We start from the raw sequence: 56,698 nt of genomic DNA, 5'->3' as shown, positions 1-56,698 counted from the left end.
GATTGATGCGTCGCTTCGGCACTCAGATCCTCATGTATGAAGAATACACTGTGGTCTTCCGTGCCGAATCTTCTATCACGAGCCTCACATTAGCGAGTTTCGAAAGAATTCTATATATGGACAGATTTTTATTAAGTTTGTTCATAAAAACACGCTTTTAAATTCGGGTACTTTACCTGTAAGATCATATTATTTTTTTCTTACTTTTTGGAATTCATAAGGTGTACAATGTAAATCAACATCCCCCTTTGTTATCAGGCAACATCATGAAACGTTTAGTACAATTTTTTAATCCATTAGCGTTTACACCCAAAATATGGACTGTTTTAAAAGAAGGCTATAAATTTAACCATTTTAAAGCAGATTTTATGGCAGGGTTGACAGTTGCGATTGTTGCGCTTCCTTTATCTATGGCACTTGCGATTGCGTCTGGGTCAACACCTGATAAAGGCATCATAACCGCTATTATTGCAGGGTTTCTAATTTCCTTTTTAGGTGGATCGCGTTATCAAATTGGCGGCCCCACAGGCGCCTTTGTTGTCATTGTTTATCATATTATTGAAAGCCATGGATATGATGGTCTTTTAATAGCCACGATCATGGCGGGTGTTTTACTGATTATCTTTGGGCTTTGCAGATTTGGAAGCATCATTAAATATATTCCTTTTCCGGTTATTACAGGTTTTACGGCCGGCATTGCCGTTATTATTTTTTCAAGTCAAATTAAAGATCTTTTAGGGCTACAAATTACAAAATTACCTGGTGATTTTATACCCAAATGGGAAATGTATTTTAAAAAAATAGATACGGTGCATTTGCCAGCCATTGCCCTTTCGCTTATCAGTTTAGCCCTTTTGTTTTTGGGCCGCCATTTTTGGCCAAGGGGTCCTTATTTTTTAATTGTGGTTACATTCGGTGCCCTTTGTGTTTGGTTTTTTAATTTACCAGTGGCCACAATCGGTACTGAATTTGGTGTTATTTCATCAAGTCTACCCCAACCATCTTTGCCTGATTTCACCTGGAGCAAATGCATAACATTACTGCCCTCAGCCTTTACCATCGCGTTTTTAGCAGGGATTGAATCATTATTATCGGCGGTCATTGCCGATGGTATGACGGGTGCACGTCATCGATCTGATGCCGAACTTATCGCTCAAGGTATTGCTAATATTGGATCAGCTTGTTTTGCGGGATTACCTGCAACAGGGGCCATAGCGCGCACAGCTACAAATATTAGGGCAGGCGCAAGAAGCCCCATAGCAGGCATGTTGCATGCAATTTTTTTATTGTTGATGATGTTGCTTGTAGCGCCTTTAGCACAATGGTTACCCTTAGCATCACTTGCAGCCATTCTTGTTATAGTTGCACTAAATATGAGTGAGATTGAAAATTTTAAATTTATTTTTAAAGCACCAAAATCTGATATTTTAATTCTAATTTTAACTTTTTTGCTGACTGTATTTGTAGATTTAACCTTTGCTATTTCGATTGGCATTATTTTGTCATCCTTGCTTTTTACACGCAGAATGAGTGAACTGGCTATTATTAAAAATATTAACAAGTCGCTAAAGGACGATGATGAAAATCAAGAAATTTCAAAACATTTTGGTAAAAATATTCCTAAAAATGTTGAAATTTATAAAATTCAAGGTCCTTTCTTTTTTGGTATGACAATTCCAATGAAAGATTTAATTGATCGTATGGATCAAGGTGTCGAAATTTTAATTTTAAGAATGCGCGACGTGCCAATGATTGATGCCTCGGGCCTTGCGCGATTGAATGATTTTTTTTTGCACGCTGAAGCTTGTAATGTCACGATTATATTAAGCAGCGTTCAGGATAAAGTAAAAAAACTTATTCAAAATATTGAGATGAACCATAAAGATAATATATATTTTTCCTCAGATTACGCTGAAGCCATAGATATTGTTTTTAATCTTTCCTTAACCACAAAAAATGTTAGTTAATATTGTTCAAGAAAAAAATCTATGTTACAATTGATTAGATAAGAACCAAACAAAAAAAAACTCAGGAGGACTAAATGAAAACAAAATTATGTCTATCTCTAGCTTTTGCGACAATATTAATGACATCAAGCTTTTCTGCATTTGCAGATCAAGCACAAAGATTTAAAGTCGATCATAATGCAAAACATGATGACGTTAATCATGCCGATACTAAAGGTGTTGTAACATTATTTCAAGCACAACAATATAAAGTGCTCCCTAACAATAAAATGGTGCCAATAGGAAAGTTACGAACTAATGTGCATGTAGCTGCTACTGATGAATTGCATTCTGATCCTAATCTAGAAAAGAAAGTTGTAGAAGGTCTTGCTGATGATCCTGCAACGCTTAGTATTTTTTCGACTTTAGCATCTGTTGCAAGTAAAGTTGTTAGTACGGTTGCTTCTCATGCTAGCACTCTTGTAAGTAGTGCTATAGGTGTTGTTAAAGGACTCGTATCTAATCCTGGTGTTCAACAAGCTGCAAAAGAAGCTGTTGTAGGTGGAGCTATTTCCACGGCACTTGCTGTTGGAACCTCTGTTTTATTACCATCGAAAACAACACCAGCACCAGCAGATCCAAACGCACAGCCAGCACAATAGGCTAAACTTTCAATAAAAGAATTTATAAATATCTTTTATTAAATCTAAAAAAAGAGGGTCTATTTAGTATTTATTTAGACCCTTTTTTATATTCTATAGTCAATAGACTTGAGGCGTAGACAAGAAAGAACGAGCGAATTGTATCCTTATATACACGAGCGAGGCATGACGATGTTTCCTTCCAATGTCTATCGACTATAAGCAAAAAATTTCTTTTTTACATTTTTTAGATCACTATCTGAACGAATTTCTACAAATTGAACCTTAGGATATTCTTTTTGAAATTTTGTAAGTTGATATTTTACACGTTCTTCGAAATGCCACATATATTTTAATAAACACCAACGAATATTTTCTGGGCAACCAAAGGCGCGATCTTCACTATTTTCTTTTTTCGTTAAAAAGCGTTTAAGAACGCGCCAATAACAAGTCAATTTTGGGTAATTGAAATATAAAACAAGATCGGCATTTTTATATCGTATTTCTAAAGATTTTGTATTATTGCCATCAATAATCCAACGATCTGTTTCAACAATTGATTGTTGAATGTCTAAAAATTCTTGATAATCGCGCTCCACCCAATTCGGTAGATAAAAATGACGATCCAGATGATGTACAGGAATGTTCGTTAATTTTGAAAGCATGCGCGCAAAAGTAGATTTCCCGCCACCAGGTCTGCCAAAAATCATAATTTTTGAAGGAAGAATCAATGACATTATTGTATTTCTTTTTTTTGTAACGCCTTAGGAGGGAGAAAATTTAGGCCTCTCCCCTCCTACGCCCCGCGGCTTGACCGCGGGGTCCATAGTGAAAAAGGATAATTTAAATATTTAACGAATCTTTTCAAATGCCTTATGGATTACATGGGTTTTGCCGGGGGAAGTGGAAAAGGGGAGTCTTGAGGCGTTACCTTTTTTGCAAGGTGTTTAAACATAATATAAAAAAGCTTTAAAAAAGTCAAAATTAACTTTAAATTTAATCTTTCATATGTTCTAGGTCTTAAAAAATGACGTTTAAAATGAATCACGAAAAAACAAATCAACAGATTACCATTCAGAAAACAATTATAGAAAAAATAGTAAAGTTGGTGTTTCCAAAATCAAAATTATTATCTTATGAAGTTATTTCAGGTGGTTGCGCTAATTTAAATATCAAAATTATGTTAGATGATGTTAACGCGCCATATATTTTAAGAATTTATATGCGGGACAAGGATGCAGCTTTTCGCGAACAAAAAATTGGGAATTTGCTTAAAGATATCGTTCCTATACCCCAAATTTATGCCATTGGTGATTATAATGATTATCGTTTTGCAATTGTTACCTTTATAAAAGGTATGACATTAAGAGATCTTTTGTTAAGTAATACACCGCACGATATAAAAAGCCTAATGACAGAAGCAGGTTTCTATCTATCAAAAATACAAAAAATTCAATTTGAATCTGCAGGTTTTTTCGATAAAGATCTTAATGTCATGCCTTTTGATGCAGAAAATACCGAGCATGATTTTATAAAGAAATGTTTAAAGAACACGATTGTTTTAAAACATATTGGCGATGAAAATTGTGCAAAAATAGCCTATTATGTTGATGCATATAAAGATGAACCAATAGATCTTAATGAAAAAAGTCTTGTCCATGGCGATTATGATCCTGCCAATATTTTAGTTGATCTTATTGATAATCATTGGAAAATTACGGGCATTTTGGATTGGGAATTTGCTTTTTCTGGATCTTTTCTTCAAGATATCGCTAATATGTTGCGTTATGCACATCATATGCCCACGATTTATGAAGAATCCTTTTTACAAAGCTTAAAACAAAATAACGTGATTCTTCCTAAAAATTGGCGTATAAAAACACATTTACTTAATATTGGATCATTGTTAGATTGTTTTATTAGGCACCCAGCTGAGGAACGTCCCAATCAATCGGCTGATATTGTAGACCTTATTACATTTTTTATTCATAAATTGGATGAATTTCATGAAAAAACACATTGAAGTCGTATCGTATAATCCAGAATGGCCCTTAATGTTTGAAGCTGTTGCCACGAATATACGTGAAATTTTGGGTGATAATTGCGTTGCTATTCATCATATTGGCTCAACATCGGTTAAAGGGCTTACTGCAAAACCAGTGATTGATATTATCATGGCTGTCAAAGATCGAGAAAAAGCAATTATTTCTCTTGAATCTTTGGGTTATTTATATAAAGGGGAATACAATATCCCCATGCGTTTATATTTTAATAAAAAGAAACCGATAGATGTGAATCTTCATGTTTATGAAGAGAATCACCCCGAAATAGAACTTAATCTTTTGTTTAGAGATTACTTACGTGATCACCACGAGTCCATGAATGCATATGCATTTCTTAAGACTAACCTTTTAAAAAATCCCTCTTCTTTTGAGAAAAACAAAGCATCTTTTACAGGGTATAATTTAGGTAAAGATGATTTTATTCGCACTATATTAAAGCAAGCTGGATTTAACCGAATTAGATTCATGCGTTGTATGCATCATACAGAAATTGAGACCGCTAAACTATTTCGCCAAAAATACTTCTTTGATAAAATACCAATAGAAGATCCTTACCTTTGGACCTTTGATCATAAAGATAATGTTCACTTTGTTCTTTATAAAGGCGTTGACATTATTGGGTATGCTCATATTCAATTTTGGCCAGATGCGAAAGCCGCTTTACGCATCATTGTGATTGATGAAATACATCGGCATAAAGGGTATGGAAGCGAATTTTTGATTCTTATTGAAAAATGGCTTAAACAACAAAATATCAAGATATTGCATATCGAGTCGTCGCCTGAGGCTTACCCTTTTTATTGCAAGCATCATTATAATAAAATGCCTTTCGCGGATCCTGAAAATCACGAGGATTCCATACAAGAAATGTGCAACAATGATATAGCAATCGGAAAAAAATTTTAATAAGGGTACCATAGTCGATAGACATTGGAAGGATACATCGTCTCGCCTCACTCATGTATATAGGGATACACTTCGTTCGTTGTTCCTTGTCTACTCCTCAAGTCTATCAACTATATAAATAAATTAAGCACTTCTAGGAAAAGCATCCAATTGACGCAAGGCTTCACCCACGACAAGCGCACAAGATATTGCAACATTTAAAGAGCGTGCATTTGGATTCATTGGAATTGCAAGTCTTAAATCTGCTTTTTCATGAATGTCGATTGGCGCACCTTTACTTTCACTGCCCAAAACCAAATCATCAAAAGGCGAAAAATCACATTTCGTGTACACTACATCTGATTTAGTTGTTAAAAGTATCAAACGTCTATTTGTATCTCGTTGTTTCAGATAAACATCCCAGGACATATGTTTTTTCACATTGACTTGATCAAGGTAATCCATACCAGAGCGTTTTAATTTGGCATCATCCCAGACAAAGCCGCAAGGCTCAATAATATCAACGGTAAGATTTAAGCAAGCAGCAAGTCTTAAAATTGTACCTGTATTTTGAGGAATGTCAGGTTGGTAAAGTACTATATGCATAAACTCACTCCTTAATAATGACATACTACTCAAATTATGAGGTAAAGTCTAGAAAGAGCGAGAACCGGAACGGAATGTACTTCTTCGTACATGAGTACAGGAATGCGCAGGCCTGACGACGAATTTGCCCATAATTTGAGTAGTAATACGTCTTTGCAACAGTTTGATTTTATCTTACAGATAATACCTAATTTTTTGTTGCTTTACAGCTGAAAAAAAAAGACAATTCACTTACCATTAGAAGCTTTAAAGAGCTTAGTTTCAGGAGAAGGGTATGTTAATGAAGCGCGAAATTGATCCTACTGAAAAAATACAAGAAACGAAAAGAGATTTTCTTTATTTGACGACTGCTGCGATGGGCGCTGTTGCAGCAGGTGCTGCTATTTGGCCTTTTATTGATAGCATGAATCCTGCAGCCGATGTTCTTGCATTATCGACAACAGAAATTGATATTTCTCAAATTGCTGTAGGTCAAGCAATCACAGCAATGTGGCGTGGTAGTCCGGTTTTTATTCGCAGACGCACAGAAGAAGAAATTAAAATAGCGCGCGCTGTTGATATTAAAACATTGCCTGATCCTGAAAAAGACGAAGATCGCACGAAAAAAGACAAAGATGAATGGCTTGTTCTTGTAGGTGTTTGCACCCATTTGGGTTGTGTGCCTGGCAATAAAGCAAGCGATTCTAAAGGCGATTTCGGTGGCTGGCTATGTCCTTGTCATGGCTCGCATTACGATACGTCTGGTCGTATTCGTAAAGGTCCAGCGCCTCATAATCTTGCAATTCCACCTTATCAATTTACCAATGAAAAAACACTATTGATTGGTTAGAAGGAAATCTTAAATGTCAGGTATACAAACTTTAGAACCCGAGACAAAATGGGGTCGATTTCAAAACTGGGTCGATGATCGTTTACCCATCTTTACGTTTATGCGTCATTCATTGGAAGAATACCCGACGCCTAAAAATTTAAGTTATTGGTGGAATTTTGGCTCGCTTGCAGGTGTTTGCCTTGTCGTTATGATGCTGTCTGGCATATTTTTAGCGATGTATTATACACCCCATTCCCAACACGCTTTTGAAAGTGTTGACCGTATTATGCGAGACGTGAATCATGGATGGCTTTTGCGTTATATCCATATGAACGGCGCCTCTATGTTTTTCATCGTCGTCTATCTGCATATGTTCAGAGGCCTTTATTACGGTTCATATAAATCACCGCGCGAATTATTATGGATTTTAGGCGTTGTTATCCTTCTTTTAATGATGGCTACAGCTTTTATGGGTTATGTATTGCCTTGGGGGCAAATGAGCTTTTGGGGTGCGACGGTTATTACTAAACTGGTTGCTTCTTTCTTCCCGGGACTTGAAAATGGTATTTTACAGCTTCTTTGGGGTGATTTTTCCGTTAGCAATGCAACTTTAAATCGTTTTTTCTCGTTACATTACCTTTTACCTTTCGTTATTGTTGGCGTTGTCATCCTTCATCTTGTAGCACTTCATAAACATGGATCGAACAATCCTTTGGGGATTGATTTAAAAAATCCTAAAGAAAAAATTCCTTTTCATCCTTATTACACGATCAAAGATTTTTTTGGTTTGGGCGTCTTTTTCTTAGTCTTTTTATCGATCGTATTTTACGCGCCTGAATTCTTTAACGAGCCTGATAATTATATTCCCGCAAATCCAATGGTGACACCACCTCACATTGTGCCTGAATGGTATTTCCTACCCTTTTATGCCATTGTACGTTCTATTCCTTGGCGTTGGGGGGGCATCTTCTTAATGTTTGCCTCTATCCTCATTCTTTTTGTTTTACCTTGGCTTGATCGTTCAAAAGTAAGAAGTGGTACTTTTAGACCAATATTTAAAATTTCCTTTTGGATCTTTTTGGCCAATTGTTGCGTTCTTGGGTATATGGGTGCTTTACCAACAGATGGTCATACATTTGGATTACCCAACATCTTGATTAGCCAAATTGCAACTTTTTATTATTTCTTCCACTTCTTGGGTGTTCTTCCTCTTTTGGCGAAATACGAAAAAACGTTGCCATTGCCCACAAGTCTTGGCACACCTGCGTTAGGAGCTAAAAATGTTTAAAAAAACAATCCTATTGATGTTTTTAGCTTTTATGTCGCTACAGGCTTTTGCAAGTGATGCGGAACATCCACCCAAAATGAATTGGTCATTCCAATCAATTTTTGGTACCTATGACCGTGCTGCTTTACAACGTGGATTTCAGGTGTATCACGAAGTTTGTGCCGCATGTCATTCACTCAATCACTTAGCTTATCGTCATTTGGCTGGTATTGGGTTCACACCTGAAACAATTAAGGCTTTGGCTGCCGAAAAAGAAATACGTGACGGCTTTACTGAAGAAGGTGAAATTTTCAAACGTCCAGGCATTGCAGCGGATCATATAGCGCCACCTTATATTAATGAAAAGGCAGCAAAGGCAGCTAATAATGGTTCATTACCGCCAGATTTATCGTTAATCGTCAAAGCGCGTGCCCATGGGCCAGATTATCTTCATGCAATTCTCACTGGATATGCAGAACCACCAAAAGAAGTTCAGTTAGGCGAAAATATGCATTACAACAAATATTTTGCAGGACGCCAAATCGCAATGATTGCGCCTCTTCACGAAGGTATGGTGAATTATACGGATGGAACGCCTACCAATGTTGAGCAATATGCAAAAGATGTTGTAACCTTCCTAACATGGGCAGGTGATCCCAAAATGGAAGAACGTAAAAGCACAGGCTTTAAGGTCATGTTTTTCCTTATTATTCTAACGCTTTTTATGTTTTTCACTAAAAGACGTGTATGGCGGAATATCAAAGATTAATATACCCTTCTTTTTTCAAACTGTGGAGGGCGTCAGATTTCGGGATTCACCATGCTCATGTATGAAGAGATACACTCCGCGTGATTCACCACTCATCTTTCTACCCACATTTTGAAACCGATCGGGTATATACGCACAAAAGATATAATTTTCTTTCGAATGTTTCCCTGAACCAATGAGAACCTATTGGGCTTGAATGCGGATTCAGGGTGCAGAATTGATTATGGTTGAAAACTATAACCTATTACCAATACGCTAAATAAGTTTGCATCCTCATATTATCCTGATATGATTGATCATCATTAAAAAAACACGTTTAAAATTAGGGTAGAAAATGAGCGCTTTTGGAAATTCACCCATCTTATTTAACAATAGTCCGTTAATGAAAGCATTGCAGACGTCCGCATCGGCCATGAAAGTCCAGATGTCAAGACTTGAAGTTGTTGCCCAAAATTTAGCTAATGCCCATACAACGGGTACAAATGCCAAAGAAAACCCTTATACGCGTAAAACGATTAGCTTTAAATCTGATGTTGACAGACGCACAGGCGTTCATCGTGTCAGCGTAAAAAAGATTGGTGTTGATTCAACGCCTTTTGGTGAAGAATATGATCCAGGTCACCCTGCAGCGGACGAAAACGGTATGATCAAATTACCGAATGTGAATCGTCATATTGAATTAAAAGATATGAATGAAGCCATGCGCGCGCACCATGTAAATATGAGTATGATTAAAATCATTCGTGAAATGTTTGAAAAAACAATTGGGATTATGTCTAAGACTTAACCTTTCCTGCAATAGAAGTGTGTAGTTACAACAAAATATAAAACGAGACTCAAAAATGGCTATTACTCCCATTACATCATCGCAAATCCCATCAATTTCTGACCTTAATATTGGGGCCACAAGGGATATTAATCAACATTCAGGTTTTGGAAATATGGTTTCAGAAGCTGCTCAAAGCCTCAGGCAGGATGGACACGCATACGAAATAGAAAGTGCAAAATCAATCAAAGGTGCTGGAAATGAAATTGATTTAGCAATCGTTTCTGCAAACCTTGAAACAAGTTTAAAAGCAGTGCGGGAAACTTTAAGTACAGCAACTGCTACGTTTAAAGAAATATACCATATTCAAGCGGGTTAATTTCTAAAAGATGATCGCAGAATGACGCAATTAGAAATTATAGAGATATCACGGCAATCCATTTGGGTGCTGCTTAAAGTATCAGCCCCTGTCCTTATCATTGCGCTTATTGTTGGTTTTTCTGTATCGCTTCTTCAAGCATTGACGCAAATGCAAGAAATGACATTGTCTTTTGTACCTAAAATCATCCTTATCTTTTTATCCCTTATTCTTTTAATGCCTTATATGATTTCAACGCTTAAGGAATATACCGAGCATCTATATGCGCTTATACTTAAATCTGGTTAAAAGTGGCCTAATACATACTAGAAAGTAAGTTTTTGTCTGATTTTTTTGCAACTCAGTTTTATTATTATCTTCTTGTAGCCTTTAGACTTTTTCCTATTTTTCTTTTTGCGCCTGGTTTTGGTGAAAAGTTTGTTTTACCTCAAATACGCGTTTTTATGACAATTCTTGTGGCAATTTTTGTTCAACCATTGGTTCAAGATTATTTGCCAGCACAACCAATTCACTTTTTTGGACTCGTTTTACTGTTAAGTGGCGAATTAGCCATTGGATTATTCTTAGCTTTTATTTCTAGATTATTTATCTATTTGCTTGAATCTGCTGGCGCTATCATTGCCCAAGTCATTGGCTTTTCAAATGCATTGTCTAATTCACCCGTATCAGCGCAACAAGCTTCAATCATAAGTGCCTTTTTATCCTTAACAGGTTTATTATTGATTTTTACGTTGTCTTTACATCACTTATTTATATACGGAACAATTGATAGTTATGCTATTTTTAAACCAGGTTTTTTACCACCATTAGCAGAATTTTCGGATCATTTTGTTCAAATGGTTTCAAAAACATTTAAACTTTCTGTTTATTTTGCGGCACCTTTTTTGGTGGTTAGTCTTATTTTTTATCTTGGCATGGGTATTTTGTCCCGGCTTGTGACACAAATTCAAATTTTCTTTATTGCTGCACCTTTACAACTTTTAATAGGTACATTTGTCTTATTTTTATGTTTAGCAACTTTATTTTCATGGTATGAACTTCAGATAAAAGAAAATTTAGGTCAAGTATGGAGGGGATAGATGGCTGAAGATCAAGATGAATCCCAGAAAACCGAGGAGCCGACCCCGAGGCGACTCGAAAAATCAAAAGAAGATGGTAAATCACCGCATTCGAAAGACCTTAGTCATTTTGTGATGTTATTTGCTGTAGGTCTTTTAATCGCTTTTTATTTCCCTTTTTTAGCACAAAAACTTCAAAATATTTTACGTTTATTTATTGAATCTTCTCATGAACTTTATTTGTCTTCACTTTCAAGTATTATTCTTGAAATAGCTTTTTGGGTCGCAACACCTTTAGTCACGCTTTTAATAATCGCTTTATCATTAGGATTTTACGAAAATAAATTTCATTTTTCAATGAAATCAATTGTGCCCAAATTAGAAAAAATTTCTCTATTTAAAGGAATGAAGCGCATATTTTCGTTGAAAAACTTGGTTGATTTTATTAAAAGCCTGACATATGTCATTGTATTAATGTCAGTTGTTTCAATGATTGTTTATGACGCTGTTTTAAAATCAGAAAGTTTTATTTGGTATAGTTTAATTGATCTTGTTCATTTTTTTTATGAAAATATAATAACATTATTTATTATTACTATTTGCATTGTTGTTGTTGTCGCTATTCTAGACGTTTTTTACCAACGTTATGAATATTTAAAATCACTACGTATGACAAAACAAGAAGTTAAGGATGAGCATAAAGAATCTGAAGGGGATCCTCTTATTAAATCTAAAATAAGACGTATCCGTATGGAGCGCATCCGCAACAGAATGATGGCCAATGTACCTAAAGCTGATGTTATTATTACAAATCCAACCCATTACGCGATTGCTTTAAAATACGAACATACAAAAATGAATGCACCTGTTGTCGTTGCAAAAGGACAAGGATATGTTGCTGCAAAAATTCGCGAATTAGCGGAAGAACATCATATTCCGCTTGTAGAAAACCCGCCATTAGCACGTGCTTTATATACAATCGAACTGGATCAAGAAATACCCTTAGAGCATTATAAAGTAGTTGCTGATATTATTGTTTACGTCATGAAACTTAAAAACAAATTACCTAAAATGTAAAAAAACATTTTTACTCATTTATTATTTTTTGTTTTATAGGAAGTTAAACTAGGCTCTGATTTTATTTCTAACAAATTGTTATTAATTTTAAATTCATCGAGATTACTTTCATACTCATTGATTAATAGCATAAATTCTTTTTGATATTTATCTTTTGTAACATAACTAAGCATATGTCTCATTTCAGCAATAACAACATTAAATTGAACGATAATATCTTTTTGTGTTTCTTTAAGATTGCTATTGGCAAGAGCTGATTTATAATATTCTAGGGAGGTTTTCAAAAGACATGTAATGGCAGTTTTAATTTTTCGATCAAAATTATATAAAATGGAGTAATTTTTAGTAGCTTCAATATTTAAAAATTTCTTTTTATATTTTTTAGGAATAATCGTATAGTTGAATTCATTGAATTTAAAAAAAAAATTTTTTCCATTTTCGAGCAAAACATCGCCAATTTCTAGTAATATGTCTACATTGATATTTTCAGCTTTATAATTAAAATCGATTATTTTTTTAGGTAAAAAATTATAATTAATTAAAAAATATTCTTCATCAACAGATAATAAAGAGTTTTTTATTATTTCATCAGTCAACGAGGAATAAATGTTATTTACATATAATATACTTAAAAAAATTAATAAATTAAGTTTTAAAAAAAGAGATTTTTTTTTAAAACTAAAATAATTAAATATGAACATATTTCATCTTCCTTTAAAGATAATTTATCCGCTTAATGCTATAGGAACAATATGAAAAAATAAAAAAAATATAATGATTTCTTTTATTTATCATGCATATAATGCTTTTTGAAAAGATCAAGAAGCTATCACATAATTTTATTATATATGAAGAAACAAGTATACATCATATTCAACTAAGGAAACTATGTGTCAATCCATCTAATTTATTAAGTAAAAACATAGTGTAAATTTTAAATAAAATAGACTTCTTTCGAAACTCGCTAATGCGAGTGATAGAAGATTCGGCACGCAAGGCCGTTCTGCATTCTTCATACACAAGGATCTAAGTACCGAAACGACGCATCAATCGGCCACAGTAGTAGAGTTTCGAAAGAAGTATAATTAAAATAAGTATTACAAATCACATTTCATAAACAAACAGCTTGCTCCATTTGAATAATCAATTCGTTCAAAATCACAAACATATCCTAAATTTTCATAAAATTTTGATGCTTTTTGGAAAGACATTGTGGCAATGCTTGCCATAGAGCATCCAATTTCACGCCCATAATCATGGACTTGCCGCATTAATGTTGTGCCCAAACCTTGATTTCGATATTCTTCATGAACCCAAAGCTGATCTGCGTATATGCTTCCATAAATAACAGAACCATTACAGCCAGCGATTATGTTATCCTTTGCGTCACGCATAAAAAAAGCAAAAGAATAAGCCTTTTCCTGAATGCCTTTTTTTTGTGCATCCTCATTAATCTTTTGAGTCAGAAAATCAATATCCTGACTCTTTGGATTTAAAGTAAATGTGGTATCGAACGACATTTTAAGGTTGCAATCCAATATAGACATCTAAAATTGTGTTAAGTGGATTCATCGCACGCTCGTCATAAATTTCAAAATCTGTATGGTAATTTCTTTTACCGCCTAAATCTTTATCACTCATTAACCAAATTTTTTGCCAAGCATTAATAACACTTGCAGGCATTGGGCCTGGTTCTGTCGTAAACTTAGTATAATGTTGGGCTGGAATTTTTAATCCGCTTAATGAATCTGGTATTGATTCTAAGCTTGTGACTTCTTCGCCTACAAAAAATGTATAATCTGCTGTGTAATCGCCTGCATATTCAGTATAGGCACAAAATGTACGATTAGGCGTTTCGCTTTTTTCAAATTGACGATTAGGTATCTTAAGATAGATTTTTTCTTGAAAATATTGACCTACAAGTTGCATAATTTTTGAGGTCAATGGATTAATTTCGTTTGCTAAATTCGTACGCGCTTTAAGGCCAATCAATTGAATCTCGCCTAGATTTATTGATGATTTTTGCATTTTTTATCCTTTATAAATATGCCGAGGAAAATACTTCCAAGTGGATGTTATCAAAAAACAAACCAAAAATAAAGAACAAAAAGAGAACAAAAATAATTTTTGCTCCTTAAACGTTGCACCTCTATATTGTTATCGTTTTTGGTTAAGAAAAAAATAAGAAGCAAAACGTAGCATCTTCCTACATAAAAAACGAATGACACTCTAATTAACTAAATATGGAAAATATTATATAGCTGTTTTAGTCTCAAGTAAAAAAAATAAAGAAGTTAAAAGACTATCTGTTAAGGCATATTTATCGGGTAAAGAAAATCAGCATCTTTAATAGCATCAAGCATTTCGCGCAAGTTTTGTGCTTGAGGTGTTAAAGATTCTTCTTTATCTGATTCCATTTCAATTAAATTTTTATTAAGTTTTTCAAGATCTAATGTCGACAGCACGACAACTTCTTCAGCAAGAACAGTGCATTGATTGGGTGTAACATCAGCAAAACCGGATTTTACGTAAAGCCTTTCTTTGCGCTTACCATCTTTATAAATGCCAATTAGTCCAGGCTTAAGACTCGTCACAAAAGGCGTGTGGTCATGTAAAACACCGAAATAACCGTCTTTACCAGGAATCACAACCATGTCCACATCGTCTGAAAAAAGTGATTTTTCAGGTGAGACAAGATCAAAATGAATTTTGGCCATTGGTTTTTTCCTTTTTAATGGTTTAGCGTCTTATCAGGTTATATAAAAATACGTCCGTCATTGAGTACTCTTTTTTCATTCGTTATTCTGAAGAGCGAGACCGCACCCCTCTAATCGTCATTGCGAGGGACCAAGTCCCGTGGCAATCTAAAAGCTATCTGAACGCCCATTTTAGATTGCCGCGCGTCTTAGACGCTCGCAATGACGAACCACCGCCTCTTTTTTTTAGGGGAGGTGTGGCGATCTCAATTTTCCAGAGAGATTGCCACGGAGCCCCTTTTAAATTTGGGCCCCTCGCAATGACGGATGGCAGTTGTCATTCCTTTTAAGTCCACCCTTTTTAGGTGGTGGGCAACTCGCAATGACGGAAATACTAGATTTCCTACAAGGCTAATTTCAAAGCTCGAGCATATAGTTGATAGACTTGAGATTCAGACAAGGAGTAACGCGCGAAGTGTATACTTCATACATGAGCAAGGCACGACGCAGTATCAATCCAAGTCCATCAACTATTATCAAGCAGCTTCTGCTATAGAAGAGGCCAGTTGACGTGCTTTTTCAATCGCTTCATCAATAGTACCAACCATATAAAACGCAGATTCTGGAATATCGTCATAATCGCCTTTAACGATACCCTTAAAACCACGAATCGTTTCTTCCAAAGGCACAAACACACCTGGTTTGCCTGTAAAGACTTCAGCCACATGGAATGGTTGTGACAAGAAACGTTGAATCTTACGGGCGCGACTCACGACAAGCTTATCTTCTTCAGACAATTCATCCATCCCCAAGATCGCAATGATATCTTGAAGGGATTTATAGGTTTGAAGAACGCGTTGTACTTCACGTGCAATGCTGTAATGCTCATCACCCACAATCCGAGGATCAAGCACACGTGATGTTGAATCAAGCGGATCCACAGCTGGATAAATCCCAATCTCAGCAATTTGACGATTCAACACAGTTGTTGCGTCCAAATGCGAGAAAGCCGTTGCAGGTGCAGGATCAGTCAAATCGTCGGCAGGCACATAAATCGCTTGCACAGATGTGATCGATCCGCGTTTTGTTGTCGTAATACGTTCCTGCAATGTACCCATGTCGGTCGCAAGCGTTGGTTGATACCCCACAGCAGATGGGATACGACCAAGCAACGCTGACACTTCAGAACCGGCTTGCGTAAACCTAAAGATATTATCAATAAAGAACAAAACGTCTTGCCCTTCATCGTCTCTAAAATATTCTGCGAGTGTCAACCCTGTTAGTGCGACACGTGCACGGGCCCCAGGTGGCTCATTCATTTGACCATAAACAAGGGCGGCTTTCGACCCAGGCCCATCAAGTTTTATAACACCCGAATCGATCATTTCATGATAAAGATCGTTTCCTTCACGTGTTCTTTCACCAACACCTGCGAAAACAGAAAACCCACCATGTGCTTTAGCAACGTTATTAATCAATTCCATGATCAAAACGGTTTTACCCACACCCGCACCACCGAATAGACCAACTTTACCCCCTTTTAAATAAGGGGCTAAAAGATCAACGACTTTAATCCCTGTGACCAAAATTTCGGATTCTGTTGCTTGTTCAGCGAAACTTGGCGCTTCGCGGTGAATAGGACTAGATTTTTTTGTAATTACTGGCCCACGTTCATCAATAGGTTCACCCACCACATTGATAATACGTCCTAATGTTTCAGGTCCCACGGGCACCGTAATAGGAATACCTGTGTCGATAACTTCCATGCCGCGGCTCATGCCATCGGTTGAATCCATGGCAATCGTACGAACAGTTTTTTCACCTAAATGCTGTGCCGTTTCAAGCACAACTTTACGGCCATCAACATTCACCGTTAAAGCATTTAAAATTTGAGGGAGATTATTTGCAAACTCAACGTCTACAACGGCTCCGATTATTTGAGAGACTTTTCCTTTATGCATTCATATCCTCCTATTAAAGCGCTTCTGCGCCAGATATCACTTCAATCAATTCTTTCGTAATAACAGCTTGTCTCGTTCTGTTATACTTAATACGTAATTGTTTAATCATATCGCCTGCATTGCGCGTTGCATTATCCATCGCGGTCATGCGTGCGCCTTGTTCACTCGCTGCATTTTCAAGCAATGCACCATATAATTGAACAGCAAGGCTTTTGGGTAATAATTCGTGAAGCAATTCTTCTTCATTTGGTTCAAAAGTATAAATCGCATCACCAATATCTGATCCCATAATTGAAGGCTGATTTTTTTGATCAACCAAAGCTGGAATCATTTGCTTGCGTGTCACAATTTGAGTCAATGCAGATTTAAACTGATTGAAAATGAGTGTACAAACATCTATTTCTTTTTCTTCGTACAAATCAATAATGCGTTTGGCAATCTTATCGGCAATCGCAAAAGTCACGCGAGGTTTTGCAATATCTTCAAAACCATCTAAAATCATCGAGCTAAATTCACGACGAAGCATATCTTTTGCCTTACGGCCAATCGTCAAAATGAAAACTTCTTTGCCTTTTGATTTTAAAGACTGAACCATACGTCGTGTGTCACGAATAATTGTCGCATTAAAACCACCACAAAGACCACGATCGGAAGACGCAACAATAACTAAATGACGTTCTTGCTTCCCAGTGCCTACCAAAAGTTTTGGTGCAGATTCAATATCCGTCACACCTGAGGCCAATGAATTCATCATCCCTAGCATTTTACGCGTGTAAGGACGGGATGCCTCAACATGGTCTTGCGCACGTTTAAATTTTGACGCTGCAACCATTTTCATGGCAGATGTTATTTTTTGTGTTGATTTAACACTTTCAATCCGGACGCGTAGATCTTTTAAATTTGCCATCTTTGTCCTTCCTTTTTCAAATTGTGGAGGCCATCAAAATCACGCAAATGTTTTGACAAAGCTCTCAAGAAAGGCTTTTAGTTTTTTCTCTACATCTTCGCTTAAAGCTTTTTGCTCACGAATCGCATTTAAAATTTCAGGTTCTTTAGCACGGATATCGCCCAATAACCCAGATTCAAAACGACTCACTTCAGTCACTGGAATTTTATCCAAATAACCTTTAACACCCGCATAAATCGAAATCACTTGTTCTTCGATAGATAAAGGTGAATATTGTGCTTGTTTCAAAAGCTGCGTCAATCGTTGACCGCGATTTAAAAGTTGCTGTGTTGATGCATCAAGATCTGACGCAAATTGCGAAAATGCTTCCATTTCACGGAATTGCGCTAGTTCTAACTTAATACTACCCGCTACTTGTTTCATCGCTTTAACTTGGGCGGCAGACCCCACACGGCTAACGGATAAACCAACGTTAATCGCAGGACGTACGCCTTTATAAAATAGATTCGTTTCCAAGAATATTTGACCATCCGTAATCGAAATCACGTTTGTCGGAATATAGGCAGATACGTCACCCGCTTGCGTTTCGATAATCGGCAATGCCGTCAATGACCCAGCGCCTGCTTTATCATTTAGCTTTGCAGCACGCTCTAGAAGACGAGAGTGAAGATAAAACACATCACCAGGATAAGCTTCACGTCCTGGTGGACGACGAAGTAAAAGTGACATCTGACGGTAAGCTACAGCTTGTTTGGACAAATCATCATAAACGATCAATGCATGCATTCCATTATCACGGAAATACTCACCCATCGCACAGCCAGAATAAGGTGCTAAGAATTGTAAAGGTGCAGGATCTGACGCTGTTGCTGCCACAATGATTGTGTAATCTAAAGCGCCACGTTCTTCGAGTGTCTTAACAATTTGTGCAACAGTTGATCGTTTTTGACCAATAGCTACATAGACGCAATATAATTTTTTAGATTCGTCACGACCTTCATTGATTTTTTTCTGATTTAAAATCGCATCAATCGCAATCGCTGTTTTACCTGTTTGACGATCGCCAATAATAAGTTCACGTTGACCACGTCCAATCGGTACCAATGAATCAATCGCTTTTAAACCTGTTTGCATAGGTTCATGCACTGATTTACGGCTAACAATCCCTGGGGCTTTAACCTCAATACGGCCTTGCGTCACATCTTTAAGTGGACCTTTGCCGTCAATGGGATTACCCAATGCATCGACAACACGCCCTAAAAGGCCGCGACCGACGGGCACGTCAACAATACGATTTGTTCTTTTAACAATATCGCCTTCATTGATGTCACGATCATCCCCGAAAATAACAACACCCACATTGTCTTTTTCAAGGTTTAACGCCATGCCTAATGTGCCTTTAGGGAAAGAAACCATCTCACCCGATTGAACATTATCAAGACCATAAACACGTGCAATACCATCGCCTATGGATAAAACTTGCCCAATTTCAGCAAGTTCTGACTCTGTTCCAAAATGCTTAATTTGCTCTTTTAAAACGGCTGTAATTTCAGAGGCGCGAATGACCATCAGCCTATCCCCTTCATATGTGATTGAACCCGATCGAGTTTAGATTTAAGTGAAGTATCCAACATTTGTGATCCAATTTTTACCACAAGACCTGCGATTAATTTTGGATCAATGGACATTTCGAGGAAAATTTCAGAAGCGAATTGTTTTTCAAATTGCGTCTTCAATTGTTGATGCTGCGCATCAGATAAAGATTGTGCCGATGTCACTTCGATAATCGGAATATGTTGTCTTGTTGCCAATTCTCTGGCGAACGAATCAACAATTTCATTTAATCCATATAATCTTGCATTTTCATTAAGAACTTGAACAAATTTTATGGTTAATGGCGTTATTTCAGCAATAACTAAAACTTTTGCTAAAAGATCATTAAGATGATTTTTTTGGTAAAGAGGATTAGATACAATTTGTTGAAATTGCTCAATATTCAATAATTCTTTTAGTTTTTGAACATCCGCACTGGCCTCAGAAAATAATTTATTTTCTTGAACCAGATCGAGATATGCCGACAGGTAACGTTCAAAAACGGGTGTTAATTTTTTTGCGCTCATTGCCACCTTTCCGTCCCCTATCCCCGTTATATTTAATATTTGTTTTACGTGTTGGTACCATAAGAAAAAGACTTTGTGAAGGGCCATTTTGTGTATTTTTTACACTAAGGTTAAAATCTATGCTAAAACCACACGAAACTTTGATTGCCGGAAGATACATTTCCAGGCATTATACCTCAAGAATGTTTGGATGTTTTAATTTATGTTTAGGCATTACCTCCTTAAAGTATGCAGAATTGGTGCAAAAATGAAGTTTTTAAATCTTGTTTTTTTCGGAAGTATGATAATGTTTACAGCTTGTTCTAAAGATCAACAGAATGATCCAATCGTAGCCATCGTGAATGGCGATAAAGTTTTTAAATCAACTTTAATGAATTTTATTCCCCCTAATAATCAAATTCAAAATATCGATCCCTATTTTGAAAATTTGCGTGAGCGCGCTATTAATGTAGAGCTCATCCACCAAAAAGCACTTCTCAATGTTAAAGCCGATGATACTGAGCTTGCTGAAGAATTAAATCGCATCAAAGAAGGCTTAATTTTAGAACAATATCGTAAAAAATTACTTGAAAAAGAATTGTCTGAAAAAGGCATTAAAGAAAAATACAAAAAATTTATTAAAGAAAACCCTGCAGAATCCGAAGTACGCGCACGTCATATTCTTGTTGAAAAAGAAGAAGACGCAAAACAAATTCTTGAGGAGCTTGAAAAAGGTGGCAGCTTTGAAGCTCTTTCAAACGCAAAATCAAAAGATAAAGCAGCCAATGCGCAAAAAGGCGATTTAGGCTATTTTAGACGTACAGACATGGTGAAACCTTTTGCTGATAGCGCTTTTGCCTTACGCGAAAAAATGATTTCTAAATTAGGTCGTGATCATTTTCATGAATCTACTGGCCTTCGTGATATTGTTAAAACCCAATTTGGTTGGCACGTGATTGAAGTTTTAGGCAGCCGCGAATCAAGCCATCCACCTTTAGAAGAATTAAAATCACAGCTTGAAGGCGAAGTTACAAAAGATACGATCGAAAAAGAAGTTGATCGCTTAAAAGAAAAAGCTAAATTTGAAATCCTACCTCTTCCTGCCAAAATAGAAGGAAAAGACGCCGAAAAAGACCCAATTCTTGTTAAAATAGACGGTAAAGAATACAAAAAATCAGATCTTATAACGCTTATCCCTAATAGTGATCTTGGCACTGATTTGACACCCTTTTATGACCGCCTTGCTAATGAATTTGTTAAAAAACAATTGATGACGCATGAAGCACTTAAATCAATTTCAGATAAAGACAAAAGCATTCAAGAAGGCCTAAACAAAGTCCGCAAACGTGCGCTTGTAAACATCTATCTAGAGCGTTATGTAAAATCACAACAAAATGATGCTAGCCTTCAACAAGATTATAAAGCTTGGTTGACGAAGAATCCTCAAGAAGAGGAAGTGCATGCGCGCCATATTCTTGTTGAAACAGAAGATGAAGCCAAAGCTATCCTTGCAAAACTTAAAGAAGGCACTGATTTTGCTACAATGGCAAATGAAAAATCAAAAGATAAAGGTGCAAAAGGTGGCGATTTAGGCTATTTCAATGCAGCCATGATGGTCCCTGAATTTTCACAACTCGCTTTCAGCCTTCAACCACCTCAAAATGGTCAAAAAGGTGAAATGGGTATTGTTAAATCGAATTTTGGATGGCATATCGTTGAGGCTCTTGATAAAAGAAAATCACCTGTTCCTACATTTGATGAAGTGAAACCAGAATTAGAAGCAGAACAGGCTCAAAAAATTGTGGATGATTATCTAGAAGCACTCAAAAAAGAAGCTAAAATTGAACTTTTTGACTTGCCTAAAGATTCAAAAGACAAAAAAGAAGATCCTAAAGTAAAAGTTGCTGCACCTGATCTTGAATCAGCTGATTCAACTAAAAAAGAAGAACCTAAAAAAGAAGCAAGCAAGTAATTACACCACATGTTGAACACTAGTCTAATTATGAGTCAAAGTTTAAGACCCTCGAACCGGCACGGAGTGTACTTAAGTACATGAGTACAGGAATGCGCAGATCTGACGACAAATTTGGCCATAATCTGACCAGAGGCAAGTTACTATTCGTCGTTGCTGGCTTGCTTATTAACAACAACCAGCAATGTCTTATCACTCAACGCCCAGCTGACAAAAAAATGGCTGGGTTTTGGGAATTTCCTGGCGGTAAACTAGATGTGGGCGAGCATGCTGAAGAGGCACTCATCCGTGAATTACACGAAGAATTAGGCATTGATGTATTAATTCAAAATATTAAGCCACTTACCTTTACAACCCATCATTATCCTGATTTCTATCTTTTTATGCCTTTATTTCAAATCAATCATTGGCATGGAGTTCCACATTCAAAAGAAAACCAACAATTGGCTTGGGTTAAAATTCCAGATTTAAAAAATTATAATTTGTTACCTGCAGATATACCTTTGGTAAGATTTTTAGAGAGGCATGAATTTTAAATTATAAATTTAATACAACATCAGGGCAACCTCATGAAAATTTATAAAAAATTAAGCTTTTTTACCTCTCCCCTTATGGGAGAGGTCGCCGCAAAGCGGCGGGTGAGGGGTGTTAAGATCACCTCTAATGCACCTCTTAAGTTATTGAATATACCTAAATAATTTGGAAATACCGATTTTTAGACATGAGATTTGAGGTGATTTTTTATGCCTAAATTTCCACACCTGAAATCTCCAGTTTCTAATATGGTGGCAAAGACAATTTTCAGCATCCGTTTAATTTGTACGGTGTGTTTTTTGAAATCTTTTTACATACTAAAACTATCCACAAATACCCCTCACCCGCCCCTTCGGGACGACCTCTCCCACAAGGGGAGAGGTAATCTGTTTTACCTGAAAAATCTCTATTCTTAAGAAATACTTAAAAAAATTCATGAGGTAACTTTGAATACAACATTAATTCATATTGACAAGTAAACTAAGTTTAGCTAAGCTAAAAATATAGGCAATATTATTTTTATGAGGATGTCATGCAATTTATTAATATCCATGATGCAAAAACAAATTTATCAAAATATCTAGAGCAAATATCTAGCAATCATGAACCCATTATTATTTGTAAAAATGGCAAACCCATTGCTCAACTAACAGAATACAAACAATTACCCACGCGCAGATTAGGATTATGGCATAATAAAATTACAATAAAAGAAGATTTCGATGATTTGCCAGCTAGTTTTAAAGATTATTTCGAATGAAATATCTACTAGATACATGTGTGCTTCTATGGGCGCTTGAGGGAAATCAAAAAAAACTTAACAAATTTTATGAACTCATTGAAGATTCCTCAAATTCTATTTTTGTAAGCGTCATAAGCTATTGGGAAATAGCAATCAAAAAAGCATTAGGTAAGCTTGTTGCACCTGATGATCTGATTGAAATTATAGAACAAACGGGTTTTTCTTGGTTACGCTTAGATATTTCGCATATTAAAGAGCTTGAAAAATTACCAATGCTCCATCACGATCCATTTGATCGACTTTTAATAGCACAATCAAATGCGACACAATTAAAATTATTAACGCTCGATGAAAAAATCTTGAATTATTATACTCAAAAACAATCAAATGCATTTTGATACGGCTTGACCCATATCCATAAACTTGCTAAGCCTTAACAAACTAAATTATTATAAATCAAGGAGAAGGCTCATGCGATTCCTATTAGCGCTTACGCTGCTTTTCTCTAACAATCTTATCCATCCAAATATAAATGATGCATTTTAACGACCCCAATCATTATGAAAGTTGCGATGATGATATCAAGATTGATAAAATGATCTAAGGTTGAATTCAGCATGACTAAAATAATTTCAACAAAAAATGCATTTCATTATATTTGGGGCAACAATTGCGATGGATATGTGCTAAAAAAAGATGGACATTTTTCTGTCATATCAGAAAAAATGCCACCAAATACTTCTGAAAAAAAACATCTTCATAAAGCAACGGAACAATTTTTTTATTGCTTAGAAGGCAATTTAACCATCGAATGTGAAAACGAAGAACACGTCCTTTCGGCACATGATGGCTATTTTATTGCCTCAGGCATTCCTCATAACGTAAAAAACAATTCAAAAATGACAACACGTTTTCTTGTTATTTCATCTTCAAATACACAAGATGATCGAATTGATTTGGAATGATTATAAAATATCCCACATGTTCAATATACATTGATATCGTCTACCATATACGTTTTCTATAGGCTGACACTCAAACCCTAATTTATTATAAAATCCAATAGATTCATCATCTGTTTCTGTAATAATTGATGCGACCTTAAAATTGCTCATGACACTATGTACAAGATGTCTGGCTATTCCTTTATATTGGTATTCGAGCTTAACACTTATATGTTTAATATTTATATTCAAACCAACAAGTTGAGTACCAATAATACCTATAAGATTATTATCCAACAAGCAACCAATAAGGTGATGATCTAAGGTTTTATAATTCTCTAGAACTGCATGAATTTTTGCGTTTGTTGGATTGCCAATACTCAATTTAATAATTTCATATAATTCTGGATGTGAAATATCAATAAATTGCGTACAAAGATTGGGATAGAGATCATGCATTAGTTGAATCATTATTAACTCTTACGAAACATTTTTAATAAAATCTCTTAAAGATTCAGCAACATAGCCTTTATATTCTGGAAATAAATCAATGCCATCACAAGATTTGATACGCGCAAAATTTAACGCAAAAGTAAAATGTTTTATTATTTGAGCTAATACAAAGGCTTCTTGAAGTTTATTATCAGTTCCATAATCTTTCCATTGCGCCAAATACGATTTTTGAAGCCTTAAACATACTTGATCATCTAATTGATGATTTCTTTTGGCGCTATCTAATACAGAGACAATCGAAAAAAAGGGATGTGCAATACTGGCATCTCCCCAATCATTAATAGTGATCCTATCCCCTTGAATGAGGATATTGTTATCATGAAGATCACCATGTTCAATGGTTTCAGGAATAGTGTAAGATGCTAATCGTTCACATAAAATTTGTAGTTTAGGTGTTAAATGTTCAAGAACATCAATTTCGAAAGACATTAAACCATCTGCCAATAACATCTCTTTTTGTTTTATAAAATCATTATAGAGTTGTGGCAGCTTTTCGAGCCTCCAATCATTAACGCCTATCGCTAAAAGTTTATCAACATATGGTATCGTTTTAATTTGAATGTCTGAATATATTTTTAAGACAGCACAATATAATTCCGCATTAAAATTTTCTTTTAAAATAGTGCGAAATGGAACCCCACAATCTTTCATTAAGAAGCATGATAAATCCTGATTTGAAGCAATAATGTCCGGTACTTTTTGAGTTATTTGAGCTGATAAAAACGATAGAACTTTGGGTTCAATAGAAAAATCCTTAGCCATTGATTTTAGAAAAATACAGCCCTTCGAGGTATCAATTTTGGTTACACAAGACCATGGCATATCACGGATAATCTGAGGTTCATTGAGAATCTTATATCCGTTAACGTTTAAATAATCTTCTGCCCATTGTATTATTATTTTTTGATTATTCTGCATACAATATTCCAGCATCCTTGGAATAAACTGCCCAGATATGAGGCAAAGTCTAGAAAAGGTGAGAACCGGAACGGCGTGTACTTGGGTACACGAGCACCGGAAGCGCAGACTTGACGACGAATTTGCCCATAGGTGGGTAGCTTACAGGTAATCAAGTCTAAACCGGCTGTTCCCCAGGTGTCGTTTTAGGTGATATTTCACCCTCATCATTACTTGTAGGTACTGAAGATTTTTTAGGCGCAGGTACGTCGCCTTCTGGTGTTACATAAGGTGTACGAACAATTTTTTCACCACGCAACAAAGCATCAATTTCTTCACCCGAAAGTGTTTCATATTCAAGTAAACTTTGCGCCAAAAGATGAAGTTTATCGATATTGTCTGTTAAAATCTGTTTGGCACGATTATACGCTGTTTCAATAACAAGTTTTACTTCTTCATCAACAAGTTGTGCTGTTGAATCGGACATATTTTTATGCGTTGTAATCGTCGCCCCTAAAAAGACTTCGCGGTCAGGTTCACCATACAGGATGGTGCCTAATTTATCGCTCATGCCCCATTCAGTCACCATTTTACGCGCCATGTTAGTAGCACCTGCAATATCACTTGAAGCACCGGTTGTGACTTGCGTTGGTCCAAAAATAAGCTCCTCAGCAACACGTCCACCCATGGCAACGCATATATCATCAAGCAATTTTTCTTTGGTTACAGAATAACGATCGCTTTCAGGCAAGCGCATGACCATGCCTAAAGCACGTCCACGTGGCACAATCGTTGCTTTATGGATAGGATCAGAAGATACACAATGGATTGAAACAAGAGCATGGCCGCCTTCGTGATAGGCTGTTAATTTTTTCTCTTTTTCAGTCATGACCATAGAACGACGTTCTGCGCCCATCATAACTTTATCTTTAGCTTCTTCAAATTCTGCCATAGATACGGTTGTGCGTCCCTTACGTGCAGCCAACAGAGCTGCTTCATTTACAAGATTAGCAAGATCAGCCCCTGAAAAACCAGGTGTACCACGCGCAATAACAAGTGGTTTGACATCACCTGCCAACGGTAATTTTTTCATATGGATCGAGATAATTTTTTCACGTCCGCCTACATCAGGATTAGGCACAATAACTTGACGATCAAAACGACCCGGCCTTAAAAGTGCGGGATCAAGAACATCTGGCCTGTTCGTTGCTGCAATCAAAATGACGCTTTCATTGGCTTCAAAGCCATCCATTTCAACAAGTAATTGATTGAGTGTTTGCTCGCGCTCATCATTACCGCCGCCAAGTCCTGCGCCACGATGACGACCGACCGCATCAATTTCATCGATAAAAATAATACAAGGAGCGTTTTTCTTACCTTGTTCAAACATATCGCGTACACGGCTTGCACCTACACCCACGAACATTTCAACAAAGTCAGAACCCGAGATCGAGAAAAAAGGAACATTCGCTTCACCAGCAATCGCACGCGCTAATAAGGTTTTACCTGTACCTGGAGGACCAACAAGAAGCACGCCTTTAGGAATCTTACCGCCCAAACGTTGAAATTTTTGAGGATCTTTTAAAAAATCAACAACTTCTTGAACTTCTTCTTTCGCTTCATCAATGCCTGCAACATCAGCAAAAGTCACACGACCTGGTTGCTCTGACATTAATTTTGCGCGTGATTTGCCAAAGCCCATAGCTTTGCCGCCACCACCTTGCATTTGACGCATGAAAAAAATCCAAACACCAATGAACAAAAGCATAGGGAACCAAGAAATAACAATACCCCAAAAAGAAGACATGCGATCTTCTTGCGCAGAAACCTCAACATTAGGGACGCCTTTATCAGTTAACACTTGAGCAAGATTTTTATCACCTTGCGTATTAACGATGAATTTTGTGCCATTATTATAATAACCGACAATACGGTTGCCTTGAATTTTAACACGACCAACTTCTTTGCTGTCAACTTTTGCCATAAATTGGGAATAAACGAGTGTATCAATAGGACCTTTATCACCAGAACCTTGAAAAATATTGAATAAAGCCACCATTAATAGGCCAATGATAAGCCAAATGGCCATATTGCGTCCGAAATTTGACACGCTGCGATCCCCTTATATTATATTTCCTTCTAGGCAATTCTTACGCCAAAGAGGAAGGAAATCAACTTTTAAAAAAACATCTATAGTACTATAACATAAGTGGGGAAGGTGAATAAACCCGTCAACCCCTTTTAAAACAGGAAATGAAAAAAAAGCTTTTTTTCTGTACGATTTAAGCCATATTGGGTCAACATTGTTTATGTTTTTACCTATTGGCTCTAAGCTATAACTCTGAGTATCCTTAAGATCGTATTTTATAAGATACCGATTGTCCCAAATACAAAATCCCTTACCCTTAAGAAGTTGTGGATTAGGCAAATGTCGATTTTCGCGAAAAATGTAAACAACATCTTTTCGTAATTCAATTAAACAATGCGCAAGTGTTATTTTTTTTGTATTTAATCGTAATTTTTCAACAATATTGCTTAAGGCATCATAACGTATTGGATTTTTATGTGCGCCAATGTTTTGAAGACATTTTTTAAGCAATAAAACTACTATATTTTGTGGTAATTGATGAAGAATATGCTGTTTAAATTGAGCATAGCCCTCTAAATGATAAATGATATGTTTGTCATGCAAATAATTGACTTCTTCATCGAGTGCATCTCGATAAAAACGAATACCATCAATTGTTTTTACTAAATATTCAGTATTCATTTCTATAGGTAATGACGGTATTAATTCATGGCGAATTTTGCTTCTTAAATATTTTTGATTGTTATTACTCGGATCATTCATCCAGATTTTTGCATTAAATCTTTGAAGCGTTTCGATTAAATTATTTTTTGTATGATGAAGCAAAGGTCTTACAAGATTAATGATTTTACCTTGCTGCACAACAGGCATCGATGCTAATCCATACCAAGTACTTTTGGCCAAAAGGCGCATTAAAAAAGTTTCAATTTGATCATCTTGATGGTGAGCTAAAAATAAATCTTGAATATTATGTTCAATACAGAAAAGCTCAAAAGCTTCGTATCGTTTAAGACGCGCCCATTCTTGAATTCCTGTTTTAGGTTTCGCGCCTTCTAATGTTAAAATATGATGCTCAATATTCAGCGCGTTACAAATATTTTTGACCCATAAAGCTTCCGCCAAAGATTCAAGACGAAGGCCGTGATCGCATGTGATCGCTACAAGAGTTCGATGATTTTTTTGTACCCATTCATGCAGCAATAACATGAGGCAAAGACTATCTGGGCCACCTGAAATAGCGATGGCAATTTTGGATCGTATCTGAGGATAAGAAGAAAGTATTGAGGTAAAATCTTGTGATTTGATCATGACTTAATTTAAATAAACTTGTCATGCTCTTCGAGCATGTATTTTGATTTGGATCCTGAATCTGCGTATGAAGCTTTGCTTCAACGCGTTCAGGAAAACGAGGATGTGGTGATGGCTAAGAGGCCCTTATGTGTTTTCAATGCTCCAGACTTTTGTCAGCAATATTAACTATTCAGATTTTGAAACAAAGTCTAGATGGCACAATTTACATACCTGCATTATTTCAAAATGTGGGTAGGAAGTCGAGGGTAAGCAAGCGGAGTGTATCTTTTCATACATGAGCATTGCGAATCCCGAAGTCTGACGACCTCCACAGTTTGAAAGAAAAAGGTATATTAGATCCACTTTGCAGATAAAGGCAAACGCTCTTCATGGATTTGATTCAACGCCGGTAAAATTTCTTCAATTGTATCAACAAAAGTGAACAATTTTGAATGACTTGGATGCGCATAACCTTCTGAAATTGAATGGTCAATAAGCGTCTTTAAAGGATCCCAATAATGATTAATATTAACAATGATAACAGGCTTATCATGCAAATGAAGCTGTTTCCATGTTAAAATTTCAAATAATTCATCCAATGTTCCAAAACCACCAGGCAAAATAACAAAACCATCTGATTTTTGAAACATTAATTCTTTACGAAGATGCATTGAATCAACAACAATAAGTTCAGAAATGCCTTCGTGACCTACTTCACTTTTTTCAAGATGACCAGGGATAATACCTGTGACTTCTCCGCCTGTTTGCATTACTGAATCTGCAATAATACCCATTAAGCCAACGCGTCCGCCACCATAAACAAGACGGATATTTTTTGAAGCAAATAATTTGCCTAAATTAGTTGCTGCTTGACGATGTTCTTCACGTCCACGCGCAGAAGAACCACAAAACACACATAAGGCATTTATCTGTAATTCTGTTTGTTGATTTGTATTTAAATGGGTAATTTGCGTCATAGTTCTTTACTATCCTTATTTTAAGTTATTTTTTAAATTTACTAAAAATTTTAAACAAATTCAAGAAATGCTTTGATTGTTTATCCATTTATTTTTTGATAACCTTTACACAAGATTAAATAAAATAAAATGAGGAAACCACAATGAATAGACAATACCCTAAAATCTTATTGATTTGCTTAAGTTTCTTACTAACACATAACACATGTTTTGCCACTTTATTTGATGGGCATCCATCAGGTAAAAAGAAATGCGAAGGTGGTTATTGGCCAACATTTACAGATCAAAAACAAATTTTAAATCTTTTTGATGCAGATTGGGAAAAAATTACCCTTAAACATAAAGAGACTAAAATCAAAAAAACGTATTATTTTAATTTGATTGGTCTTCAAAAACCAGAGCAAATTGTACAAATGAGCAAGATGTCAGAAAGCGATCTACACGCTTTGCAAGGCAAAGAAGATATAGCTTTGGTGCCATATAGGCAGGACAAAAAAAATAGAGAAGAAGTTTGTCATTATGCATTTAGATTAAAAGGACAAGCAAATACACTTGTTCAAATAGCACGTGTTGAAACAGCAGAAGATCAAGAAAAGTTTACGCGGAATGGACTTTTATTGACAGGTCTTGATAGATATTTACATGATCTTGGCAATGCTCTTCCACATTTATTACCAGCGATTGGTTCAACAGTAACTGCTGTTATTGCAGGAGGAAAAGTCGTTGATGGTGGAATGCCCGCAACACCTGATATACTGCAAGGTGAGTTAAGCGAAATTATTACACCTGCAACAACAGCTGCAGATGAATGGGCCCTTTTTCTTAATGCTTTATTAGGGTTAAACGATGATGAAGATGCACAAGTCTGAATAGCATAAAGTTAATATATTTGGGTGCAATTGTTATACCCCAATGATTTGGAAATGCCGATTTTTAGGTATGAAATTTGAGGTGATTTTTGATGCCTAAAATTTCGACAGATAATCGGTTTACCTTAGAAATTTTTGGTTTAAAAAGCGACCAAAGGTCATCGTCTAAAAAGGGTAGTTTCAGATTATTTGGGTATATACCCAAATTCAAAAGATCATCTATAATTTAAGCATTTTATTTCATCAATTAAAGAAAATGCTGTCCGCAAAAAAAATGGACAAATTTCACGCTTATTTTCATCAATGCCTATATGAAGTCCATATTCAATGCTTAAAAGAAAATCAAAAAGGGGCACTTTTGTATAAAGAGTATTTTCTATTTCGTTAACATTGATTTGAGGGCCTTTTAAAAAATAAATACTGGTTTTCGTATTATAATCATAAAAATTATTGGACCGAACGAGATCTTGATTTTCAAGATCGAATTTTCCTAAACCCTCCTTCTCTAAATATTCAGAAAGCCATATATGTCGAGACATATCTTTAGGGGCAGCGAAAGACTCAAATACAAGCATATTTTTTTTATCCTCCATGCCAATTTTGACTAAGCAAGAATCTTCCTTTGTCTGATCGTCATAAACAACTGGAATCACAAAAGTATGGAGCATGTTTTGCGGCAAATCTTCTAAATGACTTGTGAATTTCGAAAAATGTTTAGTGTTTTCTAATGAAAATTGATCAGAAAATTCTTCTAATGCAACAATTGCTAATGTATCAAGTCTATCTAAAGTTTCATTTATACAAATTTTAGGGCATTTTTCTTCATCTATTTCCGATTCATCATCTTCTTCCGATTCGTCTGAATCACTTTCCACAATAAAACAATCTCTAACATATTTTTGATAATCTGCAATTATCTCATCTAAGGAAGTATGATTCTTAACATAGGTATAATGAAATGAAATAATATTTTTTACATTTTTACAATTTTTACGTACTTTTTCAACTTCCCCTTTATAATTATCGATAAAAATTAAATTTTCTATTTTTGGCAATCTTATTATTTCTCGAATATCATTTATTTCTTGAATCAGCACATCAATTTTTTGTGCTTTTGTGCTATTTCTAGCGCTTGTATGGCCTTTATGTTCTGGAAATTGTGAAAAAAAATCAAAATGCGCACCTCTAAACAGACCCATAAAACTTTTTGAAAAATCAATATCTTCTTTTTTCATTAATTGTAATCTTTGATCATTTCGTACAAATTCTGAAGCTGTACATGTAAAAGCAGTATATCCTTTTTCTTGAATATTATTAATAAAGGTGGCCGTATTTTTTTCAACCAATTGAATTTCATGATTCATTTTATACCAAAGGCGATCAATATGCGTCATAAAAGTACTAATTGGAATTTTAAAATGATCAGCAACTATTTGCGCATGGTCTTTTTGTTCTCTAACCAATTCTTGATTAAGTATGTGTTTTGCTTCAACAGTAATAGTGCCATCAATATCGAATACAAAGGCTGTGTTTTGAGCTTCAAAAGCATCTTCATCAATATTTTCTTTATAGTTAATTTTGATATTTTCAATAATTGAAAAAATGTCATTAATTGTTTTCAATTCAATAATTCGTTTAAAAGGAATTGCATTTAAATTTAATGTAATTGTCGTAAAAAACAACAAAAAAATGGCTTTACTTTTAAAATAACGCATTATAACACCTTAAATAAATAAAAATAATCTAATATATTCTTTTGAATTTTTCAACAAATTAAAAAAATATTTCTATATTTTTTTAATCGATACCAATTTAAAACAATTATCTTTTTGATATAAAAAAATCTTTAAGAATATTTTGACATGCTTCTTCATGAACACCTCCAATAATTTCAGGCTGAAAATGACATGTGGATTGATCAAAAATTCTTGGCCCATGAATGATACCGCCGCCTTTTGGATCATAAGCACCAAAAATAACTTTATCAAGGCGCGCAAAGGAAATTGCTTGAGCGCACATAGGGCAAGGCTCTAATGTCACATAAAGAACATAACCATTAAGACGTTGCTGATTAAGAATACGACATGCTTCAGTAATGGCGCATATTTCGGCGTGCGCTATAGGATTTCCAGAGCATCGCATTTGATTATGTTGTGCCGTAATGATTTTACCGCTTTTTGGATCTAAAATGATTGCACCGATAGGCACTTCATCTTCTGAAAAAGCTCTAAACGCGTATTCTAAAGCGAATATCATGGGGCTATGGGTAAAATATTTCATATTCATGACATTCTTTTAATTTCAATGGATTTATGGTAGCACTTATACATAATAGGTTATCGAAAGCTGTTCACATGCATGTTATTTCTATTGGTATATTGGGCATTATGGGTCGTATGGGTCAAGCAATTTCAGGCCTAATTCAAAAAGATCCTCAATTTCAACTTATTGGGGGGACATTGAATCCTGAATCCAATCATATTATTCACGAAACAAGTTTATGTTTATCAACAAGCCCAGATCTCATTTTTGAAAAATCAGATATATTAATAGATTTTACAAATCCCGAAACACTTATAAAACATTTAAATTTAAGTAAAATTTACAACAAACCAATCGTTATTGGTACAACAGGTCTTACAAAAAATCATCATGATTTTATTGATGAAGCCGCAGCAACAATTCCGATACTTTATGCGCCAAATATGAGTTTAGGTATCAATGTATTACATGCTTTAGTCGAAAAAGCAGCGTCAATTTTAGGGCCACAATTTGATATAGAGATTTTAGAAAAACATCATAATCAAAAAATTGACGCACCTTCAGGCACTGCACTTTCATTAGGGCAGGCGGCAGCAAAAGGACGTAACGTTAATTTTGAAGATCAATCCGTTTTAAATTGGGTAGGCCATCCTAAAAGAAAAGAAAATGAAATTGGCTTTGCAGTGCAACGCGGTGGCGATATGGCAGGTGAACATATTGTCTCATTTTTCGGCCCTCAAGAAAGAATAGAGCTAAGCCATTCTGCAAGCTCAAGACAAGTTTTAGCCTATGGCGCATTAAAAGCTGCATCGTGGATTTACCAAAAAAAACCAGGGCGGTACTCTATGATGGATGTCTTGAATTTAAAATGAAAAAAGAGAATATCATTTTGTTTTTTGATACACTTCAAAAACAAAACCCACATCCCAAAACAGAACTCTATTACAAAAGTCCTTTTACACTTTTAATCGCTGTTGTTTTATCAGCCCAAGCAACAGATTTGGGCGTCAACAAAGCAACAAAGCCTTTATTTGAGCATATTGAAACACCAGAAGACATTATAAATTTAGGTGTAGAAAATCTATCCAATTACCTTAAAAATCTCAATTATTACAAAACTAAATCAAAAAATGTTGTGGCACTTAGCAAAATCTTGGTTGAAAAACATGAAGGACTTGTACCCGAAAATAGAGAAGATTTAGAAGCTTTGCCAGGTGTAGGTCGCAAGACAGCAAATGTTATTTTAAACACTGCCTTTAACCAACCAACCATTGCCGTTGATACACATATTTTTCGCGTTTCTAATCGTACAGGCCTATCAATAGGCAAAACACCTTTGGCTGTAGAATTAGGATTAATTCAAAAAATACCCCAAAAATATTTACATGAGGCACATCATTGGCTTATTTTATTGGGCCGTTATATTTGCAAAGCACGCAAACCTGAATGTCCAAAATGCCCTGTTCGCTCTTTTTGCGACTATCCCGATAAAACGATTTAAAACTAGACTTCTTTTAAAACGCGCTAATGTGAGGCGAGTGATAGGAAGTTTGGCACGGGTTCCCTCGTGTATTCTTCATACATGAGGATTTGAGTACCGAAACGACGCATCAATCGTCCACAATAGTAGAGTTTCGAAGAAGTCTACTTTAAAATTGAATGGATAATTTTTGTTCTTCACCTTGATATAAAGGTAAAGACGCTTCATTATTTTGTAAAAAACCTTGAGCGAGCGTCCGATTAATATCAATAAAGACATGAATATGCTTCATGTTTTCATTGCGATCCGCATAAAAATCTAAAATTGAACGATCTATATATCTACATGTTTGTAAAAATAAGACACGCATTTCATCGGAAAATGGGAAATCTTCACCTAAGGCTTCAGTTTGAAACAATGTCCATAATTGCCACTGAAAATCAAGCGCCTGGTCCATTTTGTCCCTATTTTCAGGTTCTGTCAAAGCATCACTTAATCGTTTTGCAGCTTCTAATAAACCACGGGCTTCTATTTCTCTGGGTTTTAAATTGGTGTTTTTATTTTTTCCATAAGGAGATCCATAGGCTTTAACAGACATTTTTTAATATTTCCTCTTCAACCGATATCAGCTTTTGGCAATCTTTTAGCGCTTTATAAAAATTTTTCTCATTGAGCGTTAAAGATATATGCAATATTTGTGCCGATAAACTGGGTGCAGCAACTTTAATATCTTCAATCAATTGATATGCAAGATTAAGATTTATATCTTCAGATTCAGGAAACAAATAAGCCATTTGGAGAAGGTAATAAAGCCCTTTACAAGGTGTTATTGCATCTTCTTCCTTCAAAATATCTTTTTTACGTAAAATGGCAGATTTGTTTTCAACGATAAATTCAGTTTTAGTTTTACCATTTATTATAACAGCTTGATTGATTATAATTTTTTCGTCAGGTTTTAAAACAATTTTTAAAGACATGCTCTTTTCTTATCTTGGAATTAAGCTTACTATTTAAAATAAGTTTGACCCGAAATTAAAAATAGATCAATAAAATGCTTCATGAAAAAAAAATATCTATAAATTTTGATGCTGGAAAGCCAGAATATGAATTGGGCATAGAGGCACTCGAAGAAAAAAATTATCCAAAAGCGCTTGATTATTTTAATGCAGCTTTTCAAAAATATCCTGGAAGTGCAGCATTATTCGCCAATATGGCATTGTCTTTCCAGGGGCTTAAGCGCTTCAATGAAGCAAAACTATTTTATAAAAAAGCCCTCATGCTTGCGCCTTTAGATCAAAATTTAAATCTCGCTTTTATTCAATTATTACATACTGAAAAAAAATACGATGAATCAATTACTTTTTTAAAACAAATTGAAAATACATTAACACCCTCTATAGAAATTTATTTTACTTTTGGAAAATCTTACGAATTATCAGGATTATTTATTGAAGCGATCGATTATTATCAAAAAGCATTGGAAATTAATAAAGAACATCTAGAAAGCCTTGTTAGTCTTGCTGGTTGTTATATGGATACATTACAAAAAACAAAATGTTATGAAATAATAAGGCGGATTAGCAAAAATGAAGATTTAGCAGAAGAAAATTTAAAAATTCTTATTAATCTTCTGAAAATGAACAAAAATTATAATGACATTATAAAAATTTTATTGAAAAAACAAGAAATTAAAGAACTTGATGAACATCTTAGAAGTCAATTGGCAACAGCATATTTAGGTGTTAATGAACTAAATAAAGCTTTTACACTTTATCAAGATATTATAGAAAAAAATCAAAATAATGTCGAAGTACTACAAGGATTAGGGGAATATTACTTTCTATCAAAAGATTATATAAAATCAGAAGAATATTTTAAAAAATCTTTAGAAACAGAAGAGCAAGTTGATGTTTATATTAAATATTATCGATTATTACATGAATTAAATCGTTTTGAAGACGCAGAAAAAATATTTTTAAAAGGAGAAAATCTTACAAATTCAAAATTACATTTTTATTTACAAATTGCTAAAATTAAAATGGATAGAAGGCTTTACATTGAATCAATCGCTCTTTGTGAAAAAGCCCTTACCGCCTATCCTGATTCAATTGCACCTATAGATGGTTTGCTTTCTAATTATATTGAACTGGAAGATTTTGAAAAAGTATCATTTTACAACGAGATCATTCTTGCCAAAATTCCGGATCATGAAACAGCACATTTTTCAAAAGCGATCGCCTGTTTTGCACAAAAGAAAATAGAAGAAGGTTGGATTCATTATGAAAAAAGATTAAAAGTTAAAGAACAATATCATCTTAAAAAAGACGAACTTTTTAGTGAAAGTAAATTTTGGCAAGGTGAAGATTTAAAAGATAAAACCGTTTTTGTGTGGAGCGAGCAAGGCATAGGTGACGAAATTATGTTTGCCTCTTGTTACCATGACATTATCAATAAAGCCAAAATGGTCATTATTGAATGTAATAAAAGACTTTATTCATTATTCGCACGGTCTTTCCCAAAAGCTTTTTTTATATCACAATTTTTTGAAATGGTTGAAGAAGAAAAAAAACGCGTTTTAATCAATATTGAACCCTTTAGACCCATTGATTATGCAGTTGCTTCAGGCAGTTTGCCTTTACACTTCAGAAAAAAAATAGAACATTTCCCTGGCAATCGACAATCATATTTAACGCCAAATCCATTCTTGGTTAAAGAATGGTTAAATCGGTATCAAAAATTTAAAAATAATTTTAAAATAGGTATTTGTTGGCGAAGCGGGCTTTTAACCGCTCAACGACAAAAGTATTTTTTAAAAATAGAAGATTTTTTACCTATTTTTTTATTACCCCATATTACTTTTATTAATCTACAATACGATGATTGCGAAAAAGAAATTCAATCAATAGAACAAAATCATCCCGTTCGACTTGAACGTTGGCCTGATGTAAATTTAAAAGATGATTTCGAAAATGTCGCTGCAATGATGGTGAATCTAGATCTTATTATTACATCAGAAACAGCAGTAGGTGAATTAGGTGCTGCCTTAGGTGTTGAAGTTTGGCGATTAACCGGTGGTAGCGACTGGACAAGATTAGGTCAAAAAGAACGACCCTGGTATCCGACAATGCGTTCTTTTGTACGCGTTGGTGAAGAAAAATGGGCACCTCTTATTGATCAAATTGTTGTAATGCTTAAGGAAAAAATGGGGCTAGAATAGAAAGTGATCTAGACCAATCCATCTTACTTCAGGCACAACACATCTATTGATTTACAATTCAAAATCTGTAATATGTAGTGACAGAATTATTGACTGTCCAAGATATGTGGTAAAGTCTAGGAAAACTAAGAACCGGAACGGAATGTACTTCTTCGTACATGAGTACCGGAAGCGGAGGTTTGACGACGAATTTGCCCATAGATTGGAGAGTTTCAGAATTATTCACTAAGGGGAGCCATATTGGCTGAGAGTTCGCTCAAGAGTATAATCTTGCGATGACCCTTATGACTTGAACCGGATAATGCCGGCGGAGGGATCAGTGAACTTAAATTTACAGCCAGAATCATGGCCCAGCTATGATATTAATCATAATATTGGCCATGATGCATATCAATATAATATTCCCCATTTTTCTTATGATACGAAACCGCTTTTAAACGCGTTTGAACTTTCACTTCCAAAATCCTCATGGACTAGTATTTTGGGTCCCTCAGGTATTGGTAAAACGACAATATTAAGGTTAATTGCAGGATTCATACCTGACTTTCAATCAAATCAAGATCTTAAAATTGCGTATTTACCGCAATCAGAACTTCTACTTCCTTGGGCAAAAGCCATTGATAATGTATTAATTGGCAACAAAATTAAAAACAATCAAAACAAAAAAGATAACAAAGACAAAGCGATTCAAATTTTTGAAAAATTGGGGCTTGTTGATTATATGTCTTATTATCCACATCAACTTTCAGGCGGCATGAAACAACGCATTCAAATTGCACGCGTACTTCTGGAAGATGCTGATTTGGTACTGATGGATGAGCCTTTTTCACAATTAGATGCATTAACACGCATTGAAGCAAACACATTTGCTAAAAATTGCCTAAAAGATAAAACAATTTTGCTTGTGACCCATGATCCGATGGAAGCTTTAAGGTTAAGCGATCAAATTCTTATTTTAGATGGCAAACCAGCAAGTATTAAAGATCAGCTTTTTTTGACTGAAGCAGATAGACATCGCCCTGAACTTATCCACGCGCTTTATAAAAAATTGGGGGTGAGTTTATGAACAGAGATATTATAATTCAATTAGTTAAATTGATAACTCAAAACAATGAAAACGCGTCGTCGCGAACCACCCCATTCTTTTTTTGCGGTGGTGTGGCGATCCAGTTCAAAAATCATAATTTAGAACTTTTTAAACTTTTTTTTCTGGATTGCCACACGACTTCGTCGTTCGCAACGACGCAATCATTTGTTTTCGAGGTGTAGAGATATGATTATTCGTCTTATTATAACCTCGTTATTTCTAATTCTCTGCTGGTGGCTTTTTGTTTTTGCGTTTGATTTACCCACTTACATTCTCCCATCCCCAGAACTTGTTTTTATACGCCTTATAAATTCGATACCTCTTCTTTTAGATCATTGTTACATAACACTTTCTGAAATCATTATCGGGTTTATAAGCGGTACAAGCTTAGGCATTTTAACGGCGTGCTTAATGCTTTATTTCCCCTTTTTTAGATTGATGATTCATCCTTTATTGCTGATCACGCAAACAATCCCTGTTTTTGTAATAGCGCCACTGATCATTTTATGGTGTGGCTATGGAATGGCATCAAAAATTATTATGATAACGCTTCTGCTTTATTTTAAAATCGCCTCAACTTTTTATGATGGGCTTTGTCGTACGCCTTTCCAATTTTTAGAAATGGCACAATTAATGCGTGCAAATCGTTTCAAGACCTTGCTTTATATTCAATTTCCATCAGCATTACCTCAACTTTTTTCAGGCCTAAAATTAGGCGCTGTTTTTGCGCCCATCGCAGCCCTTGTTGGTGAATGGATAGGTGCAAGTCGCGGCATAGGCTTTCTTATTTTAGATGCTTATACACGCGTTGATATGCCACTTCTTTTTGCAGCCCTTTTTATTCACATTCTTATGAGCGTTGCTTTTTATCATCTTGTTTTATTAAGTACTCAGAAATTCACCCCTTGGATACAGGAGAAATCATGATACGTTCTATTTTTCTTTTAACAGTTTTAATATTGCCTCTAAATGTTCATGCTGAAAAATTAACACTTCTTTTAGATTGGTATATGAATCCTTCTCATTCGCCTTTATATGTTGCGCAAAAATTCGATTTTTTTAAGAAAAAAAATCTTGAAATCGATATCGTGACACCTACAGATCTTCAGACACCTTCAAAACTCGTAGCACTAGGCAAAGCTGATTTGGCACTTACTTATCAATATCATCTTCATATTTTTGTGGATCAAGGATTACCTTTGCAACGAATTGCCACCCTCATTGAAACGCCGCTTAATTGTTTAGCGGTTAAAGCTGATGGCCCCATTCACAAAATCGAGGATTTAAAAGGCAAAAAAATTGGCTATAAAGTTGGCTTAGGAAGTTCTAAAGCTTTTATTGAGACCCTATTACAAGATGCACATTTAAAGATTAATGATGTCGAGATGATTCGATCGAGTCATTCAATGAATGCTGGTTTTTTAGCAGGGCAACTCGACGCCATTACAGGTCTTTATCGTAATGTTGAACCTATTATTATGGAGGCAGAAGGAACACAATTAAGACTTTTTTATTATGAAGACCATGGGGTGCCGCCTTTTGATGAATTGATCGTTGTAAGTAATCCTACCAAAAGCAATCCCCATACTTTAAAATTATTTGTGGATGCTTTAGAAGAGGCGAGCCAATATCTTATAAATCATTGGCAAGAATGTCTGGACGCTTATATTAAAGATCATCCTGAACAAAAAAATGAGACATTACAAAAAATCTGGCAAGAAACGTTGCCGCGTTTCGCTTTAAGACCAGGTGCATTGGATATCTATCGATATGAAAATTTTGCACAATATTTAAAAAAAGCAGATGTTATTAAAACGCTGCCCATTATTGGATCTTACGCAAAAGATATTAGGGCTTACCATTAGTATTAAGCGACTTCCTTTTCTTCACGGCAATTAAGACAAAATGATTGTTCTGTATAATGCGCATGCGAATGACGATGTGTAATATGGGCGGCAATTCCCTTAACAGGCATTAATGCGCCCACACCGCCATGATGAATATGAGCGGCATTAGCTTCATCCGTATCAATATGCATTTCGGTGACATATTTTGGATCTACGCGAATCATCACATCCCTAAAAATTAGATCTCGGTCACCATTACCATCGACTGCTACTTCTACTTGATCGCCTTGTTTAAGGCCGCGTTCTTCTGCATCTTTGGTATTCATATGAATATGCCGTTTAGCGATAATTAACCCTTCAGTTTGAATACTCCCCTTGGGGCCACGTAATGTTACAATAGGGGTTCCATCACGATCACCTGAAAGACGAATAGGAACATCCGCGCCCAAAATATAAGCTTCAGTTTCAGCAATTTCAATTTGAACAGCATCTCGGCATGGTCCTAAGATGCGCATATTTTTGATCTCTCCGCGCGGCCCAATAACATCAAGCGTTTCTTCAGAAGCCCAAAACCCTGGTTGGCTCAATTGATTACGTATTTTTAGTTTATAGCCTTTACCAAATAATTGTTCGACAGCCTGTTCTGTAAGATGGATATGGTGCGCTGATACAGCAATAGGAATCGGTGGAAATTGACTCGCGGGTGTTATTTTAAGCGTTAAAATCCTAAAAACTTCTTGCGCAATCATCCATTGTTCGTGACTTTGGGTCACAAGAACTTTTACAAGTGAATTATCCATTTGAATTTGAGGTGCTTCTGAATCTGTAAGCTTAACACTTATATTTTTATCATCATCAAAATTAAGACCTAGATAATCGAGTCTTTCGCAAATGCGTTTGCGCATAGAAGTTGAATTTTCACCGATACCACCGGTGAACGCAATAACGTCCACGCCACCCATAACACCCGCATAACTTGCTATATATTTGCGTACGCGATACGCATAAACTTGAATGGCTAATTGTGCTTTTTTATGACCCAATGACGCTTCTTTTTCAATATCACGCATATCATTACCAATACCTGAAAGCGCTATAAGACCACTTTCTTTGTAAAGCGCCATTTCAATTTCATCGACGCTCAAGCCAAGTGTGTGGCTAAGATATGCAAAAATACCAGGATCAACGTCTCCCGAACGTGTTCCCATGACTAATCCTTCAAGCGACGTCATGCCCATTGACGTATCAACAGATACACCCCGTTCTATAGCACAAACGCTTGCCCCATTACCCAGATGACATGAAATAATCCGAAGATGCGTCACAGGAAGCTTTAATTCCTCTGCAATACGCATCATCACATATTTATGTGATGTGCCATGAAAACCGTAACGTCTTAATCCAATAGCACGCCATTTTTCTGGCACTGCATAAGTATACGCACGTTCGGGAATTGTTTGGTGAAACGCTGTATCAAAAACGGCAACTTGTTGAATATTTGGCCATATTTCTTTTGTGACTTTAATACCTGCAAGGGATAATGGGTTATGCAAAGGTGCGAGTGGAATACAATCTTCGATTGCCTTAATAATCTCTGCATTGATTAATTGAGGATCTTTGAATTTCGCACCGCCATGTGCAACACGATGGCCAATGGCGTCTATTTTTATATTTTCGGCTATTAAAAAATCAGGAATTTTACGAACGGCTTCCTCAACAGAGACAACACGCTCAATTTCAGATTTATATAATTGCTTATTTGTTGCCGTATCAAAAACAGCAAATTTAACGGAGGAGCTGCCTGCATTAATGGTTAAAATATTCATAAATTTCTCCAATAATGTTGTTAACTGATTATATTGAACCCTGCGTCGATATAGACGATGCTTCCTGTCACAAGTTTTGCTTCATCGCTGACTAAAAAACGCGCATATGATCCTACAGCTTCGATAGATGCTAATTGGTGCTCTGGTGATTTTTGACGCGCAAGTTCTAGCAATTCTTCGAAATGTTCAATACCACTGGCAGCGCGTGTTGGGATAGGCCCTGGCGATAAAGCATTTACGCGGATATTCTTAGGTCCTAATTCTGCTGCGAGATAACGCGTGAGACTTTCTAATGCCGCTTTAACCGGTCCCATTAATCCGTAATGTGGGACAACTTTTTCACTACCATAATAAGTGGTGGTAAGTAAACATCCACCTTCTTTCATTAAAGGCTCGGCAAGATGTGCTAAACGTAAAAAAGAATAACAAGAAATATCCATGGCACGCAAAAAACCGGGACGTGTTACATCAACAATACGGCCATGCAAATCTTCTTTTGGGGCAAAGGCAATAGAATGAAGCAAAAAATCAAGCTTTCCCCATTTGGATTGAATTTCATCAAACAAATCAATCAATTGCGTTTCATTTTCGACATCAAGTGGCATGATGATTTGCGCTTTAAGTTGCTCAGCTAATGGTCTTACAAAAGGTTCAGCTTTTGAATTTATATAGGTAATGGCAAGGTCAGCGCCCGCTTCATGAAAAGCTTTAGCACAACCCCATGCAATGGAATGCGTATTTGCAATCCCAATAATGAGTCCTTTTTTATTTTTAAGTGAAGATGTCATATAATTTCAATCTGCTTATCTTTATATAAGTTTAAAGTGATTTCACTTAATTAGCCATAAAAAATAAGGCCCCTAAAAGAGGCCTTATTCCTTCTTTTAACTAAAATAGGTATCTAATTAAGCCAAACTGAAAATCCTTCAGTCATGAAAACATTTACTTCAGCAACATATTTCATGGCATCTAAATAACCACAACCATTATCACCCCAATTGTAATCCCATGAATTTACGAATTTGAAGTAATATGTTTTGTCATTTTGTGCAATGTTATATTGTCCATATCCCACAATCGCAATAGCATGACCGCCTGTTGCACGAAAGGTACTTGCTTTAGGTGTTGGAATGAAACCATGCACATCGTTCATGAAACTGTCGTCGAGCATAACACCAAAATAAAAAGGTCTTCCTTTTTGAAGTTCTGACACGACTTGATTTATAAAAACTTGCTTTGTTGCCTCTGGAAGGACTTTAGGTTTAGCAGAATACGATTTGCTTCGAAATGATGTTGTTAAATCTTTATAGCCAAGATTTTTATGTATGTAAGCATAATCATTATTATAGGCAACACCTTGATCAAAAGCAGATCCTTTATTTATGCCATCATTATCTAAATCATAAGCTAAGCGAACTGCTTCAGGGCTTGGTGCAAGAGAAGACTTTACTAAATCATCTGTATATGGATAACCCACATAAGACATTTTTCCCTTCATATCGGGTGTATCAATTCTACTCGAATCCCAGTTTGCAACAATATTTTCTGGTGTTACGCCATATTTATCAGCTGCAAGAATACCACCTGCCATTGATCCACCATTATCTGCTTTAACAGCTTCATTAGGATCGTAACCCATTAATTTTGCTTCTAAATAACGCGTTTCCCAATATTGATATAACCTTGAGATATCAAGACGCGCCGGATTTTTATCTTTTCTAAATTCTTTTGGACTAGCGCTTTTAAGAACAGACAAATAACGCAAAACAAAAGCTAAAGAGTTTGCTGTACAAGATCCTAAATTTAACTGATTATACCAATCGTGTGCTTCAACCATCTGATCCTGATAAATAGCAAAATTGGGAAGTTCGATAATCGCTGCTGGTGCAATCACAGCAGGTGATGCAGAAAGAGCTGGCGCTGCAGAATGATCACTTCCAAAAACACTATGGACAACGGATGAAAGACCTGATTGAAGATCATCAAAAATCCCTAAACGTGAAGATTTAGTGCTTTTTTTTAAACTTTTTTCTTGATTTAAAATACTTAAATCATATTCTTTTTTAGCTGATTTAAACAATTCTTTTCGTTGTTTATATTTATTTTTTGCAGCTTCTAATCTTTCTTCACTTATGGTGTCGTCATCAAGTACACGACTTTTAAGATAATCATAGTTTTCTTTTGCGATAAGCATTACTTCTTCAGTATCATCAAGTTTTGCTTTTGTACTCTCACAATTTTTTGTAGCTGATAGTAATTTATTACTATTTTTTTCAGCAAGATGCTCACCTAAATGTGCTAAAACTGGTTCTTCTGCAGGTCTAAATCCAGTTGTGTTATAATTAGCTTCTGAAACACCAATAGGTAATAAATAAAAATTACCAATTAGACCTAACAGAAGACTTCTACAAGCTAATTTTCTCATATCGTTCATTCCCTAAATTGTATTATATTACAATGAATTGCATTCATATACCAAATGCATCTTGTTCGATTATCTTAAATCGTAACGTATAAAAAACAGGCTTCCAAGACAAAAATTTATAATTTTTATCTTATTGAAAAATAAATTATTTAATAATTATTAAAAATGGTTAGTAATTATTTTAAGACAATATTATTTATATAAAATTAATATTTATTAATTTAAAACATGCATTAATAAGCTGTATTAAAAACACACATCGTTATTCATTTCTAATTAATGGTTTTTATGTATTGAACTTTCATTTAGTAAAGTTGACTATAAAAGAAAGAATGTTTGGAGGATCTATGAGCACAGCTTTATTTGCCCTGGTTACATTTTACGTTGTTTCCGTCTTAGTTGTTTTTCTTATGAATTTTTTAAAGCAACAAAATGATGGCAATACTTTATAATTCTCTTTTCATTATCACGATATTTGTTCTCATTTACCTTCTTATTACACTTTTATTGCCAGAAAAATTTCCATGAATTTTCAATTAACACAAAGTTTTTACATCGATTTTTTCATTCTTATTTTGATGTTAATCATATGTTTCAAACCATTAGGCAGCTATATGGCAAATGTTTTTAATGGTCAAAAAACATTTCTTTCCTTTTTTTTACACCCTATAGAACATACATTTTATAAAATAATAGGCATTTCTCAAAATGATGAAATGGATTGGAAGCATTATGCTTTTGCTATCATCATTTTCTCGTTTTTAAGCTGTTTCTTAATGGGACTTATCTTGTATTTACAAGCTTCTATAATGGGTATGAAACCACTCGATCCAAATCTTATCTTTAATACAATTGCAAGTTTTGTGACCAACACAAATTGGCAAGCATATAGTCCTGAAAAAGATATTCATCAATATTTTCAAGTTATAAGCATTGGTGTTCAACAATTTTTTTCACCTGCTGTTGGTATTTGCGTCTTAATTGCATTGATTCGTGGCTTTACCAGAAAAAATTCAACAAAACTTGGTAATTTTTGGGTTGATCTTGTACGCGTTCTTCTTTATGTCATTATTCCTTTATCCATCATTTCCGCTTTAATATTTGGCTTTTTAGGCGTGCCACAAGATTGGGCAAAAGAAGTTACTATTTCTTCTTTGGAAGCAGGGAAAACACAAAATTATCTAGTGGGACCCATTGCAAGTTGGACTGCAATCGAAATTTTAGGCAGCAATGGCGGCGGTATTTTTGGCACGAATATGGCACATCCATTCCAAAATCCAAATGCTTTAACGCATTTTTTAGGATTGTTTTTAATCCTCCTTTTACCAACAAGTCTTTGTTATACATTCGGTAAAATGGTTAATGACACAAGACAAGGTTGGGCCATTTTCGTAGCCATGCTCATTATTTTTGTACCCTTAACCTCGCTCACCATCAATCAAGAAAATAATAATATTTCCTCTTTGTCGTCATTACCACTTGAAACACATAATACGTCAATGGAAGGTAAAGAAACGCGCCATGGCATTATTGGCTCTTTATTATGGGCAAGTGCGACGACCGCTACATCCAATGGATCAATCGCCGCCGATCATAGCTCTTTTGCACCTATTAATAATTTTCTAACCATGTTTTTGATGCAGATGAGCGAAACAATTTTTGGCGGCGTCGGTTCTGGTCTTTATGGCATGCTTATTTTTGTACTTATTACTGTCTTTATAGCGGGGCTTATGGTCGGCAGAACTCCTGAATATTTAGGCAAAAAAATCAGCGCTTATGAAATGAAAATGGTGTCATTGGCGTTACTTATGCCCCTTTTTCTTATTTTATCAGGTGCCTGGATTTTATTACATTATCTAAACATTAAAGAATTATCAGTAAATCAAGGCGCACAAGTGTTTAGTGAATTTATGTATAATGTAACATCAGCGTCCAATAATAATGGAAGTGCGATGTCAGGTATTACGATGAGTGATTCCACATCAAATTTAATATTAGGATTCTTAATGTTGATGGGGCGTTTTTGGATCATCATTCCTGTTCTAGCGCTCGCCGGATCTTTAGCGCAGAAAAATACTGTACCCATATCAACGGGGACTTTGCCAACACATACCCCCCTTTTTATTTTTGTTTTAATTGGCATTCTTTTAATCATTGGCGTTTTAACCTTTATTCCTAGTTTAGCACTGGGACCATTAGCTGAGCATTTAGGATTAGCAGGAGCTCATTAAATGAAATCTGAAGAATTTTCATATAAAAAAAACATTTTATCTTTGGTTTTTGAAAGCTTTTGCAAATTTAACTTAAAGTCTCAACTTGCCAATCCCGTTATGTTTATTGTCTATATTGGGGCGATTATCGTCACCATTATAGGAACGACAAGCATTTATGATGCTGCTATAAAAGAGGGTGAATTTTCATATTTCATTTGGTCAATTGCATTTTTTTTATGGCTTACAGTCTTTTTTGCCAATCTTGCCGAAGCCATTGCCGAAGGTAAAGGCAAAGCCCAAGCTGAATCTTTACGCAAAACACGTAAAGAAGTGATGGCAAAAAAACTTAAAGACCCTAAAAATCATGACAATTTTGAATTAATATCTGCTTGTTTGCTCAAAAAAGGAGATTATGTTTTTGTTGAAGCTGGCGATATGATTCCAATTGACGCTCAAATTATAGAAGGCGCTGCCTCCATTGATGAAAGCGCCATTACTGGGGAAAGTGCGGCGGTTATTCGTGAAAATGGCGGTGATTGTGATTCTGTTATCGCGGGCACTAAAATATTATCAGATTGGCTTCTTTTACGTGTCAGTGTCAACCAAGGCGAAAGTTTTTTAGACACGATGATCGCAATGGTTGAAGGCGCTAAAAGACAAAAAACACCCAATGAAATTGCACTCACTATTCTTCTATCAGCCTTAACACTTATTTTTGTATTGGTCACCGCGACCTTATTTCCTTTTTCCAATAATGCCACTGCACTTTCTGGTAATTCAGGTGTTTTAAGCATTACCGTTCTTATTGCACTTCTGGTTTGTTTAGCACCCACGACAATTGGGGGATTGTTATCTGCCATTGGTATTGCAGGTATGAATCGATTGGCAAAAGCCAATGTGATCGCGACATCTGGGCGTGCCGTTGAAGCAGCAGGTGATGTCTCCGTCTTATTGCTTGATAAAACAGGCACAATTACTTTTGGGAATAGACAAGCAGCAAATTTTATACCTGCAGAAGGTATCACTGAAAAAGAACTTGCAGAAGCGGCCGCCATGACCTCTTTGGCTGATGAAACACCCGAAGGCAAAAGCATTGTAACGTTAGCACGAAGTTTAGGTATTCAAATTCCAGATGTAGACACATTAGATGCAAGTTTTGTCCATTTTTCTGCCGACACCAAATTAAGCGGTATTAATTTAAAGGATAGGCAAATTTTAAAAGGTGCTGATGATTCAATTTCAAACCATCTAAAAAATTTAGGCGGTATTATTTCAGCAAATGTTGAAAAAATTGTGCATCAAATTGCACGTAGTGGCGGTACACCATTGGTTGTCGCTGATGGCACGCGTATTATGGGCGTTATTCATCTAAAAGATACCGTAAAACCCGATATTAAAAATCGTCTTGCAGATTTGCGCAAAATGGGCATTAAAAGCGTTATGATCACAGGCGATAACCCACTAACTGCTGCGGCCATTGCTGCAGAAGCTGGTGTTGATGATTATTTAGCGCAAGCAACACCTGAAACAAAACTTAAATATATCCGTAAAATGCAAGAAGGCGGTCAATTAGTCGCGATGGTTGGTGATGGCACCAATGATGCACCCGCTTTAGCGCAAGCAGATGTCGCTGTTGCCATGAACAGTGGGACACAAGCTGCGAAAGAAGCCGCGAACATGGTTGATTTAGATTCGAATCCCACTAAATTAATCGAAGTTGTTGAAGTCGGTAAACAACTTTTAATGACACGGGGTGCCTTAACAACCTTTAGTATTGCGAACGATATTGCAAAATATTTTGCGATTATTCCTACATCTTTGACAAGCATTTATCCAGAACTTAAAATTTTTAATATAATGCATCTTCAAACGACAGAAAGCGCCATATTATCAGCTATTATTTTTAATGCTTTTATCATCATTATGCTTGTGCCACTTGCTTTAAAAGGCGTCAAATATCACGCACAAAGTGCCGAATCCCTTTTACGCAATCATATTTTTATTTATGGGTTAGGTGGCATTATAGCGCCTTTTATAGGCATCAAATTAATTGATCTTCTAATAGGTTTATTTATAGGAAAATTATAATGCATTATCACATACGTTTATTTTTAAGCCTTACACGTATTTCACTTGTAATGCTTATTCTTTTTACGATCATTTGCGGCGTTTTTTATCCAGGTTTTGTGACTATTGTTTTGAAAACCTTTGCGCCTTCTAAAGCGGAAGGTAGTTTTGTAGAAAATGATGGTAAAATAATCGGATCAAGCCTTATTGGTCAACATTTTTCAGATCCTAAATATTTTTGGGGAAGACCACCTCAAAACAATGAAAAACCTTATGATTTTAAGGAAGCACAAGCATCTCATTTATCACCTAAAAATCCAAAATTGAAAGAACTTATTCAAAAACGCATCGATCATCTTATGTCGTTCGAAAGTGATAAGAATAAAAAGATACCATTAGATCTCGTCACAAGTTCTGGAAGTGATCTTGATCCACATATAAGCCCTGAATCAGCTTTTTTTCAAGTCGATCGGATTGCATCAACGCGTCATTTACAAAAGGATAAGATTGAAAATCTTGTGAATGATCATATTGAGCATAAAATTTGGGGATTCTTGGGTGAAAAACACGTTAATGTTTTAGCATTAAATTTAGCGCTTGATGCATTTTCTAAAACTAAACCATAGTGTTTTCGCTTTTGGTTAAGAGAAGGAATGAGGAGCGAAGTGTAGTCTCTTCCTACATAAGGGGCGTTTGACGCTCTATTAACCTAAATGGAAAATACTATATATAAATCTTAATGGAGAAAGTTTATGCCAAATGGACGTCCAGATCCTGAAAGATTACTGCATCTTCTTGAGGATGAAGAAAAATCCACGCTCAGAGGAAAATTAAAGATTTTTTTTGGCGCTTCCGCTGGAGTCGGCAAAACCTATGCAATGCTTCACGCAGCACACGAGCTCTTATCAGAAGGCATTAATGTTATTGTTGGCATTGCCGAAACACATGGAAGATCTGAAACAGAAGAATTGCTTGTTGGATTGCCAAAACTTCCAACGCGTTCTGTTAGCCACAAAGGCATTGTGCTGCAAGAATTTGATCTAGATGCAGCAATACGTCTTAAACCAGGAATTCTTCTTCTTGATGAATTCGCCCATAGTAATCCTATTGGTTCTCGTCATCCTAAAAGATGGCAAGATGTTAAAGAACTTTTAGAAGCTGGGATTGATGTTCATACAACATTAAATGTGCAACATCTAGAAAGTTTAAATGATGTTGTTGCGCGTATTACAGGCATTTCAGTTAAGGAAACGGTGCCTGATCTTATTTTTGATCAAGCCGATGAAATAACGCTTGTAGATATCCCAACTGATGAATTATTAGATCGTCTTAAAGAAGGCAAAGTCTATTTGAATTCAAATCTTATGGAATCCGCCCGACTTAATTTTTTTAAAAGAAGCAATCTAATAGCATTACGCGAAATGGCATTAAGGCGCACGGCTGAACGCGTTGACGCCCAAATGAAATTGTATAATATCACTGAATTTGCCGGTGGCGAAATTTTGTCTCCTCGATTAATGGTATGTGTTGGTCCTGATTTACTTTCATTAAGACTTGTACGTGCTACCAAAAGAATGGCTGATCGCATAGGAGCGCCCTGGTTTGCTGTCTATGTTCAGAATGAAAAACATTTATTATTATCTACCAAAGAACAAGAACGGTTAGATCGTACCTTACGCATTGCCGAGCAAATGGGCAGTAAAATTGAATATATTTATAGCCAAAACGCCCTTAAAGAACTTATTGCTTTTGCTAAAAAAAATGGTGTAACGCGCATTGTTATTGGTAAAACGCCAAAACCAAGATGGCGTGAAATTATTTTTGGATCGCTTGCAGATGGACTTATCCGTTCAAGCGATGGCATTGAAATAACAGTTATTTCTAGTTTTGTTGATGAACCCGAAGACGAAAAAAAACGCTCACGATATAAGTCCTTTAACATAAAACCATATCTTTATAGCTTTACATCGGTTGTTTTAGCAACAATTATCGGTTTCTTAATAGTACCTTACATGGATGTTCTTAATGTTATCATGCTTTATTTAATGACATTAACAGGCATTGCTGCTTTTTTTTCAAAAGGACCATCTTTATTTGCAGCATTAAGTGCTGTCATATGTTTTAATCTATTCTTTCTTGATCCTAAGCTTGATTTACGCATAACCAATAAAGATTATATTCTTACTTTTGTCATGATGTTTATAACTAGCTTTTTTATCAGCTCACTTTCTTCACGTCTTAAATCACAAGCAATGTTTGCTCAAAAACGTGAAAAAGACACAAGTTTGCTTTATGCAATGACTCGTGAATTTTCAATTGTCCGGGGTCATAAAGCAATGGCCGAAATTGCAGCCCGTCATCTTGGTCTTTCTTTTAACGCAAATATTATTTTTTGGATCCCTAATGAGGAAGATCAATTAAGTCTCTTTTATCCAGAAAATAGATCAATTGCGGTTAAAGAGGAAATGGTTGCAAAATGGAGCTTTGAACATGGCCAAATTGCAGGACATGAAACATCTACAATGCCTAGTGCTCAAGGTATTTATTTTCCGCTTATTGTATCATCAAAAACGATTGGTACTGTGGGATTGGTCCCTAAAGAAAAAAATCATCGTTTTTCAAATCAACAATTATCACTTATTGAAACATTTGCAAATTTAATTGCGTCTTCTTTTGACCGTGCCAATACAGCATTAGTTGTCGAAGAATCCATCATTAATGCAGAAAGTCAACGATTACGGAGCATTCTTTTAGCATCAATTTCTCAAGATTTATTAATCCCATTAACAACGCTTACAAAATTTTCCCATGATTTGCTTGAAAAAAATACATTAAGCGAGAACGACAAAAAAGATGTTTTGCGCAAAATAAATCAGGAAAGTCATAAAATATCTCAAATAATTGATAATATTATGCTTTTATCAAAAAAACATGCAGATATATGATCAAATTATTAAGGTTTTTTAAGCCAATTCCAGAAATAGTTAAAAACCAAACATATGATCCAGACTCAATCCACCATTCTTACTTGTCATGCCATGATACCCAAACAAACGACAGGTCATGTCACGAATCATGATATAGGCGTTCGTTCCAGCCTCTTGACGTTGAGCCTCACTAAAGACCTCGTCATAAAACCATAATTGGGATCCACTTGCAGGAATTTTCAAGCTGGTTGAGGCAACTTCAACTCCATTTTGATTATGAAGAAATAAATCAGTGTTCGAATATGCGTGAAATGGCGTTGAAACGGGATACATCAAATGACAGAAGCTTCGAACATCATTACCGCCCAATCGTAGGAATAAGCGCGTTGAAAGACCTGGTGCAGGTCCCACATAGGATTGTGGCTCTGTTTTATAGGTCAAGACCGTATTATAGATATGAGACCCAAAACTTGTTTCAGCTTGTTGACCCGATTGACGATTTTGATAACGGAACAAACCATGAATCCAACCATCCGCTTCTTTGCCTACTTGAAAATCGTAAATAAACTCAACATGACCATAATCAGTGGTTGAATTCAATTTAAGATCATCTAAATCAATGCAATGTTGATGATTACGCTTCAAATTACCTAAAGATTTAGTGGCTATTTGATTGCCTTTTGCATCATAACAATTCATCACCAAGGGAAGATGCATTTGACTACGCGCCATAGGTGTTGGCAATGCGATTGTTTTAAAATCTTTCATCGGCAAAATAGGTGCTGATAAAATATAGGCTTTACCCATAAGATTAGAAAGATCTGCAATTTTTGGATCTGGATTTAAATCAGTACGCTCAACATTGGCATGTGCAATACGTCTAATATTTTTATCATTGACGATTTCATAGCGCGGTCTTACAAAATATTTTTTGGCATGAATTTCAATTTGTTGTGGCCATTTTACATTGGGTAACACTTCATGAAGATCAAGCGCATAAGTCCCAAAACCTGGCACGCCTTTAGAAAAATATTGTTTTGTATTTTCGTCACCCATCACATTGAACCCAATTGTCCCTGCAGGAATTGGTGTTGGATGCGAATTTTGTACCCAGAAAACAACTTTTTCATTATCAGCTGGTGCTGGAAGACCTGCATAATAATCAGCTGGAAACGAATTCGCGTCATGTGTCGCACTTATATATTGATCTTTTTTAGAGACAACATCTAACGCATATTTAACGGTATCATGTCCTTTTGCACCAAGCACATGAATAAACAATTGACCTGTAAAAGCATTTAACTTAAAACGCTCACGAATTTCACGGCTATCAAAAACGATTGTTTGTCCTTTATGCGGAATGGATTCACGCCATTCAGCTAAAACCTTACCTTGATGATCCATAAGACAACACCAAATTGAAATGTTCTGTGCACCCCATCCTGCCCAATAATTAGCTGTAAAAATACGCGTATATGAGTCTTCATCATCTCTAAAAAAAGCAAAATTTGTCGCAAAATTATGGGGATCTAAATAATTTTTGGGATTGCTCATAAAATCATCAGGAAGTCGTATATCATCTAAGGTGACAATTTTAGTTTTTGAATCCACCAAATATTTAATATGATCCACCAATCTTTTTGCATCATAAGCCAATACAAACAAAATATCTGGTCTGCATTCTTTTAATGAAACAATAGGTTGTGCAGTTTTTCCTAATTTTTGAACGCCAATTTCATCAATGTTTTGAACAAAAACTTGGGATATTGATAATTTTTCCAACGAATATAATGCGTTAAAAGTTTCAATTTGGTTAAGCGGATCGTAAATCGCCACATCTTTGACTGACGCTAAAGACTTTATCAAATCATGCGTTTTTGAAACACAATAAGGATGACCTATCGCTTTAAATAAAGAAGATGCACCTTTGGTGTTACTATATGTTGAAATTTTAAGCGACATTATAAACCCTTTCTTAATAAATACCCATCTTATGGGTAAATTCGTTGTCAAGTCTGCGCTTCCTGTACTCATGTACAAAGTAGTACACTCCGTTCCGGTTCTCGCCTTTCCTAGACTTTCCCTCATAATCTGAGTATTTAATTTTGAGGAATCCAGAAAATATCTTTGAAACTATGTATAGAAAATACTATGGATAAGTATGCTTATCCCGAAAATAAAAAATATTACACCTGCAACTTTATGTACATAATACATTGACTCAATTGTTAATTTTTTGTGAAGTAAAAAACCCACAACCGTCACAAGACCCGTGAACCATAAAGCAGAACCAAGAAACACACCCAATACAAGCGTACCTGTTGCAATATAATTGCCACTCACTTCAATGGCCCCTAAACTTGCCAAAAGGGCACCAACAGCAATAATTGTAATAGGATTTGTAATCGTTAAGAAAAAAGCTGAAAAATAATCACCCACAAAAGCAAATTTCGACCGAGTGTTTACAAGCGCATCATTATCACTTTCTTGAACAACTTTTTTAGTCATCATGCTTTTAATGGCGACAATTATTAAAATAATGCCACCTATAACTTCTAACATATGTTTTTTGGATTCAATAAGCGCCGCAATGGCTGTTATACCAAAACCAGCAATGGCTGCAAAAATAGTATCAGCACTTGCAGCGCCTAGACCTGAAAAAATGCCAGACAAAAACCCTGTGACAAGCGTTCGCTTTACACACAAAATACCAACAGGACCAACGGGTGCCGCAATTAAGAAGCCCACAATCATCCCTTTTATTAAAAGATGCGTCATATCTAACATTATAAATTCCTCTCACCCTTTATATGCTTTTGAAGGCTGAGAAACAAGATTTTTATACAAATTTCAAGGCAACCCTTCAATTTAATCATTAAAATACATCAAATCTTATTCTTGAACGTTCATTAATGCGTTTTTTTTAACATTGGAATATATTTTAAGGATTGATGCTGAGGTCTCTTCAATAGAACGATTCGTAACATCAATCACAGGCCATTTCATTTTTGAAAACAATCTTCTTGCCCATAATATTTCATCCTTAACACGTTCAGGATTAATGTAATCCGTTTCATTATGCTCATCAAATTGTCCCAATCGATGTCGCCTTAAAGCAATCAAGCGATCTGGATTTTCGGTGAGTCCTATAAAAACGGGATTTTTTGCATTTAATAGTATTTCGGGCGGATCAATTCCTGGGACTAAAGGATAATTAGCAGCTTTTATCGTATGTTGGGCAAGGTATAAACAAGTAGGTGTTTTTGATGTTCTTGAAATACCTACTAAAACTACATCAGCCTTTTCTATTTCTTCAAGACGTTGACCGTCATCATGATGAAGTGCAAAATCAATCGCATCAATTTTGTTAAAATAATTATCATCAACTATATACTGCCGACCAGGTTTATTGCTACTTTCTTTCCCTAAATAAAGCATTAACGTGTTAATAACCGGGTCAAGAACTGAAACACATGGAATTTGAAGCCGATAACATCCTTCGTGAATACGTTCGCGTAATTTAGGATCAACGATTGTATAAATTACAACGCCAGGATTAAGCGCTATAACAGACATCATTTCGTCAATTTGATGTTCAGTCCTCATTAATATCCACAAATGCTCTCGAACAGATATGCCTTCAAACTGAGACAAACAAGCACGTGTCATATGAACGACTGTTTCACCTGTGGCATCCGAGAGCATGTGTATATCTATTTTTTTCATATGACTTTCCTGTGGATAAGAATGTGGCCTAAAAAATGATAAAAGAGCTATATGGATTTGTACACAATTTAAGAGCCAGACAAGAAACATATTATCCCCATGAGGATAGTTTTTTAACTTAAACGCAACTTAATGGGGATTAATCATTTTAAAATAGACTTATGCACAATCTGTTTATACGTTTACTACATTAAAAAAGCTTATATATCTTGAAGGTAGGCCACAGTACAACGTATTTATACACATTAAGTGGATATTTTTAAAACGATCATAATTTACCCCAACAACCTCTTAATAAAATGTGGATAAGATTTAATCCCCATCATTCACAGGATACACTACTCTTACAATTCTCTTTATTTAAAAAGATATTAAGATTTAGAGGTTGGTTGGAACTTCCTGATACCACATAAAATTGAAGGCTATAAATTTATAAAATCACATATTTTGAATTTCCTAGGGTTTTCCTTGGTATTTAAACCGAAATAGACACATAACGAGACGCACCTAAAAAGAAAAATGCACTTTTTTTAAAAAACATTAAAAAACTGGTTGACAGGACCCCCGTTTGGAACTATAACTAAAAACCCGGGCAGACAGCTCGGAACTGATCATAGACAAGTAGAAATAAAAAGAGAGATGTCCTGGTGAAGGGGTGAGTTAAATAAGAAAACTTGCTCATGAACTTGGATAGATCAAAAGATGTAAAACAAGTAATTCATGGTAAAAAATTTACAATGATGCGCGGTTAAACATTAACGGAAGTTCGATATGACGTAAGTCATGTTGGATGGAAGTCGAAGATAGATTGTTACGCAAGTGATGGATGATTTTTGGTTTAAACGAAGTTGTTGTAAACATGC

Annotated in this window: 53 protein-coding genes and 1 riboswitch; of the genes, 28 read left to right on the top strand and 25 right to left on the bottom strand. The window is 35.5% G+C overall.

Translation table 11 applies throughout. The features are described 5' to 3' along the window. Window positions 1-266: 266 nt before the first annotated feature. Complete coding sequence (locus Q8L85_05070; GenBank protein MDP1724056.1) at window positions 267-1,967, top strand: SulP family inorganic anion transporter; 1,701 nt, start codon at window positions 267-269, stop codon at window positions 1,965-1,967. Window positions 1,968-2,041: 74 nt separating this feature from the next. Then, complete coding sequence (locus tag Q8L85_05065) at window positions 2,042-2,608, top strand: hypothetical protein (GenBank protein MDP1724055.1); 567 nt, start codon at window positions 2,042-2,044, stop codon at window positions 2,606-2,608. Between the two features lie 188 nt (window positions 2,609-2,796). Here Q8L85_05065 and Q8L85_05060 read toward each other — a convergent pair whose 3' ends face one another. Continuing rightward, window positions 2,797-3,324, bottom strand: coding sequence for a DNA topology modulation protein (locus Q8L85_05060; GenBank protein ID MDP1724054.1), 528 nt, complete (start codon window positions 3,322-3,324; stop codon window positions 2,797-2,799). Window positions 3,325-3,614: 290 nt separating this feature from the next. On the opposite strand from Q8L85_05060, the gene Q8L85_05055 reads away from it, so the two are divergent. Both Q8L85_05055 and Q8L85_05050 read left to right on the top strand, forming a co-directional pair. Then, on the top strand, window positions 3,615-4,610 hold the full coding sequence (locus tag Q8L85_05055; protein ID MDP1724053.1) for an aminoglycoside phosphotransferase family protein: 996 nt from the start codon (window positions 3,615-3,617) through the stop codon (window positions 4,608-4,610). Next, entirely contained in the window at window positions 4,594-5,556 is a 963-nt protein-coding gene (locus Q8L85_05050; protein MDP1724052.1) for a bifunctional GrpB family protein/GNAT family N-acetyltransferase, read from the top strand. Before Q8L85_05055 ends, Q8L85_05050 begins: the two co-directional genes overlap by 17 nt. 123 nt (window positions 5,557-5,679) lie before the next feature. Here Q8L85_05050 and Q8L85_05045 read toward each other — a convergent pair whose 3' ends face one another. Then, window positions 5,680-6,141 carry a tRNA (cytidine(34)-2'-O)-methyltransferase gene (locus Q8L85_05045; GenBank protein ID MDP1724051.1) on the bottom strand — a complete coding sequence of 154 codons (462 nt, stop codon included), beginning with the start codon at window positions 6,139-6,141 and terminating at the stop codon, window positions 5,680-5,682. Window positions 6,142-6,421: 280 nt separating this feature from the next. On the opposite strand from Q8L85_05045, the gene petA reads away from it, so the two are divergent. From petA to flhB, 8 genes are all read left to right on the top strand, one after another. Beyond that, window positions 6,422-6,970: a ubiquinol-cytochrome c reductase iron-sulfur subunit gene (gene petA, locus Q8L85_05040; GenBank protein MDP1724050.1), complete on the top strand. Its 549-nt coding sequence runs from the start codon at window positions 6,422-6,424 to the stop codon at window positions 6,968-6,970. Between the two features lie 13 nt (window positions 6,971-6,983). Next, entirely contained in the window at window positions 6,984-8,240 is a 1,257-nt protein-coding gene (locus Q8L85_05035; protein MDP1724049.1) for a cytochrome b/b6, read from the top strand. After that, window positions 8,233-8,988, top strand: a complete 756-nt coding sequence (locus Q8L85_05030; GenBank protein ID MDP1724048.1) for a cytochrome c1 — start codon at window positions 8,233-8,235, stop codon at window positions 8,986-8,988. The genes Q8L85_05035 and Q8L85_05030 overlap by 8 nt, the downstream gene beginning before the upstream one ends. A gap of 334 nt (window positions 8,989-9,322) precedes the next feature. Next, window positions 9,323-9,775 (top strand): flagellar basal body rod protein FlgC, encoded by a 453-nt coding sequence (gene flgC / locus Q8L85_05025; protein ID MDP1724047.1) that lies wholly within the window; start codon window positions 9,323-9,325, stop codon window positions 9,773-9,775. Window positions 9,776-9,830: 55 nt separating this feature from the next. Continuing rightward, entirely contained in the window at window positions 9,831-10,133 is a 303-nt protein-coding gene (locus tag Q8L85_05020; GenBank protein ID MDP1724046.1) for a hypothetical protein, read from the top strand. A gap of 21 nt (window positions 10,134-10,154) precedes the next feature. After that, a complete protein-coding gene (fliQ, locus tag Q8L85_05015) occupies window positions 10,155-10,421 on the top strand; it encodes a flagellar biosynthesis protein FliQ (GenBank protein ID MDP1724045.1) in 267 nt (88 codons plus the stop codon). 32 nt (window positions 10,422-10,453) lie between these two features. Further along, window positions 10,454-11,212 carry a flagellar biosynthetic protein FliR gene (locus tag Q8L85_05010; protein ID MDP1724044.1) on the top strand — a complete coding sequence of 253 codons (759 nt, stop codon included), beginning with the start codon at window positions 10,454-10,456 and terminating at the stop codon, window positions 11,210-11,212. Next, on the top strand, window positions 11,213-12,268 hold the full coding sequence (gene flhB, locus Q8L85_05005) for a flagellar biosynthesis protein FlhB (protein MDP1724043.1): 1,056 nt from the start codon (window positions 11,213-11,215) through the stop codon (window positions 12,266-12,268). Between the two features lie 14 nt (window positions 12,269-12,282). Here the strand turns inward: flhB and Q8L85_05000 are convergent, their stop codons facing one another. The 8 genes from Q8L85_05000 to atpH all read right to left on the bottom strand — a co-directional run bounded on the left by Q8L85_05000 (window position 12,283) and on the right by atpH (window position 19,952). Continuing rightward, window positions 12,283-12,969 (bottom strand): hypothetical protein, encoded by a 687-nt coding sequence (locus tag Q8L85_05000; protein ID MDP1724042.1) that lies wholly within the window; start codon window positions 12,967-12,969, stop codon window positions 12,283-12,285. Window positions 12,970-13,365: 396 nt separating this feature from the next. Beyond that, complete coding sequence (locus tag Q8L85_04995) at window positions 13,366-13,788, bottom strand: GNAT family N-acetyltransferase (GenBank protein ID MDP1724041.1); 423 nt, start codon at window positions 13,786-13,788, stop codon at window positions 13,366-13,368. Between the two features lies 1 nt (window position 13,789). Next, entirely contained in the window at window positions 13,790-14,296 is a 507-nt protein-coding gene (locus tag Q8L85_04990; GenBank protein MDP1724040.1) for an effector binding domain-containing protein, read from the bottom strand. 281 nt (window positions 14,297-14,577) lie between these two features. Beyond that, window positions 14,578-14,985 (bottom strand): ATP synthase F1 subunit epsilon, encoded by a 408-nt coding sequence (atpC, locus tag Q8L85_04985; GenBank protein MDP1724039.1) that lies wholly within the window; start codon window positions 14,983-14,985, stop codon window positions 14,578-14,580. 515 nt (window positions 14,986-15,500) lie between these two features. Then, window positions 15,501-16,925 (bottom strand): F0F1 ATP synthase subunit beta, encoded by a 1,425-nt coding sequence (gene atpD / locus Q8L85_04980; protein ID MDP1724038.1) that lies wholly within the window; start codon window positions 16,923-16,925, stop codon window positions 15,501-15,503. A 13-nt stretch (window positions 16,926-16,938) separates the two neighbouring features. Next, window positions 16,939-17,832, bottom strand: coding sequence for a F0F1 ATP synthase subunit gamma (locus tag Q8L85_04975; GenBank protein MDP1724037.1), 894 nt, complete (start codon window positions 17,830-17,832; stop codon window positions 16,939-16,941). 39 nt (window positions 17,833-17,871) lie between these two features. Beyond that, window positions 17,872-19,401, bottom strand: a complete 1,530-nt coding sequence (gene atpA / locus Q8L85_04970) for a F0F1 ATP synthase subunit alpha (protein ID MDP1724036.1) — start codon at window positions 19,399-19,401, stop codon at window positions 17,872-17,874. Beyond that, complete coding sequence (gene atpH / locus Q8L85_04965) at window positions 19,401-19,952, bottom strand: ATP synthase F1 subunit delta (protein ID MDP1724035.1); 552 nt, start codon at window positions 19,950-19,952, stop codon at window positions 19,401-19,403. Before atpH ends, atpA begins: the two co-directional genes overlap by 1 nt. Before the next feature lie 286 nt (window positions 19,953-20,238). Between atpH and Q8L85_04960 the strand changes: the two genes are divergently transcribed. The 5 genes from Q8L85_04960 to Q8L85_04940 all read left to right on the top strand — a co-directional run bounded on the left by Q8L85_04960 (window position 20,239) and on the right by Q8L85_04940 (window position 24,144). Beyond that, window positions 20,239-21,903 (top strand): peptidylprolyl isomerase, encoded by a 1,665-nt coding sequence (locus Q8L85_04960; GenBank protein MDP1724034.1) that lies wholly within the window; start codon window positions 20,239-20,241, stop codon window positions 21,901-21,903. Window positions 21,904-21,995: 92 nt separating this feature from the next. Further along, window positions 21,996-22,439, top strand: a complete 444-nt coding sequence (gene mutT / locus Q8L85_04955; protein MDP1724033.1) for an 8-oxo-dGTP diphosphatase MutT — start codon at window positions 21,996-21,998, stop codon at window positions 22,437-22,439. Window positions 22,440-22,969: 530 nt separating this feature from the next. Continuing rightward, window positions 22,970-23,197, top strand: a complete 228-nt coding sequence (locus Q8L85_04950) for a type II toxin-antitoxin system Phd/YefM family antitoxin (GenBank protein MDP1724032.1) — start codon at window positions 22,970-22,972, stop codon at window positions 23,195-23,197. Next, a complete protein-coding gene (locus Q8L85_04945; protein MDP1724031.1) occupies window positions 23,194-23,577 on the top strand; it encodes a type II toxin-antitoxin system VapC family toxin in 384 nt (127 codons plus the stop codon). Before Q8L85_04950 ends, Q8L85_04945 begins: the two co-directional genes overlap by 4 nt. A 219-nt stretch (window positions 23,578-23,796) precedes the next feature. Beyond that, window positions 23,797-24,144 carry a cupin domain-containing protein gene (locus Q8L85_04940; GenBank protein ID MDP1724030.1) on the top strand — a complete coding sequence of 116 codons (348 nt, stop codon included), beginning with the start codon at window positions 23,797-23,799 and terminating at the stop codon, window positions 24,142-24,144. Here the strand turns inward: Q8L85_04940 and Q8L85_04935 are convergent, their stop codons facing one another. The 5 genes from Q8L85_04935 to Q8L85_04915 form a co-directional block, all read right to left on the bottom strand. Continuing rightward, window positions 24,145-24,594: a GNAT family N-acetyltransferase gene (locus Q8L85_04935; protein MDP1724029.1), complete on the bottom strand. Its 450-nt coding sequence runs from the start codon at window positions 24,592-24,594 to the stop codon at window positions 24,145-24,147. It lies immediately after the preceding gene. Window positions 24,595-24,603: 9 nt separating this feature from the next. Further along, window positions 24,604-25,554: a phosphotransferase gene (locus Q8L85_04930; GenBank protein MDP1724028.1), complete on the bottom strand. Its 951-nt coding sequence runs from the start codon at window positions 25,552-25,554 to the stop codon at window positions 24,604-24,606. 157 nt (window positions 25,555-25,711) lie between these two features. After that, window positions 25,712-27,643, bottom strand: a complete 1,932-nt coding sequence (gene ftsH, locus Q8L85_04925) for an ATP-dependent zinc metalloprotease FtsH (GenBank protein MDP1724027.1) — start codon at window positions 27,641-27,643, stop codon at window positions 25,712-25,714. Window positions 27,644-27,655: 12 nt separating this feature from the next. Continuing rightward, window positions 27,656-28,930, bottom strand: a complete 1,275-nt coding sequence (tilS, locus tag Q8L85_04920; protein ID MDP1724026.1) for a tRNA lysidine(34) synthetase TilS — start codon at window positions 28,928-28,930, stop codon at window positions 27,656-27,658. 335 nt (window positions 28,931-29,265) lie between these two features. Beyond that, complete coding sequence (locus Q8L85_04915; GenBank protein ID MDP1724025.1) at window positions 29,266-29,889, bottom strand: TIGR00730 family Rossman fold protein; 624 nt, start codon at window positions 29,887-29,889, stop codon at window positions 29,266-29,268. Between the two features lie 143 nt (window positions 29,890-30,032). Here Q8L85_04915 and Q8L85_04910 point away from each other — a divergent pair, with 143 nt between their 5' ends. Then, the gene (locus Q8L85_04910; GenBank protein MDP1724024.1) at window positions 30,033-30,758 is read left to right on the top strand and encodes a hypothetical protein; all 726 of its coding nucleotides are present in this window, start codon (window positions 30,033-30,035) and stop codon (window positions 30,756-30,758) included. Window positions 30,759-30,973: 215 nt separating this feature from the next. Here Q8L85_04910 and Q8L85_04905 read toward each other — a convergent pair whose 3' ends face one another. Both Q8L85_04905 and Q8L85_04900 read right to left on the bottom strand, forming a co-directional pair. Next, complete coding sequence (locus Q8L85_04905; GenBank protein MDP1724023.1) at window positions 30,974-32,473, bottom strand: DUF2608 domain-containing protein; 1,500 nt, start codon at window positions 32,471-32,473, stop codon at window positions 30,974-30,976. A 106-nt stretch (window positions 32,474-32,579) separates the two neighbouring features. Continuing rightward, on the bottom strand, window positions 32,580-33,044 hold the full coding sequence (locus tag Q8L85_04900; protein ID MDP1724022.1) for a nucleoside deaminase: 465 nt from the start codon (window positions 33,042-33,044) through the stop codon (window positions 32,580-32,582). A gap of 68 nt (window positions 33,045-33,112) precedes the next feature. Here Q8L85_04900 and dapB point away from each other — a divergent pair, with 68 nt between their 5' ends. Both dapB and nth read left to right on the top strand, forming a co-directional pair. Further along, the gene (dapB, locus tag Q8L85_04895) at window positions 33,113-33,892 is read left to right on the top strand and encodes a 4-hydroxy-tetrahydrodipicolinate reductase (protein ID MDP1724021.1); all 780 of its coding nucleotides are present in this window, start codon (window positions 33,113-33,115) and stop codon (window positions 33,890-33,892) included. Then, window positions 33,889-34,521 (top strand): endonuclease III, encoded by a 633-nt coding sequence (gene nth, locus Q8L85_04890; GenBank protein ID MDP1724020.1) that lies wholly within the window; start codon window positions 33,889-33,891, stop codon window positions 34,519-34,521. Before dapB ends, nth begins: the two co-directional genes overlap by 4 nt. 148 nt (window positions 34,522-34,669) lie before the next feature. On the opposite strand, the gene Q8L85_04885 is transcribed toward nth, so the two are convergent. After that, entirely contained in the window at window positions 34,670-35,098 is a 429-nt protein-coding gene (locus Q8L85_04885; GenBank protein MDP1724019.1) for a flagellar biosynthesis regulator FlaF, read from the bottom strand. After that, the gene (locus Q8L85_04880; GenBank protein ID MDP1724018.1) at window positions 35,088-35,477 is read right to left on the bottom strand and encodes a flagellar biosynthesis repressor FlbT; all 390 of its coding nucleotides are present in this window, start codon (window positions 35,475-35,477) and stop codon (window positions 35,088-35,090) included. The genes Q8L85_04885 and Q8L85_04880 overlap by 11 nt, the downstream gene beginning before the upstream one ends. Before the next feature lie 74 nt (window positions 35,478-35,551). On the opposite strand from Q8L85_04880, the gene Q8L85_04875 reads away from it, so the two are divergent. The 4 genes from Q8L85_04875 to Q8L85_04860 all read left to right on the top strand — a co-directional run bounded on the left by Q8L85_04875 (window position 35,552) and on the right by Q8L85_04860 (window position 40,669). Beyond that, window positions 35,552-37,717: a hypothetical protein gene (locus Q8L85_04875; protein ID MDP1724017.1), complete on the top strand. Its 2,166-nt coding sequence runs from the start codon at window positions 35,552-35,554 to the stop codon at window positions 37,715-37,717. A 218-nt stretch (window positions 37,718-37,935) separates the two neighbouring features. Continuing rightward, window positions 37,936-38,051, top strand: a riboswitch (TPP riboswitch). After that, window positions 38,037-38,783 carry an ATP-binding cassette domain-containing protein gene (locus tag Q8L85_04870; GenBank protein MDP1724016.1) on the top strand — a complete coding sequence of 249 codons (747 nt, stop codon included), beginning with the start codon at window positions 38,037-38,039 and terminating at the stop codon, window positions 38,781-38,783. (Overlaps the previous riboswitch by 15 nt.) 207 nt (window positions 38,784-38,990) lie before the next feature. Further along, on the top strand, window positions 38,991-39,731 hold the full coding sequence (locus Q8L85_04865) for an ABC transporter permease (GenBank protein MDP1724015.1): 741 nt from the start codon (window positions 38,991-38,993) through the stop codon (window positions 39,729-39,731). Then, on the top strand, window positions 39,728-40,669 hold the full coding sequence (locus Q8L85_04860; protein MDP1724014.1) for an ABC transporter substrate-binding protein: 942 nt from the start codon (window positions 39,728-39,730) through the stop codon (window positions 40,667-40,669). The genes Q8L85_04865 and Q8L85_04860 overlap by 4 nt, the downstream gene beginning before the upstream one ends. Window positions 40,670-40,671: 2 nt before the next feature. Here Q8L85_04860 and Q8L85_04855 read toward each other — a convergent pair whose 3' ends face one another. From Q8L85_04855 to Q8L85_04845, 3 genes are all read right to left on the bottom strand, one after another. Further along, on the bottom strand, window positions 40,672-42,477 hold the full coding sequence (locus tag Q8L85_04855) for an acetate/propionate family kinase (GenBank protein MDP1724013.1): 1,806 nt from the start codon (window positions 42,475-42,477) through the stop codon (window positions 40,672-40,674). Between the two features lie 20 nt (window positions 42,478-42,497). After that, window positions 42,498-43,265: an enoyl-ACP reductase FabI gene (gene fabI / locus Q8L85_04850; GenBank protein ID MDP1724012.1), complete on the bottom strand. Its 768-nt coding sequence runs from the start codon at window positions 43,263-43,265 to the stop codon at window positions 42,498-42,500. A 113-nt stretch (window positions 43,266-43,378) separates the two neighbouring features. After that, the gene (locus tag Q8L85_04845) at window positions 43,379-44,902 is read right to left on the bottom strand and encodes a C1 family peptidase (protein MDP1724011.1); all 1,524 of its coding nucleotides are present in this window, start codon (window positions 44,900-44,902) and stop codon (window positions 43,379-43,381) included. 524 nt (window positions 44,903-45,426) lie between these two features. On the opposite strand from Q8L85_04845, the gene kdpA reads away from it, so the two are divergent. The 4 genes from kdpA (at window position 45,427) to Q8L85_04825 (ending at window position 52,127) form a co-directional block, all read left to right on the top strand. Continuing rightward, complete coding sequence (gene kdpA / locus Q8L85_04840) at window positions 45,427-47,133, top strand: potassium-transporting ATPase subunit KdpA (GenBank protein MDP1724010.1); 1,707 nt, start codon at window positions 45,427-45,429, stop codon at window positions 47,131-47,133. Further along, window positions 47,134-49,203, top strand: a complete 2,070-nt coding sequence (gene kdpB, locus Q8L85_04835) for a potassium-transporting ATPase subunit KdpB (GenBank protein ID MDP1724009.1) — start codon at window positions 47,134-47,136, stop codon at window positions 49,201-49,203. Beyond that, the gene (gene kdpC / locus Q8L85_04830; protein MDP1724008.1) at window positions 49,203-49,808 is read left to right on the top strand and encodes a potassium-transporting ATPase subunit KdpC; all 606 of its coding nucleotides are present in this window, start codon (window positions 49,203-49,205) and stop codon (window positions 49,806-49,808) included. The genes kdpB and kdpC overlap by 1 nt, the downstream gene beginning before the upstream one ends. A gap of 126 nt (window positions 49,809-49,934) precedes the next feature. Further along, the gene (locus tag Q8L85_04825) at window positions 49,935-52,127 is read left to right on the top strand and encodes a DUF4118 domain-containing protein (GenBank protein MDP1724007.1); all 2,193 of its coding nucleotides are present in this window, start codon (window positions 49,935-49,937) and stop codon (window positions 52,125-52,127) included. 39 nt (window positions 52,128-52,166) lie between these two features. On the opposite strand, the gene Q8L85_04820 is transcribed toward Q8L85_04825, so the two are convergent. The 3 genes from Q8L85_04820 to Q8L85_04810 form a co-directional block, all read right to left on the bottom strand. Further along, window positions 52,167-54,071: a hypothetical protein gene (locus Q8L85_04820; protein ID MDP1724006.1), complete on the bottom strand. Its 1,905-nt coding sequence runs from the start codon at window positions 54,069-54,071 to the stop codon at window positions 52,167-52,169. Window positions 54,072-54,242: 171 nt separating this feature from the next. Next, a complete protein-coding gene (locus Q8L85_04815) occupies window positions 54,243-54,896 on the bottom strand; it encodes a LysE family transporter (GenBank protein ID MDP1724005.1) in 654 nt (217 codons plus the stop codon). A gap of 105 nt (window positions 54,897-55,001) precedes the next feature. Beyond that, complete coding sequence (locus tag Q8L85_04810; GenBank protein ID MDP1724004.1) at window positions 55,002-55,835, bottom strand: pyruvate, water dikinase regulatory protein; 834 nt, start codon at window positions 55,833-55,835, stop codon at window positions 55,002-55,004. Window positions 55,836-56,698 lie beyond the last annotated feature (863 nt).

The sequence above is a fragment of the Alphaproteobacteria bacterium genome (assembly GCA_030680745.1).
GTDB lineage: Bacteria > Pseudomonadota > Alphaproteobacteria > JAUXUR01 > JAUXUR01 > JAUXUR01.
The sequence above is the reverse complement of the archived record's forward strand: the minus strand, read 5'-3'. Positions and strand labels throughout refer to the sequence as shown.

Bases quoted from the DNA above. Each gene is read 5' to 3' on its own strand.
- atpD (MDP1724038.1), bottom strand. From the start codon at position 16,925: ATGCATAAAGGAAAAGTCTCTCAAATAATCGGAGCCGTTGTAGACGTT.
- Q8L85_04810 (MDP1724004.1), bottom strand. From the start codon at position 55,835: ATGAAAAAAATAGATATACACATGCTCTCGGATGCCACAGGTGAAACA.
- kdpA (MDP1724010.1), top strand. From the start codon at position 45,427: ATGAATTTTCAATTAACACAAAGTTTTTACATCGATTTTTTCATTCTT.
- Q8L85_04990 (MDP1724040.1), bottom strand. From the start codon at position 14,296: ATGCAAAAATCATCAATAAATCTAGGCGAGATTCAATTGATTGGCCTT.
- Q8L85_04975 (MDP1724037.1), bottom strand. From the start codon at position 17,832: ATGGCAAATTTAAAAGATCTACGCGTCCGGATTGAAAGTGTTAAATCA.
- Q8L85_04820 (MDP1724006.1), bottom strand. From the start codon at position 54,071: ATGTCGCTTAAAATTTCAACATATAGTAACACCAAAGGTGCATCTTCT.
- Q8L85_04865 (MDP1724015.1), top strand. From the start codon at position 38,991: ATGATTATTCGTCTTATTATAACCTCGTTATTTCTAATTCTCTGCTGG.
- kdpB (MDP1724009.1), top strand. From the start codon at position 47,134: ATGAAATCTGAAGAATTTTCATATAAAAAAAACATTTTATCTTTGGTT.
- Q8L85_05045 (MDP1724051.1), bottom strand. From the start codon at position 6,141: ATGCATATAGTACTTTACCAACCTGACATTCCTCAAAATACAGGTACA.
- fliQ (MDP1724045.1), top strand. From the start codon at position 10,155: ATGACGCAATTAGAAATTATAGAGATATCACGGCAATCCATTTGGGTG.
- Q8L85_04940 (MDP1724030.1), top strand. From the start codon at position 23,797: ATGACTAAAATAATTTCAACAAAAAATGCATTTCATTATATTTGGGGC.
- atpA (MDP1724036.1), bottom strand. From the start codon at position 19,401: ATGGTCATTCGCGCCTCTGAAATTACAGCCGTTTTAAAAGAGCAAATT.
- Q8L85_05020 (MDP1724046.1), top strand. From the start codon at position 9,831: ATGGCTATTACTCCCATTACATCATCGCAAATCCCATCAATTTCTGAC.
- Q8L85_05070 (MDP1724056.1), top strand. From the start codon at position 267: ATGAAACGTTTAGTACAATTTTTTAATCCATTAGCGTTTACACCCAAA.
- nth (MDP1724020.1), top strand. From the start codon at position 33,889: ATGAAAAAAGAGAATATCATTTTGTTTTTTGATACACTTCAAAAACAA.
- Q8L85_05055 (MDP1724053.1), top strand. From the start codon at position 3,615: ATGACGTTTAAAATGAATCACGAAAAAACAAATCAACAGATTACCATT.
- Q8L85_05050 (MDP1724052.1), top strand. From the start codon at position 4,594: ATGAAAAAACACATTGAAGTCGTATCGTATAATCCAGAATGGCCCTTA.
- flhB (MDP1724043.1), top strand. From the start codon at position 11,213: ATGGCTGAAGATCAAGATGAATCCCAGAAAACCGAGGAGCCGACCCCG.
- kdpC (MDP1724008.1), top strand. From the start codon at position 49,203: ATGCATTATCACATACGTTTATTTTTAAGCCTTACACGTATTTCACTT.
- tilS (MDP1724026.1), bottom strand. From the start codon at position 28,930: ATGATCAAATCACAAGATTTTACCTCAATACTTTCTTCTTATCCTCAG.
- Q8L85_04875 (MDP1724017.1), top strand. From the start codon at position 35,552: ATGCTTCATGAAAAAAAAATATCTATAAATTTTGATGCTGGAAAGCCA.
- Q8L85_04860 (MDP1724014.1), top strand. From the start codon at position 39,728: ATGATACGTTCTATTTTTCTTTTAACAGTTTTAATATTGCCTCTAAAT.
- Q8L85_04960 (MDP1724034.1), top strand. From the start codon at position 20,239: ATGTTTACAGCTTGTTCTAAAGATCAACAGAATGATCCAATCGTAGCC.
- Q8L85_04845 (MDP1724011.1), bottom strand. From the start codon at position 44,902: ATGAGAAAATTAGCTTGTAGAAGTCTTCTGTTAGGTCTAATTGGTAAT.
- dapB (MDP1724021.1), top strand. From the start codon at position 33,113: ATGCATGTTATTTCTATTGGTATATTGGGCATTATGGGTCGTATGGGT.
- Q8L85_05035 (MDP1724049.1), top strand. From the start codon at position 6,984: ATGTCAGGTATACAAACTTTAGAACCCGAGACAAAATGGGGTCGATTT.
- Q8L85_05065 (MDP1724055.1), top strand. From the start codon at position 2,042: ATGAAAACAAAATTATGTCTATCTCTAGCTTTTGCGACAATATTAATG.
- fabI (MDP1724012.1), bottom strand. From the start codon at position 43,265: ATGACATCTTCACTTAAAAATAAAAAAGGACTCATTATTGGGATTGCA.
- Q8L85_04815 (MDP1724005.1), bottom strand. From the start codon at position 54,896: ATGTTAGATATGACGCATCTTTTAATAAAAGGGATGATTGTGGGCTTC.
- mutT (MDP1724033.1), top strand. From the start codon at position 21,996: ATGCGCAGATCTGACGACAAATTTGGCCATAATCTGACCAGAGGCAAG.
- Q8L85_04935 (MDP1724029.1), bottom strand. From the start codon at position 24,594: ATGATTCAACTAATGCATGATCTCTATCCCAATCTTTGTACGCAATTT.
- Q8L85_04910 (MDP1724024.1), top strand. From the start codon at position 30,033: ATGAATAGACAATACCCTAAAATCTTATTGATTTGCTTAAGTTTCTTA.
- atpH (MDP1724035.1), bottom strand. From the start codon at position 19,952: ATGAGCGCAAAAAAATTAACACCCGTTTTTGAACGTTACCTGTCGGCA.
- Q8L85_04905 (MDP1724023.1), bottom strand. From the start codon at position 32,473: ATGCGTTATTTTAAAAGTAAAGCCATTTTTTTGTTGTTTTTTACGACA.
- petA (MDP1724050.1), top strand. From the start codon at position 6,422: ATGAAGCGCGAAATTGATCCTACTGAAAAAATACAAGAAACGAAAAGA.
- Q8L85_04930 (MDP1724028.1), bottom strand. From the start codon at position 25,554: ATGCAGAATAATCAAAAAATAATAATACAATGGGCAGAAGATTATTTA.
- flgC (MDP1724047.1), top strand. From the start codon at position 9,323: ATGAGCGCTTTTGGAAATTCACCCATCTTATTTAACAATAGTCCGTTA.
- Q8L85_04885 (MDP1724019.1), bottom strand. From the start codon at position 35,098: ATGTCTGTTAAAGCCTATGGATCTCCTTATGGAAAAAATAAAAACACC.
- Q8L85_05060 (MDP1724054.1), bottom strand. From the start codon at position 3,324: ATGTCATTGATTCTTCCTTCAAAAATTATGATTTTTGGCAGACCTGGT.
- Q8L85_04945 (MDP1724031.1), top strand. From the start codon at position 23,194: ATGAAATATCTACTAGATACATGTGTGCTTCTATGGGCGCTTGAGGGA.
- Q8L85_04995 (MDP1724041.1), bottom strand. From the start codon at position 13,788: ATGTCGTTCGATACCACATTTACTTTAAATCCAAAGAGTCAGGATATT.
- Q8L85_04900 (MDP1724022.1), bottom strand. From the start codon at position 33,044: ATGAATATGAAATATTTTACCCATAGCCCCATGATATTCGCTTTAGAA.
- Q8L85_04915 (MDP1724025.1), bottom strand. From the start codon at position 29,889: ATGACGCAAATTACCCATTTAAATACAAATCAACAAACAGAATTACAG.
- Q8L85_04825 (MDP1724007.1), top strand. From the start codon at position 49,935: ATGCCAAATGGACGTCCAGATCCTGAAAGATTACTGCATCTTCTTGAG.
- Q8L85_05000 (MDP1724042.1), bottom strand. From the start codon at position 12,969: ATGTTCATATTTAATTATTTTAGTTTTAAAAAAAAATCTCTTTTTTTA.
- Q8L85_04950 (MDP1724032.1), top strand. From the start codon at position 22,970: ATGCAATTTATTAATATCCATGATGCAAAAACAAATTTATCAAAATAT.
- Q8L85_04855 (MDP1724013.1), bottom strand. From the start codon at position 42,477: ATGAATATTTTAACCATTAATGCAGGCAGCTCCTCCGTTAAATTTGCT.
- atpC (MDP1724039.1), bottom strand. From the start codon at position 14,985: ATGGCCAAAATTCATTTTGATCTTGTCTCACCTGAAAAATCACTTTTT.
- Q8L85_05030 (MDP1724048.1), top strand. From the start codon at position 8,233: ATGTTTAAAAAAACAATCCTATTGATGTTTTTAGCTTTTATGTCGCTA.
- Q8L85_04880 (MDP1724018.1), bottom strand. From the start codon at position 35,477: ATGTCTTTAAAAATTGTTTTAAAACCTGACGAAAAAATTATAATCAAT.